54 protein-coding genes, 2 tRNA genes, 1 other RNA gene and 1 pseudogene (2 of these 58 running past the window's edge) are annotated in these 55169 nt (G+C 61.9%); 31 read left to right on the top strand and 27 right to left on the bottom strand.

Features of this window, described 5'->3' with window-relative positions:
* The 4 genes from AIOL_RS16990 to AIOL_RS16980 form a co-directional block, all read right to left on the bottom strand.
* Positions 1-110, bottom strand: the 5' portion of a protein-coding gene (locus AIOL_RS16990) for a carbohydrate kinase family protein (protein WP_049644079.1). 814 nt of this gene lie to the left of the window's left edge; only the first 110 of its 924 coding nucleotides appear in the window; it begins with the start codon at positions 108-110; its stop codon lies beyond the left edge, outside the window.
* A 59-nt stretch (positions 111-169) separates the two neighbouring features.
* Positions 170-841 carry a nitroreductase gene (locus AIOL_RS16985; RefSeq protein ID WP_049644078.1) on the bottom strand — a complete coding sequence of 224 codons (672 nt, stop codon included), beginning with the start codon at positions 839-841 and terminating at the stop codon, positions 170-172.
* Positions 842-1241: 400 nt separating this feature from the next.
* Positions 1242-1670 carry a Mov34/MPN/PAD-1 family protein gene (locus tag AIOL_RS26330; protein ID WP_152912567.1) on the bottom strand — a complete coding sequence of 143 codons (429 nt, stop codon included), beginning with the start codon at positions 1668-1670 and terminating at the stop codon, positions 1242-1244.
* 563 nt (positions 1671-2233) lie between these two features.
* Positions 2234-3325 (bottom strand): TFIIB-type zinc finger domain-containing protein, encoded by a 1092-nt coding sequence (locus AIOL_RS16980; RefSeq protein WP_049644077.1) that lies wholly within the window; start codon positions 3323-3325, stop codon positions 2234-2236.
* Between the two features lie 120 nt (positions 3326-3445).
* Here AIOL_RS16980 and AIOL_RS16975 point away from each other — a divergent pair, with 120 nt between their 5' ends.
* Entirely contained in the window at positions 3446-3976 is a 531-nt protein-coding gene (locus tag AIOL_RS16975) for a hypothetical protein (protein WP_049644076.1), read from the top strand.
* 269 nt (positions 3977-4245) lie between these two features.
* On the opposite strand, the gene AIOL_RS16970 is transcribed toward AIOL_RS16975, so the two are convergent.
* The 7 genes from AIOL_RS16970 to AIOL_RS16940 form a co-directional block, all read right to left on the bottom strand.
* Positions 4246-5373, bottom strand: a complete 1128-nt coding sequence (locus tag AIOL_RS16970; protein ID WP_049644075.1) for an SPFH domain-containing protein — start codon at positions 5371-5373, stop codon at positions 4246-4248.
* Between the two features lie 24 nt (positions 5374-5397).
* Positions 5398-6348: a DUF2927 domain-containing protein gene (locus AIOL_RS16965; protein WP_053101299.1), complete on the bottom strand. Its 951-nt coding sequence runs from the start codon at positions 6346-6348 to the stop codon at positions 5398-5400.
* Positions 6345-7550 carry a toxic anion resistance protein gene (locus AIOL_RS16960; protein WP_049644074.1) on the bottom strand — a complete coding sequence of 402 codons (1206 nt, stop codon included), beginning with the start codon at positions 7548-7550 and terminating at the stop codon, positions 6345-6347. The genes AIOL_RS16965 and AIOL_RS16960 overlap by 4 nt, the downstream gene beginning before the upstream one ends.
* 23 nt (positions 7551-7573) lie before the next feature.
* Positions 7574-8464, bottom strand: coding sequence for a 5-bromo-4-chloroindolyl phosphate hydrolysis family protein (locus AIOL_RS16955; RefSeq protein WP_049644073.1), 891 nt, complete (start codon positions 8462-8464; stop codon positions 7574-7576).
* Between the two features lie 188 nt (positions 8465-8652).
* Positions 8653-9477: a TerC family protein gene (locus AIOL_RS16950; protein ID WP_049644072.1), complete on the bottom strand. Its 825-nt coding sequence runs from the start codon at positions 9475-9477 to the stop codon at positions 8653-8655.
* 157 nt (positions 9478-9634) lie between these two features.
* Complete coding sequence (locus AIOL_RS16945; RefSeq protein WP_049644071.1) at positions 9635-10414, bottom strand: pseudouridine synthase; 780 nt, start codon at positions 10412-10414, stop codon at positions 9635-9637.
* A 9-nt stretch (positions 10415-10423) separates the two neighbouring features.
* Complete coding sequence (locus AIOL_RS16940) at positions 10424-11203, bottom strand: class I SAM-dependent methyltransferase (protein WP_049644070.1); 780 nt, start codon at positions 11201-11203, stop codon at positions 10424-10426.
* 40 nt (positions 11204-11243) lie between these two features.
* Here AIOL_RS16940 and AIOL_RS16935 point away from each other — a divergent pair, with 40 nt between their 5' ends.
* Positions 11244-11708 (top strand): nucleoside deaminase, encoded by a 465-nt coding sequence (locus tag AIOL_RS16935; protein WP_049644069.1) that lies wholly within the window; start codon positions 11244-11246, stop codon positions 11706-11708.
* 156 nt (positions 11709-11864) lie between these two features.
* Here AIOL_RS16935 and AIOL_RS16930 read toward each other — a convergent pair whose 3' ends face one another.
* Positions 11865-12557 (bottom strand): metal-dependent hydrolase, encoded by a 693-nt coding sequence (locus AIOL_RS16930; protein ID WP_049644068.1) that lies wholly within the window; start codon positions 12555-12557, stop codon positions 11865-11867.
* Between the two features lie 51 nt (positions 12558-12608).
* Here AIOL_RS16930 and AIOL_RS16925 point away from each other — a divergent pair, with 51 nt between their 5' ends.
* The 15 genes from AIOL_RS16925 (at position 12609) to AIOL_RS16860 (ending at position 27527) form a co-directional block, all read left to right on the top strand.
* Complete coding sequence (locus tag AIOL_RS16925; protein WP_049644067.1) at positions 12609-13259, top strand: ceramidase domain-containing protein; 651 nt, start codon at positions 12609-12611, stop codon at positions 13257-13259.
* Positions 13260-13424: 165 nt separating this feature from the next.
* The gene (gene gatC / locus AIOL_RS16920) at positions 13425-13712 is read left to right on the top strand and encodes an Asp-tRNA(Asn)/Glu-tRNA(Gln) amidotransferase subunit GatC (protein WP_049644066.1); all 288 of its coding nucleotides are present in this window, start codon (positions 13425-13427) and stop codon (positions 13710-13712) included.
* Between the two features lie 96 nt (positions 13713-13808).
* The gene (gatA, locus tag AIOL_RS16915) at positions 13809-15293 is read left to right on the top strand and encodes an Asp-tRNA(Asn)/Glu-tRNA(Gln) amidotransferase subunit GatA (RefSeq protein ID WP_049644065.1); all 1485 of its coding nucleotides are present in this window, start codon (positions 13809-13811) and stop codon (positions 15291-15293) included.
* A gap of 36 nt (positions 15294-15329) precedes the next feature.
* Entirely contained in the window at positions 15330-16070 is a 741-nt protein-coding gene (locus AIOL_RS16910) for a hypothetical protein (RefSeq protein WP_049644064.1), read from the top strand.
* A gap of 15 nt (positions 16071-16085) precedes the next feature.
* Positions 16086-16781 (top strand): N-acetylmuramoyl-L-alanine amidase, encoded by a 696-nt coding sequence (locus AIOL_RS16905; RefSeq protein ID WP_049644063.1) that lies wholly within the window; start codon positions 16086-16088, stop codon positions 16779-16781.
* 12 nt (positions 16782-16793) lie between these two features.
* An RNA gene (gene rnpB, locus AIOL_RS24040) (RNase P RNA component class A) lies at positions 16794-17156 on the top strand.
* A gap of 279 nt (positions 17157-17435) precedes the next feature.
* The gene (gene sucC / locus AIOL_RS16900) at positions 17436-18629 is read left to right on the top strand and encodes an ADP-forming succinate--CoA ligase subunit beta (RefSeq protein WP_049644062.1); all 1194 of its coding nucleotides are present in this window, start codon (positions 17436-17438) and stop codon (positions 18627-18629) included.
* A 53-nt stretch (positions 18630-18682) separates the two neighbouring features.
* Positions 18683-19123, top strand: a complete 441-nt coding sequence (locus tag AIOL_RS16895) for a hypothetical protein (protein ID WP_049644061.1) — start codon at positions 18683-18685, stop codon at positions 19121-19123.
* Between the two features lie 106 nt (positions 19124-19229).
* On the top strand, positions 19230-19769 hold the full coding sequence (locus AIOL_RS16890; RefSeq protein WP_235439057.1) for a succinyl-CoA synthetase subunit beta: 540 nt from the start codon (positions 19230-19232) through the stop codon (positions 19767-19769).
* 43 nt (positions 19770-19812) lie between these two features.
* Positions 19813-20694: a succinate--CoA ligase subunit alpha gene (gene sucD, locus AIOL_RS16885; RefSeq protein ID WP_049644059.1), complete on the top strand. Its 882-nt coding sequence runs from the start codon at positions 19813-19815 to the stop codon at positions 20692-20694.
* A 69-nt stretch (positions 20695-20763) separates the two neighbouring features.
* Positions 20764-23715, top strand: coding sequence for a 2-oxoglutarate dehydrogenase E1 component (locus tag AIOL_RS16880; RefSeq protein ID WP_049644058.1), 2952 nt, complete (start codon positions 20764-20766; stop codon positions 23713-23715).
* A gap of 6 nt (positions 23716-23721) precedes the next feature.
* Positions 23722-25221 (top strand): 2-oxoglutarate dehydrogenase complex dihydrolipoyllysine-residue succinyltransferase, encoded by a 1500-nt coding sequence (gene odhB, locus AIOL_RS16875; protein ID WP_049645507.1) that lies wholly within the window; start codon positions 23722-23724, stop codon positions 25219-25221.
* Between the two features lie 63 nt (positions 25222-25284).
* Positions 25285-25695: an MAPEG family protein gene (locus AIOL_RS16870; protein WP_049644057.1), complete on the top strand. Its 411-nt coding sequence runs from the start codon at positions 25285-25287 to the stop codon at positions 25693-25695.
* Positions 25696-25783: 88 nt separating this feature from the next.
* Entirely contained in the window at positions 25784-27172 is a 1389-nt protein-coding gene (lpdA, locus tag AIOL_RS16865) for a dihydrolipoyl dehydrogenase (RefSeq protein ID WP_049644056.1), read from the top strand.
* Positions 27153-27527: an SH3 domain-containing protein gene (locus AIOL_RS16860; protein ID WP_049644055.1), complete on the top strand. Its 375-nt coding sequence runs from the start codon at positions 27153-27155 to the stop codon at positions 27525-27527. Before lpdA ends, AIOL_RS16860 begins: the two co-directional genes overlap by 20 nt.
* 98 nt (positions 27528-27625) lie before the next feature.
* On the opposite strand, the gene AIOL_RS16855 is transcribed toward AIOL_RS16860, so the two are convergent.
* Complete coding sequence (locus AIOL_RS16855; RefSeq protein ID WP_049644054.1) at positions 27626-28276, bottom strand: GntR family transcriptional regulator; 651 nt, start codon at positions 28274-28276, stop codon at positions 27626-27628.
* A 31-nt stretch (positions 28277-28307) separates the two neighbouring features.
* Entirely contained in the window at positions 28308-29000 is a 693-nt protein-coding gene (locus AIOL_RS16850; RefSeq protein ID WP_049644053.1) for a M48 family metallopeptidase, read from the bottom strand.
* Positions 29001-29165: 165 nt separating this feature from the next.
* On the opposite strand from AIOL_RS16850, the gene AIOL_RS16845 reads away from it, so the two are divergent.
* The 3 genes from AIOL_RS16845 to AIOL_RS16835 all read left to right on the top strand — a co-directional run bounded on the left by AIOL_RS16845 (position 29166) and on the right by AIOL_RS16835 (position 31470).
* Entirely contained in the window at positions 29166-29486 is a 321-nt protein-coding gene (locus tag AIOL_RS16845) for a TIGR02300 family protein (protein WP_049644052.1), read from the top strand.
* Positions 29487-29562: 76 nt separating this feature from the next.
* Positions 29563-29638, top strand: a tRNA-Ala gene (locus AIOL_RS16840).
* Positions 29639-30012: 374 nt separating this feature from the next.
* A complete protein-coding gene (locus AIOL_RS16835; protein WP_049644051.1) occupies positions 30013-31470 on the top strand; it encodes a cobyric acid synthase in 1458 nt (485 codons plus the stop codon).
* Between the two features lie 12 nt (positions 31471-31482).
* On the opposite strand, the gene AIOL_RS16830 is transcribed toward AIOL_RS16835, so the two are convergent.
* The 3 genes from AIOL_RS16830 to AIOL_RS16820 all read right to left on the bottom strand — a co-directional run bounded on the left by AIOL_RS16830 (position 31483) and on the right by AIOL_RS16820 (position 35048).
* Positions 31483-32877: a hypothetical protein gene (locus AIOL_RS16830; RefSeq protein ID WP_049644050.1), complete on the bottom strand. Its 1395-nt coding sequence runs from the start codon at positions 32875-32877 to the stop codon at positions 31483-31485.
* An 84-nt stretch (positions 32878-32961) separates the two neighbouring features.
* Positions 32962-34341: a TolC family outer membrane protein gene (locus tag AIOL_RS16825; RefSeq protein ID WP_049644049.1), complete on the bottom strand. Its 1380-nt coding sequence runs from the start codon at positions 34339-34341 to the stop codon at positions 32962-32964.
* Positions 34342-34394: 53 nt separating this feature from the next.
* Complete coding sequence (locus tag AIOL_RS16820; RefSeq protein ID WP_049644048.1) at positions 34395-35048, bottom strand: protein-L-isoaspartate O-methyltransferase family protein; 654 nt, start codon at positions 35046-35048, stop codon at positions 34395-34397.
* Between the two features lie 196 nt (positions 35049-35244).
* On the opposite strand from AIOL_RS16820, the gene AIOL_RS16815 reads away from it, so the two are divergent.
* The 6 genes from AIOL_RS16815 (at position 35245) to AIOL_RS16790 (ending at position 39201) form a co-directional block, all read left to right on the top strand.
* Positions 35245-35318: transfer RNA gene (locus tag AIOL_RS16815), tRNA-Cys, on the top strand.
* A 75-nt stretch (positions 35319-35393) separates the two neighbouring features.
* Complete coding sequence (locus AIOL_RS16810) at positions 35394-35666, top strand: DUF6538 domain-containing protein (RefSeq protein ID WP_049644047.1); 273 nt, start codon at positions 35394-35396, stop codon at positions 35664-35666.
* Between the two features lie 27 nt (positions 35667-35693).
* Entirely contained in the window at positions 35694-36710 is a 1017-nt protein-coding gene (locus AIOL_RS16805; protein ID WP_152912565.1) for a phage integrase SAM-like domain-containing protein, read from the top strand.
* 97 nt (positions 36711-36807) lie between these two features.
* Complete coding sequence (locus tag AIOL_RS26170) at positions 36808-37200, top strand: BRO-N domain-containing protein (protein WP_268760218.1); 393 nt, start codon at positions 36808-36810, stop codon at positions 37198-37200.
* A 341-nt stretch (positions 37201-37541) separates the two neighbouring features.
* Positions 37542-38369 carry a ParB N-terminal domain-containing protein gene (locus AIOL_RS16795; protein ID WP_082152646.1) on the top strand — a complete coding sequence of 276 codons (828 nt, stop codon included), beginning with the start codon at positions 37542-37544 and terminating at the stop codon, positions 38367-38369.
* A gap of 283 nt (positions 38370-38652) precedes the next feature.
* Positions 38653-39201: a recombinase family protein gene (locus AIOL_RS16790; RefSeq protein WP_049644043.1), complete on the top strand. Its 549-nt coding sequence runs from the start codon at positions 38653-38655 to the stop codon at positions 39199-39201.
* 330 nt (positions 39202-39531) lie between these two features.
* Here AIOL_RS16790 and AIOL_RS26245 read toward each other — a convergent pair whose 3' ends face one another.
* Positions 39532-42246, bottom strand: a complete 2715-nt coding sequence (locus AIOL_RS26245) for a helix-turn-helix transcriptional regulator (RefSeq protein ID WP_152912564.1) — start codon at positions 42244-42246, stop codon at positions 39532-39534.
* Positions 42247-42411: 165 nt separating this feature from the next.
* On the opposite strand from AIOL_RS26245, the gene AIOL_RS16780 reads away from it, so the two are divergent.
* Positions 42412-42825 carry an ester cyclase gene (locus AIOL_RS16780; RefSeq protein WP_049644041.1) on the top strand — a complete coding sequence of 138 codons (414 nt, stop codon included), beginning with the start codon at positions 42412-42414 and terminating at the stop codon, positions 42823-42825.
* Between the two features lie 743 nt (positions 42826-43568).
* Here the strand turns inward: AIOL_RS16780 and AIOL_RS16775 are convergent.
* Together AIOL_RS16775 and AIOL_RS24525 are read right to left on the bottom strand one after the other, a co-directional pair.
* The gene (locus tag AIOL_RS16775) at positions 43569-44609 is read right to left on the bottom strand and encodes an IS110 family transposase (RefSeq protein WP_049641990.1); all 1041 of its coding nucleotides are present in this window, start codon (positions 44607-44609) and stop codon (positions 43569-43571) included.
* Between the two features lie 228 nt (positions 44610-44837).
* Positions 44838-45680, bottom strand: a complete 843-nt coding sequence (locus tag AIOL_RS24525; RefSeq protein ID WP_082152645.1) for a metallophosphoesterase family protein — start codon at positions 45678-45680, stop codon at positions 44838-44840.
* Between the two features lie 137 nt (positions 45681-45817).
* Here AIOL_RS24525 and AIOL_RS16770 point away from each other — a divergent pair, with 137 nt between their 5' ends.
* Complete coding sequence (locus AIOL_RS16770; RefSeq protein WP_049644040.1) at positions 45818-46387, top strand: TetR/AcrR family transcriptional regulator; 570 nt, start codon at positions 45818-45820, stop codon at positions 46385-46387.
* Between the two features lie 54 nt (positions 46388-46441).
* Here AIOL_RS16770 and AIOL_RS16765 read toward each other — a convergent pair whose 3' ends face one another.
* The 5 genes and pseudogenes from AIOL_RS16765 to AIOL_RS25145 all read right to left on the bottom strand — a co-directional run.
* Positions 46442-48163 (bottom strand): dipeptide ABC transporter ATP-binding protein, encoded by a 1722-nt coding sequence (locus AIOL_RS16765; protein ID WP_049644039.1) that lies wholly within the window; start codon positions 48161-48163, stop codon positions 46442-46444.
* Positions 48163-48984 carry an ABC transporter permease gene (locus AIOL_RS16760; protein WP_049644038.1) on the bottom strand — a complete coding sequence of 274 codons (822 nt, stop codon included), beginning with the start codon at positions 48982-48984 and terminating at the stop codon, positions 48163-48165. Before AIOL_RS16760 ends, AIOL_RS16765 begins: the two co-directional genes overlap by 1 nt.
* Positions 48981-49943: an ABC transporter permease gene (locus AIOL_RS16755; RefSeq protein ID WP_235439055.1), complete on the bottom strand. Its 963-nt coding sequence runs from the start codon at positions 49941-49943 to the stop codon at positions 48981-48983. The genes AIOL_RS16760 and AIOL_RS16755 overlap by 4 nt, the downstream gene beginning before the upstream one ends.
* A 53-nt stretch (positions 49944-49996) precedes the next feature.
* Complete coding sequence (locus AIOL_RS16750) at positions 49997-51481, bottom strand: ABC transporter substrate-binding protein (protein WP_049644037.1); 1485 nt, start codon at positions 51479-51481, stop codon at positions 49997-49999.
* 44 nt (positions 51482-51525) lie between these two features.
* Positions 51526-51777, bottom strand: a pseudogene (locus tag AIOL_RS25145) (tyrosine-protein phosphatase); the annotation flags it as partial.
* A 612-nt stretch (positions 51778-52389) separates the two neighbouring features.
* On the opposite strand from AIOL_RS25145, the gene AIOL_RS16745 reads away from it, so the two are divergent.
* Both AIOL_RS16745 and AIOL_RS26160 read left to right on the top strand, forming a co-directional pair.
* Positions 52390-52830 (top strand): hypothetical protein, encoded by a 441-nt coding sequence (locus AIOL_RS16745; RefSeq protein WP_049644036.1) that lies wholly within the window; start codon positions 52390-52392, stop codon positions 52828-52830.
* 272 nt (positions 52831-53102) lie between these two features.
* A complete protein-coding gene (locus tag AIOL_RS26160) occupies positions 53103-53225 on the top strand; it encodes a hypothetical protein (RefSeq protein ID WP_268760217.1) in 123 nt (40 codons plus the stop codon).
* A gap of 446 nt (positions 53226-53671) precedes the next feature.
* Here AIOL_RS26160 and AIOL_RS16740 read toward each other — a convergent pair whose 3' ends face one another.
* Entirely contained in the window at positions 53672-53962 is a 291-nt protein-coding gene (locus AIOL_RS16740) for a hypothetical protein (RefSeq protein ID WP_152912562.1), read from the bottom strand.
* A gap of 168 nt (positions 53963-54130) precedes the next feature.
* Positions 54131-54460: a DUF6280 family protein gene (locus AIOL_RS16735; RefSeq protein WP_049644034.1), complete on the bottom strand. Its 330-nt coding sequence runs from the start codon at positions 54458-54460 to the stop codon at positions 54131-54133.
* 217 nt (positions 54461-54677) lie between these two features.
* On the opposite strand from AIOL_RS16735, the gene efp reads away from it, so the two are divergent.
* On the top strand, positions 54678-55169 hold the 5' portion of the coding sequence (gene efp / locus AIOL_RS16730) for an elongation factor P (RefSeq protein ID WP_049644033.1). The gene runs 72 nt beyond the window's last position; the window shows 492 of its 564 coding nt (coding positions 1-492); it begins with the start codon at positions 54678-54680; its stop codon lies beyond the right edge, outside the window.

Here is a 55169-nt window from a genome sequence, read left to right as displayed (position 1 = left end):
ATGGCCGTGTTAAACACCGCGCCGCCGGGATAGGGCATAAAGGCGGGCTCGTCCGCCTTGGTTTCCCGTGGCAGCATGTCAATCAACGCTTCGCCGCAGCAGAGGATCATCGCAGAGTCCTTTGTAGTGTTTGCGCTAACGCTTTAGCGGTGCGCGCGCGGGGGCGCAATCATCCGCGCCAGTCAACGACCTCGTCCAGGCCGGCGCGCTCGGTGCGGAACTGGTTGGAGGGGTGCTCTAAGTCCTTGTAGCCAAAGGATATACCGCAGACGATCTGGCGACGCTCGGGCAGGTCGAACCAGTTGCGTAGGAAGGGCGAGAACCCCGCCAGAGCGGCCTGCGGGATGGACGCCACGCCCAGCGCCTCGGCCGCCAGGGTGAAGGCGGTGACATAGGCGCCGCAATCCAGCACGCCATAGGGGCCGAGATCCGCCTCGGTGGTGATCAGCGCCAGATGCGGCGCGCCAAAGAGGCGGAAGTTCTCCATCATCTGCTTGGTCGAGGCGTCGCGGTCGCCCTTGGCCACGCCCACCGCCTCGTAGAGCGCCCAGCCGCAGGTCCTGCGGCGATCCTGATAGGCGCCAGCGTAACGGCTGGGAAACGGGATGTCCGAGCCATGCGCGGCTTCTTTCGCGTGCGAATGCAAGGCCTTGCGCAGCCGGTCCGTCTCGTCGGGTCGGGTCAGGACCACCTGCCAGGGCTGCGCATTGCACCAGGACGGCACGCGCTGGGCGGTGGTCAGGATGCGCTCTATGGTGGCGTCGGGAATGGGCGTGTCCAGGAAGGCGCGGCAGGAATGCCGGCGCCGAAGGAGCGCCTCGAGTGTGTCAATCTCTGTCATGTCAGAGATGTCTCAGGTCTGGGCGCGCCTGGCAATTGCTTTTGCGAAATTGAGGGGGCGGTTGCGGGGCGTTACCGAGGGTTAAACGGTGCGGGCGGCGGATTTTGCCATGGGGCCGCGAATCGGGCGGTTAACGGCTTATTTTGTTGGGGAATCCGCGGTCGGCAAAGCGTCGGCAATGTGTCGGACTTGCGTATGGCAACTTGTCGGGCGGAGAGTGTGGTTAACGGACCGCGCGGTGGTGCGGGCGTTGTGCATTCGCCGAAGGGTGGTGCGTGAGGTCGCGCACCCTGTGCTTGCGTCGAAACATTAGAATTGTGATCGCGGTGGGCAGATTGCCCACCCTACAATTCGCTCCCGTTGCGAAAGATGGGTTCAAAACCCATCCTACGGCTTGCCGTTATCTACGGACCCGTAGATTCAATCGAACTGGCGTCCTACTCCGGAAATATCCCCATAACGCTATCTTTTCGAATATGTCACTGTAGATCATGAGCAACGGCGAAAAATTAGATAAATTCGCTTCCGTTTCAGATGGATATTCTTCGCCAAGCGGGTGTGAATGAAATGTTCCCCAAACCTGCCTTCGAGTAGGGCACACACCTAGATCGGCTTTGCGCATCTTGAATCTGCTCGGTTCCGCCGTTCTGTTCAGCGTGAAAGTCAAACGCACTTGACCGTCTGGGCCGCAAACAAAGTAACCGCATATCTCTCGGAGGCCGTCGTTGGCGGCAATAAGGGATCTGCGGCGCAATCTGCTAAATTCGCTTAGAGGAAGCCAGAAATTTCTCCTCTTGATTACATTTGTTGCTCGATGATTAGGCCACATAATTCCCCGCCGATTCTTTGAGACTCGCAAGACGTTCAAAGAGATTTTTGCTGGGCTCCAGGCAAGTGGTACCGCATGGCGACGCTGGGGTCAGGCACAATTTTTTGCGGGTTCGGTGTGAGCGGGGTTGCAGGCCGAGCCACAGTGGACGCGTTGTGCCTTCTTCGAGGGGTGGTGCGTGAGATCAGGCGTGCTGTGCTTGCGTCGAAAGATTAGTGCCGTGTGGTCGCGGTGGGCAGATTGCCCACCCTACGTTTTGCGTGCAGCCGGACAAATTCAGATCTGATAACGGATTGCTAACCAAGTGGCCCCATGTTGGCGTCATGGAGCACAAACATGAGAGAGCAATAGAACACCCATCTACGCGTGCCTTGGTGCGGCGCGCAATGGCGTTGCTGGGGCGACGTCGCGGTGCCAAGTCTACGTCGCTGCCCCGCGGGTGGCTTTCCGCCATCTCTTAACCTCCCGTTAGCGCGAATCGGCGGAGGATAGGGGTGGGTGGACGGGGGAACTACGCAAAGGGCGCATTAACGGATTGTTAAGTTAATCAAGCCCCTGCCAGATCATTGGTTCTGCGCGACCACGTAGCCGATCCCGCCCGCCACGATCAGACCCAGCGCCACGGCGATGGCGATCTTGATCGCCGACCAGGGGCGCTCGCCCTGCACCCGCCCCGTGCGCCCGTTCACCACGAAGCGGTAGGTCTTGTCGCGGTACCTATACGCCGCCATCCACACCGGCAGCAGGATGTGCTTGAAGGTCACGTCGCTGATCGCGGTGTCCACGTCATGGATGCGCTGCCGGTCGCCGCCGATGTCAAAGCGCACGTCGCGCTCGATCACCCGGTCCATATGGGCGCGCGCCTCGTGGAAGCCTTCGTCCAGCTCGACCGTGTAGCCCTCGGCGCGGAAACCGGCGAGGTATTCCGGGCTATAGGGCTCCAGCGCGGAGAGGTCCCAGGGTTGCAGCGCGTCGGTGTAGCGTTTGGGCAGGCTCTTGGAGGCCAGCACCAGCACGTCGTCGAAGAACCGGGCCACGCGGCCGGAGGTGCGCCGCCAGCGGATTTTTTGCACGCGCTGGGTCTCGGTCTTGCCATTGCGCGTGACGGTGCGGGTCTCGTAATAGACCGTGCCGCGCTCGCCGCGATAGCTGGACTTGGTTTCGGCATCGAAGGTCCAATAGGGCGTGTATATGCCCTCCATCCGGCGCCCCTTGCGGGCGTATTCCTGCAACCCGCCCGGCGCGAACCACAAGCCCCCCAGCCAGTCGTTCATCGCGTCATGCGCGGCACTCTCGGACAGCGCGAAGGGCAAGAGCCCGCGCGGCTTGATGTGGCGGTGCGTGCCGGTGTCGGTGACCACCGGGGTGGCGCAGAACGGGCATTCGGCGGCATGGGTGTCGGCGTCGAACTCGACCTGAGCGCCGCAATTGGGGCAGCTTGAGACGCGGGTCTCTTCGATCTCGGCCTCGGGCAGGCGCGCCTGCAGCGCCGCCTTGAAGTCGAGCTCCTTGATGCCGCCGCTGGGAGGCGGCCCGGCCATCTCGGCCTCGTTGCCGCAATGGTCGCAGATCAGCTTGCCCTCGCCGGCGGCAAAGCGGAAATCCGCGCCGCAATTGTCGCAAGGAAAGCGGTGCTCTTGGGGGGCGTCAGGCATCGGCTGCGATCCGTTCAAATGGGTTGCGTGAATAGTAAACGGCGCGCCGGGCAAGGGAAAGCCGTTGCATTGCCGCGCGGGCCGGGTAGTCTCTGCCTCGTCGCAACCGTGGGGTCGGCTATGCGGATGATATTGGCATTTGTATTTGCAGCGGCGGCAGCGCCCGGCCAGGCTGGCGACGTCACCTATCGGTTCGAATGGCAGGGCGCCGGCGGGTACGTCATGCAGGGCCGTATGAGCTTTGACGTCGCCCTTCTGGGCAAGCGATACGTGCTGGAGGATGACCTGTCCTGCTTTGAGATCTCAGGCACTAAGGACGGCGTGCCCGTGGGGCGCTGGGCACTGGGGATGCTTCTGCCCGAGACAACCTGGCGGCTGACCTTCGCGCCGACGCCCTCGGAATTCGTGGTCTTTGGCGAGGACTTCCCGATGCCGCAGGCCTGGAACATGGACGGGTTCGGCAGGAATTGCGGCGATCCCGGTTTTGGCTTCAATATCGGCGGTGCCGCGCAGGATCTCTGCGTGGACGGCGCGCTGATCGTGGCAAGCCAAGTGCCGCCGCCGCGGCCGATGCCGGTTGAGCGGGCCAATGGGATTAAGTTTGCGTCAGATGCGTGCCGCGCCGAGGCGCTTCTGAGCGGGCTTTACTAGGCGCGCGCTTGGCGATGCTTCATGTGCATTCCGGTTGCTTTTGGTCTTGAGCACCGTTCGGGCGCGTCAAATCTCTTGCAAGAGATTTGCACTTTCCTTCCAAGGAAAGTTGGGCCCGCAGACCGGCGCGCGGTCGCGCTAGAGGGATCCATTCGGGTCGCACCAAAAAGGATCAGTGTGGGGCGCGCCAAAGAAACTCTTGCAAGAGTTTCGCAATTTTCTTGCAAGAAAATTGTGGCGTGCCAATCGCCGTTAGCTGTCCTCCAGGCCTACGCGCCGGGGGGCGGCGGGGGCAGGATCGTAAAGAGCTGCGCCAGTTCCTGCACATCTTCGGCCCGCTTCCAGCCGTCCTGGCCTGCGGTCCAGACGAAGGTCTCGCGGGTGATCTCGCCGGCTTGTGCCATGCGCCCCAGTTTCGCCTTTGAGAACGGGCCGGAGGTCTGGCCGTTCTCGGCGATGTGCCAGACATGCTCGACCGGCGGGGGGGGCGGCGGGGCCGCCGCTGCGGGCTGCGGCGAGGAGGCCCCCCAGGGCCCGCCTTGCCCGCCCATCATCATATTGCCCATCGCCATGCCAAGGCCCGCGCCGAGCCCGGCGCCCATGCCACCACCGGCGCCGCCCTGGTTCTGCGCGGCATGGGTCATCGCCTCCGCCGCGCTATACTGCGTGAACTTGCCCAGATCGCCCGCCAGCCCCATCGAGGTGCGTTTGTCCAGCGCCTCCTCGACCGCGGGCGGCAGCGAGATGTTCTCGATGTAAAACTCCGGGATCGACAGGCCATAGCCCGCCACGATCTGGCTGATCTCGGCGGCGATCATCTTGCCCAGATCGGCGGTGTTGGCCGCCATGTCCAGCACCGGGATGCCGGAGCCCGCGATCACGCGGCTGAATTCCTGCACGATGATGTTGCGGATCTGAAAGCTGATCTCGTCCATTGTGAACTCGCCATCCGTGCCGACGATCTCGGTCAGGAACTTGGCGGGCTCGGCCACGCGCACGGTGTAGGTGCCATAGGCGCGGATCCGCGTCGGCCCGAACTCCGGATCGCGCAGCATGATCGGGTTCTTGGTGCCCCATTTGAGATCGTTGAAGCGGTTGGTGGCGACAAAGTAGATCTCGGACTTGAACGGGCTTTTGAACCCGTGGTCCCAGTGTTGCAGCGTCGTCATGACCGGCATGTTGTTGGTCTCGAGCATGTAGAGGCCCGGGGTGAACACGTCCGCCAGCTGGCCCTCGTGAATGAAGACCGCCGCCTGGCCCTCGCGCACGGTCAGCTTGGCGCCGTATTTGATCTCGTGCCCGTGGCGCTCGAAGCGCCAGACCATGGTGTCGCGCGTGTCGTCCACCCAGTGAATGACATCAACGAACTCGCCGGAAAGAAAATCGAAAATGCTCATTGGGGTCTCCTATTGTACTCTGTGCTAACTCTCGGCGCCCAAAAGCTCCAACGCAATCTGTTCGGCGATGGGGCGGGCCTCGGCTTCGGTCATGCCGGGGCGCATGCGCGGGTCGTAGAGCATGCGCAAGAGGTATTCGTCATGCGTGGTCAGGAGCCCGAACTCCTCGTCGTCATTGAACACCGAAGGGCGCGCCAGCGGGCTGTCATTGGGCAGGCCGAGCCCCTGGGCGATCTCTTCATGGATGCATGACAGCCGCAGCAGGTCGGGATGCTCGGCCCGGATCACCGCGGCCGCGCGCGAGTAGATGCCGTTCTCGCCGCCATCCACCGCGAAGACCAGGCACAGCGTCGAGCGCCGCATGTCCTGCACGGTGTCGACCGCGGCGCTGTCCACGTCCGGGCTGATCTCGCGCAGCTTCGGCCCCAGCACCTGGCGCTCGTCCTCGTTGACGATGAACACGAAGAAATTGGGGTCCGGGGCGCCCACCGTCACCGGCAGGCCGGTTAGGCGGGTCATGCGCCGGGCGAAGGCGTAGATCTCGCGCCGGTCGCGCGCGCGCTTGGCCAGGGGCACGCTGTCGCCAAAGACGATCTGCATCCGAATCGGCTGCGCCCAGCGATGCAGCCGGGTGGATTTTCCCGACCGCACCATGCGCCCGCCGACGCTGGAGAACTCTTCGAACAGCGCGATGCGCACGAAATTCTCAACCAGCTGCCGCCGGGTGATCGGCGTGTCCGGCCCGCCGCCGTCCACGCGCAGCAGCCCGCGGGTCAGAAAGTTCTGCTGGATGCGCCCGTAATAGGCCTCCAGCGACTTGCTGGCGGCGGAGGGCTCGGTGACGACGGGGCCCTCGGGCTCGGGGCCCGGCTGCGGCGGTGGCGCGTTGTCCAGGATCCCAATGGGTTGGCAGGCCGCAAGCAGCAACGCGCCTGCGACCCCAAGGCTCCAGTTCTTGAGCGTCCGCTGCCTCACGAAGCGTCGGATCCGGGCACGGCCTCGCCCACCGCGGCGCCCATGCCGGTGCCGCTGGCGCGGGCGGCCGAGAGCTTTTCGCGCAGCTCGCGCTCCATGTTCTGCAGCTCGGTCTCGGCCTCGGCGCGGCGCCGCTTGCCCTCGTCGGCGATCTGCAGGCTGTCCTCGATGGTGGCGATCAGGTCGGCATTGGCCTGCTTGACGGCCTCGATGTCGAACACGCCGCGCTCCATCTCCTCGCGCACGACCTTGTTGGCCTCGCGCAGGTTGGCGGCGTTCGCCTTGAGCAGCTCGTTGGTCAAGTCGTTGGCGTCGCGCACCGCCTCGGCGGCCTCGGACGAGCGCTGGATGGTCACCGCCTGCGCCAGCTGGGTCTCCCAGAGCGGCACGGTGTTCACCAGGGTCGAGTTGATCTTGGTCACAAGCGACTTGTCGTTCTCTTGCACCAGGCGGATCGAGGGCAGGGACTGCATCGTCACCTGGCGGGTCAGCTTGAGGTCATGCACCCGGCGCTCCAGGTCGTCGCGGGCCGAGCGCAGGTCGCGCAGCTCCTGCGCCTGCATCACCGCCTGGTCCTCGGGCGCGGCCTCGACCTCTTTCTCCTTGGCGGGGATGGTGGTGGCGTCCAGCTCTGCCAGCTTCTCCTCGCCCGCGGCGATGTACAAGGCCAGCTCGTCGTAGAAGCTGAGCGTCCGGTCATAGAGCACGTCCAGCGACTTGATGTCCTTCAAGAGCACGCGCTCGTGCTCTTCGAGGTCAGAGGTGATCTTGTCGATCTGGCCCTGCACGCCCTCAAAGCGGGCCATGAACTGCGCCATCGGGGCCATCTTGCCGGTCAGGCGCTCCCACAGCGAGCGCTTGCGGCGCACGTCCAGCTCGCCCACCGAGAAGCCGCGGATCGTCGACACGATCGTGCGCAGGCTGTCGCCCGCCGGGCCCACATCCTTGTTCTTGACGCCTTGCAGCATCGACTGGCTGATTTCTTGCAGCTCGACCTGGGCGGAGGAGCCGAAATTGATGATCGTGTTGGTGTCCAGCACCGCCAGCTCGCCCAGGCGCTTGGTGATCGCAGCGCTTGTTGGCTCGTCGGCTTCCGCCAGCGGCACCAAGGCGGTGGAGGGCTCGGGCAGGACGGTGGCCGAGACTTCCTCGACCTCCTTGAGCACCGCCTGCGCGGCCTCGCGGCTCTCTAGAATGGACATGTAACTTCTCCCTTCGGGGTAATCTAACTATCTTTGTTCAGGCCCTCGCGATCCAGCAGATCGCGCAGCACGTCCATCTCGACATTCAAATCGGTGCGGTTGTCAGAGAGGAGGGTTTCGGTTTTGGCGGCGAAGGTGCCCTCGAGCTCGTCGAGCAGGCGCAGGTAGTCATACTTGACCTGCGGCTCGCGGTTCTGGGCGTAGATATCGGAGAATTTCACGGTGGCGTCGCGGGCGCCGTTCAGCAGCACGCCCAGGAAGCGGCGCGCGCTGGAGAGGTCGCGGGGGTCTTGCTCGACGGTGCGGAACATCTCGCGGGCGGTGGCCTGGAAGCGCTCGATGCGGGTGGTGACCTCGCGGTCCTCGGCGCGCAGGCCGGCATCGGCCATGGCGGCCAGCCGAGCCTCGGCCTCGTCCACGGCCTTGGCCACGCGGTCGGTCTGGAAGGCGTCGATGCCCTCGGCGCCCTTGTCGCGCATAGGATCAGGCCCGAAGGCGAGGAAATGCAGCGCCGCGCCCAGCACGGCAAAGATGCCGGCCGCGGCGATGCCCTGCGCGCCCGCAATCGCGCCCACCGCCAGGCCGAGCCCGATCAGCACCGAGCCCAGCATCTTGCGGGGCAGGGCGGGGCGCTTGGCAATTTTTCGCGCATCATAGGCCTCTTGGGCCTTGATCCCCTCGCGCGTCATCCACGCCGCCAGCAGCATCACGCCCAGTGCCGCAAGGTAAAGCGCCAGCGCCAGCGGCTCTGACCCGAAGGCCTTCCAGGAGAAGACCAAGGGCACCACAAAGAGCAGGTTCACCCGCGCGCCGACGCGCGTGCGGCGGCGGTTCTGAAACGGCGATTTCGGCGCCGGGCGCGCGTTATCGCTTTGACCATCAGGGCTAAACTTGCCGCCGTAGCGCTGCGCCATGCCGTCAGGCCCCCGTGAACGCGACATAGAGGATCAACACCACCAGCAGACCAAAAGCCAGTAATTGCAGGCCGGATGAACTCATTGCGCTTCCCTTACTGAAACAGGCGTAAGAGCCTTGTCTATAGGCCAATCCTGCAGGCCAGACCAGCGTTAACCAAGCCCATTTGGGTGCCGCTGGGTCAGCTTCAGTGATTCGACTGCGATTGCCGCTCGATGGCCAGTTTGCGGCTGTATCCCGACTGGATCGCCTCGACCAAAAACAGCACCACCACCGAGAAGTAGAAGGTGGTCTTGGACATCGGCACCAGGTCGTAGCCAAAGATCTTGATCTGGAGCGCCTCGTCATGGGCGGCATGGCTGGCGGCGACCCCGGCCTCGCCCAGCAGCACCACGCCCACGATCAGCAGGATGAAGAGGCCCAGCACCTCGTACATGCGGTTCTTCTCTAGGAAGCGCGTCACGCCGTCCGCCAAGAGCAGCATCGCCAGGCCGGAGACGATGATCGCAATCGCCAGGATCGGGATCACCTTGGTGATCGCCAGCGCCGAGAGGATCGAATCGAAGCTGAAGATGAGGTTCATCATCACGATCAGCGCCACCGCCCGCGCCGCGGTCATGCCGGCGCTGCCGCCGCCCTCGATATCCGCGTCCAGGTGGTCCACCGAGAGCATATGCGCGATCTCCTTGACCGCGGTATACATGATGAAGATGCCGCCCAAGACGAAGACCACCGTGGCAAAGTTCACCCCGCCCTCCAGGTAGCCCGTCCAGGTGAAGGTGAAGAACGGCGCCGCCAGCGCGTCGATCAGGTAGATCATCGCCACCAGCAGGATGATCCGCAGCGCCACCGCGATGATGATCCCCCAGTAGCGCACCGCCGCCTGCTGGGCGACCGGCGCCCGCTGCGACTGGATCGAGATGTAAAGAAGGTTGTCGAAGCCCAGAACCGCCTGCAGAAAGCACAGCATCAGCAGGTTGCCCAGGTTCTCAAAGGTCAAAAGCTCGGCCATACTAGCACGCCCCTCGAAAATGTGTCTGCGGCAGTGATCGCAAATGCCGCGCCTGCGAACAAGGGGGCGCGTTGCGCTCTGGGCGGGACAATTTTCTTGCAAGAAAATTGCAAATCTCTTGGAAGAGATTTGGCTCGCCCAGACGGTCTGGTGGTCGCTATCTGCGGCGGGTGCGCTTGGCCTGGGTCGGTTTGGGGCGCTCGGGCTGCGGCAGGCCCAGCTGGTCGCGCAGCACCTTGCCGCGGATCTCCTTGACCTCGCCGGCTTTGAGCTGCCCCAGCTGGAAAGGCCCATAGCTGATGCGGATCAGCCGGTTGACGGACAGCCCCACCGCCTCCATGGCGCGGCGGATCTCGCGGTTCTTGCCCTCGCGCAGCCCCACGGTGATCCAGGCGTTGGCGCCCTGCTGGCGGTCGAGTTCCACCTGCATCGGCTGGAAGCGCTCGCCATCCGAGGTGATGCCTTGGCGCAGCGGCTCCAGCATGGCGTCGGTGGGCTTGCCATGCACCCGCACGCGGTACCGGCGCAGCCAACCGGTGGAGGGCAGCTCCAGCCGCCGCTTGATGCCGCCATCATTGGTCAGCAGCAAGAGCCCCTCGGAGTTCAGGTCCAGCCGCCCGACCGACATTACCCGCGGCATGCCCTCGGGCAGCGCGTCGAACACCGTCTTGCGCCCCTTCTCGTCGCGCGCCGAGGTCACCAGCCCGGTGGGCTTGTGGTAGAGCCAGAGCCGGGCGTCCTCTGCCGCGGCCAGCGGCGTGCCGTCCACGGCGATTCTGTCCTTGTCGGTCACGTTCAGCGCCGGGCTGTCGATCACCTTGTCGTTCACGGTGACGCGGCCCGCCTCGATCAGCCGCTCGGCCTCGCGGCGGCTGGCGCGCCCGGCGCGGGCGATGACTTTGGCGATGCGGTCGCCGGGGTTTGCGGTCTCTGGCATGGGCGGGCTTTAGGGCTTCGCCCCCAGCGGCGCAATGGGTTTGAACCCCGACACGGAGGTGGCGCAGCCAAAGAAATGCCGCCGCTCGGTGAGAAAGAGCCCCTGGGCGCGCAGCTGTTGAGCGAAATGCCCGCAATCGCCGAAGCGCTGGGTATAGGTGCCGATCATCGAGAAATCCTGCGCCCCGCGCAGCAACGCGCGCTCGACCAGCGGCAGGATTTTGGTGAGATACCAAAGGTATAGCGGGCGCAGGGCCCAGCCGCGCGGGTCCGAGGCCTCGATCAGGGCGAAGCTGCCGCCGGGCGCCAAGGCGGTGTTGATCTGGGCGGCGAGCAGGGATTGCCCCGCCTGGGTCAGCGTCTTCAGCCCGAAGGTTGCGATGACGAGATCCGCGCTGGCCGCGGGCAGCGGCTCGGTCAGCGCGTCGGTCTGGATATGGGTGATCGCGTGGCTGCGGGCCCTGTGCAGCCGCGCGACGGCTTCGTCATGCATCGCGCGCGAGATGTCGATGGCGGTGACATGCGCCCGGGGGAAACGCGCCAGCAGATGCGGCCAGACCTCGCCGGTGCCGGCCATGAGGTCGAGGATTCGGGGCGCCTTGGGCGTCTCGGCGCCCTTGAGCCGCGCGATCAGCACCATCGCACCCAGCCGCTGCACGCAGGCGCGGCGCCAGACCCAGACGAGGCCGAAAGACGCCACCGCCGACCACCAGCGATAGCGCGCCGAGCAGCGATCGAAAAGATCGGCCACGAATGCCGGGTCATATATGTCCTGATGGTCTTCCCCCATCCCCCCTTGTCTCAGGCCGCGCGGCGGTGGACAAGACGGGATGGTGTTTCGCTCGCATATGGACTTGGCGCTGGAGCAGGCGCGCGCCGCGGGCGCCCGCGGCGAGGTGCCGGTGGGCGCGGTCCTGGTGTCCGCGGCGGGCGAGGTCCTGGCCGCGGCGGGCAACCGCACGCGAGAGCTGAGCGACCCGAGCGCCCATGCCGAGATGCTGGTGATCCGCGCGGCCTGCGCCGCGCTGGGATCGGAGCGGCTGACGGGCTGCGACCTATTCGTGACCTTGGAGCCCTGCCCGATGTGCGCGGCGGCGATCTCTTTTGCACGGGTTTCAAGGCTTTACTACGGCGCTTCTGATCCGAAGTCGGGGGGCGTGGCGCAAGGCCCGCGCGTCTTCTCGCACCCCCAGGCGCATCACGCGCCGGAGGTCTATGACGGCATTGGCGCCGCGGAGGCCGAGGCCTTGCTGCGGGCGTTTTTTGCGGGCTTGAGGTCGCCGCTATCAAATTGAGCTCGCTGGCGCTCGCGCAGGTCTAGCCCACGTGCTCAGCCTGACGGCTTGCGCGCGCGGGCGGCGGGCAAGACGCGCGGCGACGCGCGACATATGCGTTCGGATTGGGCGCGCGCGGGGCGATGCGTATTTTCGACAAGGTGAAGCCGAGTTGGGTTAGAACGCGATCGGCTGCATGATTTCGGGTTCGATCACCTGGACGCCGGGCAGGGCGTCGATCAATGCCTGCGCGGATTGCTCCAAGAGCGGGAACGTCCTGTAGTGGCAGGGGATCAAGGTCTTGAAGTTGAAGTATTTCTTCGCCGCATAGGCGGTCTGCCGCATATCCATCGTGAAATGCCCGCCCGCGGAGATGATGCCGATATCGGGCTTAAAATAGTCCCCCATCCAGTCCATATCCGCCATGATGCCCGTGTCGCCGGAGACATAGATCGTGTGGCCCTCGCCCGAGATCATGTAGCCCACCTCTGAGCCCGTCACGAGCGGGCCCTCATCGGTGCCCATCCCCGTGGAATGCGAGGCCGGCACCATCGCGAGGCTGGCCCCGCCCGCCTGCACCGTGCCGCCCTTGTTGAAGCCGATCACCTCGATCTTCTCGTATTCCTCCCAGTATTTCATCAGGTCATACTGCCCGATCACCGGGATGCCGAGCTTGCGCGCCAGCGGCAGCATATCCGCGATATGGTCGAAATGCGCATGCGTCAGCACCAAATGCGTGCCGCCCGCGACCGCCGCCTCGTGCTGATCCTCGGTCAGGACCGGGTTCCCGGTCAGCCAGGGGTCGATCAAAAGCACCGCGTCCTCGATCTCAATCCGAAACGAGCCGTGCCCCAGCCATATGATTTGCATGAATACCTCCCTGAGTTTAACGACACGATAGCAAAGCGAGCGAGGCTGTCTATGGATTGGACGCAGGCGTTGGACGGATATTGCGAGCGGGTCGGGCCTGAATACTGGTCCGAGCCGGTCAACGCGTTGACAAACTTGGCCTTTCTGGTGGCGGCGCTTGTGATGTGGCGGCGGGTCACCGATCCGCTGGGGCGGCTCTTATGCATTCTTCTGGGAATGATCGGCATTGGGTCCTACCTGTTTCACACCCATGCGCAGATCTGGTCGGCCCTGGCGGATGTGGGGCCGATTGTTGGATTTATCCTAGTCTATGTATACGCCGCCAACTTGCACTTTTGGAACATGTCGCGGTTCTGGTCCGGGATCGGCGTGCTGTTGTTCTTCCCCTATGTGATGGGGGCAGCTTATCTGTTTAACGCATTGCCATTCTTTCATATTTCGGCGGGGTACTGGCCCGTTGCGCTGCTGATCGGTGGCTATGGCTTCGCGCTGCGCCATAGGGCAAAACGCACGGCGGGCGGGCTGGCGCTGGGCGCGGCGATCTTGGCGCTTTCCCTTTTCTTGCGCAGCATTGACGAGATGGTCTGCGCGCAGCTGCCGGTCGGGACGCATTTCCTGTGGCACATCCTGAACGGCATAATGCTGGGCTGGATGATCGAGGTCCATCGGCGCCACATCGCCGAGAACCGCGCGTCGGCATAGCGTCGGGCGCCTGTCGGCCCTTTGTATGGCAGCTTGCCCGACCGCTTGCCTGACGGCTTGCCCGATAGCTTGCCCGATAGCTTGCCTGACAGCGCCCCTTGCGGCGCCTCGGCCCGGGCGGTAAACCGCGCCCGTTCAAGACCCGTCCAAGACGAGAGAAACCCGATGTCCATCGACGACAAGACCGCCGCCCATGTGGCCAAGCTCGCCCGCATCAAGGTCGAGGAGGACGCGCTGCCCGCCTTGGCGCAGGAGTTCAACAACATCCTGGGCTTCATTGAGCAGCTCAACGAGGTGGATGTGGAGGGCGTCGAGCCGATGGTCTCGGTCACGCCGATGCGGCTGAAGCGCCGCGCCGATGAGGTCACCGATGGCGGCATGCCCGAGCGCATTCTGGCGAACGCGCCGGACGCGCGCGAGGGGTTCTTTGCCGTGCCGAAGGTGGTCGAGTGAGCGGGGTTTTGGGAACGGTCCGGCGGACCGCTTCAGGCGTGACTTCGGGCGCGAATTCGGGCGCGAACGGGCGCAGCCCAATCAAGGGATGACAAGATGACTGAGCTCACAAGGTTAACCATCGCCGAGGCGCGCGACGCGCTGCGCAAGGGCGAGACGACGAGCCTGGAGATCACCGAGGCCTGCCTGGGTGCCATCGAGGGCGCGGGGGCGCTGAACGCCTTCGTGCATAACACCCCAGAGATCGCGCGCGACCAGGCCAAAGCCGCCGATGAGCGCCAGCAAGGGCGCGACGAGGCGCTCGCGATGAACGGCATCCCGCTGGGCATCAAGGACCTCTTTTGCACCAAGGGCGTGCCCAGCCAGGCCGCCAGCCGGATCCTAGAGGGCTTTAAGCCGGAATATGAGAGCACCGTCACCCAGCAGCTTTTTGATGCCGGCTCGGTGATGCTGGGCAAGCTGAACATGGACGAGTTCGCCATGGGCTCGTCGAACGAGACCTCGGTCTATGGCGACGTGGTGAACCCCTGGAAGGTGGACGGTCGCGCCCTGACGCCGGGCGGCTCCTCGGGCGGATCGGCGAGCGCTGTGGCCGCGGACCTCTGCCTGGCGGCGACGGGCACGGATACCGGCGGCTCGATCCGCCAGCCGGCGGCCTTCGTGGGCATCACCGGGCTCAAGCCGACCTATGGGCGGGTCAGCCGCTGGGGGGTCGTGGCCTTCGCCTCGTCGCTGGACCAGGCCGGGCCGATGTGCAAATCGGTGCGCGACTGCGCGATCATGCTGGGCGCGATGGCCGGGCATGACCCCAAGGATTCGACCAGCGCCGACCTTGCCGTGCCGGATTTCGAGGCCGCGCTGACCGGCGACATCCGCGGCAAAAAGATCGGTATTCCAAAGGAATACCGCATGGAGGGCATGCCCCCCGAGATCGAGGCGCTCTGGGCGGACGGCGCAGCCATGCTGCGCGATGCTGGCGCCGAGATCGTCGACATCTCGCTTCCGCATACGAAATATGCCCTGCCGGCCTATTACGTGATCGCCCCCGCCGAGGCGTCCTCGAACCTCGCGCGCTATGACGGCGTGAAATACGGCCACCGGGCGCAGATGGCCCAGGGCGACGGCATCACCGAGATGTATGAGAAGACCCGCGCCGAGGGCTTTGGCGCCGAGGTGCAGCGCCGGGTGATGATCGGCACCTATGTGCTGAGCGCGGGCTTCTACGACGCCTATTACAACCGCGCGCGGCGGGTGCGGGCGCTGATCAAGAAGGATTTCGAGGACGTGTTCGCGCAGGGCGTGGACGCGATCCTGACCCCCGCCACCCCCAGCGCGGCCTTCGGCCTGGGCGAGATGGCGGACGCCGACCCGGTGCAGATGTATCTCAACGACGTCTTCACCGTGACGGTGAACCTGGCCGGGCTGCCGGGCATCTCGGTGCCCGCGGGGCTGGACAAGCAGGGCCTGCCGCTGGGGCTGCAGCTGATCGGGCGCCCCTGGGAAGAGGGCGACCTGCTGAATACCGCCTATTCGCTCGAAAGCGCGGCGGGATTTGTGGAAAAGCCCGCCAAATGGTGGTAAGGCCCGGGCAATATGCTTTGGGGCAGGGCGCGTGAGATGAGATACGCTTTTGGAATAGCGGCCTTGGCCGCGCTGGCGGCCTGTTCGCCGCCGGTGCCGGAATCCGGCGCACCGGCGCGGGACGTGAGCTTTGGGGACTACGGTGACTACAACAGCTACACGGTGCGGCGCGAGAGCGAGCTGACGGGCACGCCCCCGGCGCAGCCCGGCGCGCGGATCGGGCCAAGCCTGCCGCCCGCGCAGACCGCCGCGACGACCACCACCGGAACCCGCGTGCCGCCCGACAGCCTGCCGCCGCGCCAGACCCTGGTGAACGCCGACATTCCCCCCGAAACCCCTGCCTTGGGCACCACCACCACCAATGCGGGCACCACGCCGCCGGACCCGTCGCAGAGCAACCGCGGCCTCTCCAACGAGCAGGACTTTGACGAGGTCGCCAATCGGCAGTCCATCGAAAGCGACGCCGAGCGCCTGCGCGCCAACCGCGAGGCCTTCCAGGTGATCGAGCCCACCGCCGTGCCGACGCGCACGGGCAACGCCGGGCCGAACATCGTGCAATACGCCCTGTCCAGCCGCCACCCGCGCGGCCAGAAGCTCTATCGCCGCGGCATCACCTCGCAGCGCAAACACGAGCGTGCCTGCTTTCAATATGTCTCGTCCGACCTCGCGCAGGAGGCCTTCCTGAGCGCCGGCGGGCCGCAGCGTGACAGGCTGGGGCTGGACCCCGATGGCGACGGCTATGCCTGCGATTGGGACCCGTCGCGCTATCGCGGCTGAGCAAGAGCGGGCTGAGTGAACTGGCACCCCAGCCCGAATTGCGGTGAACGCCGCGCGGGGGCGCGGCCCGACATCGTTGTGATCCATTACACCGCCATGGCGAGCGCCGAGAAGGCGCGCGATTGGCTGTGCAACCCAGAGGCCGAGGTCTCGGCGCATTACCTGATCGGCAAGGACGGCGCGGTCTGGCACATGGTCGCCGAGGAGATGCGCGCCTGGCATGCGGGCGCGGGGGCCTGGGGCGCGGTGACGGATGTGAACTCGCGCTCGATCGGGATCGAGCTGGACAATGGCGGGGCCGAGCCGTTCTCTGAGCCGCTCATGGCGGCGCTGGAGGCGCTGCTGGCGGGGATCATGCAGCGCTGGAGCATCGTGCCAGAGCGCGTCATCGCCCATTCCGACCTGGCGCCGGGGCGCAAGATCGACCCCGGCCCGCGTTTCGACTGGGACCGCCTGGCGCGGCAGGGGTTGGCCGTATCGGCTGCGGCGGGCGCCTCATCCGGCCCTGACGGCCCGTCTTCGGCTGCGGCGTTCGCGCAGAACGCCGCCCAGCTTGGCTATACCGCGGACGCGCCCGAGGAGGCGATCCTGGCCGCGTTCCGCCTGCGGCACCGCCCCGGCGCCGAGGGCCCGCTGGATAATGTCGACACCGCGCTGGTCATGGACCTGGCCCGCCGCTTCCCCGTTGACGCGCGCGGCCTGAGCGCCTAACTCGGCGCCTGCGCGGATGGCTGGGCGGTCGCGGGGGCAACCTCGAGGAAAGTCCGGACTCCACAAGGCAACGGTGCCAGGTAACGCCTGGGCGGGGCAACCCGACGGACAGCGCCACAGAGAACAGACCGCCCCGGGCGCGCTCGGGGTCAGGGTGAAACGGTGGGGTAAGAGCCCACCGCGGCGGCGGCAACGTCGCTGGCATGGCAAGCCCCACCGGGAGCAATGCCGAATAGGGACCCCGCATGGGCGGCTTTGGCCTGGGGTCCGGGTAGGCAGCTAGAGGGCGCCGGGCGACCGGCGCTTTAGATGAATGGCCGTCGGCAAGTGGCGACACTTGCGGGACAGAATCCGGCTTATAGGCTGTCCGCGCTTTAAAATCCCGCCCCGCAGGGCCGGGCGGGGCGCCTTGTTCTGAGGCGCGAATCACCCCTCCAGTTAACAAACCGTAATTTGTGATCACACGAATTTCTGGTGTGATCACAAAACGATCTTTTATGGTAAATACGCCGCTGTTTCGGCGGATAAGGATTTATTTCCAAAGCTGCCCTATGCCACATCCCAATGAGTTGCTCAAAAGTGGCGCCGATGGTATCTGGTATACCACAGAGGTAACCAGATAACTGCCACCAGATCACGAAGGACGGTGAAGCGATGAACATTCATGAATACCAGGCGAAAGCATTGTTGCGGTCCTACGGGGCACCGGTGAGCGACGGGCGCGCGGTGCTGCGCGCCGAAGAGATTAAGGCCGCCGCGGGAGAGCTCGACGGCCCCGTCTGGGTCGTCAAGGCGCAGATCCACGCCGGCGGGCGCGGCAAGGGCAAGTTCAAAGAGGCCGACGCGGGCGAGAAGGGCGGCGTGCGCGTCACCAAATCCGTCGGCGAGGCCGAGGCCGAGGCCAAGGCGATGCTGGGCCGCACCCTGGTGACGCATCAGACCGGCCCCGCGGGCAAGCAGGTCAACCGCATCTTCATCGAGGACGGCGCCGACATCGCCAAGGAGTTCTACCTTGCGCTGCTGGTGGATCGCGGCTCCAGCCGGGTCAGCTTTGTGGCCTCCACCGAGGGCGGCATGGACATCGAAGAGGTCGCCGCCGAGACGCCGGACAAGATCCTGAGCTTCTCCGTCGACCCCGCCACCGGCTACCTGCCGTTCCACGGGCGCCGCATCGCCTTCTCGCTGGGGCTGGAGGGCAAGCAGGTCAAGCAATGCGTGGCCCTAATGGGCACGCTCTACAAGCTCTTCCTGGAGAAGGACATGGAGATGCTCGAGATCAACCCGCTGGTGCTGACCGGCGCGGGGGATCTGGTCTGCCTGGACGCCAAGATGGGCTTTGACGGCAACGCGGTCTACCGCCACCCCGACATCGCCGAGCTGCGCGACACGTCCGAGGAGGACCCCAAAGAGCTGGAGGCCTCCAAGTTCGACCTCAACTACATCGCGCTGGATGGCGAGATCGGCTGTATGGTCAACGGCGCCGGGCTGGCGATGGCCACGATGGACATCATTAAGCTCTACGGGTCCGAGCCCGCCAACTTCCTCGACGTGGGCGGCGGCGCCACCAAGGAAAAGGTGACCGAGGCGTTCAAGATCATCACCTCCGACCCGCAGGTCAAAGGCATCCTGGTGAACATCTTCGGCGGCATCATGCGCTGCGACGTGATCGCCGAGGGCGTAGTCGCCGCGGTCAAAGAGGTCGGCCTGACGGTGCCGCTGGTGGTGCGCCTGGAGGGCACCAACGTGGCCGAGGGCAAGAGGATCATCAACGAGAGCGACGTGGACGTGATCGCCGCCGACGACCTCAAGGACGGCGCCGAGAAGATCGTGGCGGCGGTGAAAGGGTGATTGACGTGTCACGTTTGATGATATTTTGCCTATTGCTGTTTGCCTCTCCCGCAATGTCTGAGGAGGTGAAAATCGAAAAGGGCGCGCGTTTGTTCGCCGAGTTATGCGCGAAGTCGCCGAGTACGATGGAGCAACGTTTGGTTTCGATTATCGCTTCAGAATACCAGGGAAATGGGATCGTCATCCCCGGAAAACACACAATCAGCGGCGCGTTGCGCCAAGCAATCCTGACCTACAACACCCCCTCCTACACCAAAAACAAAACATTCGAATGCTCTGTGCACGCGTTCAGAGTTGGAAACTCAGAGGCCATAAACGCCTGGGTGCAAGCATTTGTGAAAGCCAAGCCTTCGTCTTGGAGGTTGAGCAAAGTGGCACCCGTTGCAAGCAACGAAATGGCAAGATGGTCGGTGTCAGGGGTAGGGCGGAACGGGTTTCTGAGTGCGAAATCCATCAAACGAAAAGGCGCGCTGCTTAGTCTGAGTTGGCAGTGATGGCCGAAGTATCATCAACGAGAGCGGCGTGGACGTGAGCGCTGCCGGCGAACTCAAGAACGGCGCCGAGAAGATCGATGAAGCGGTGAAGGGATAAGGTCCTGGAATGACGAGGGAAAAAAGATACCGCGTTCTGAACCTGCTATTTGCGGGCTGCATGGTGCTGGCGATGCTCGGCAGCGCTGCGCTTAGCGGTCCCGTTTCTTCGGCGGCACGTCACAGTGTCGAGGGGTTCGCGGCGCATTGCTTTAGCCCGTTGATGACCGCGGCCAAGGCGGCCGAGGCTTTTGACGGGCTGCGCTATGAATTCTACGACCTGGACCCGTTCCGGGCGTCCAACCCCGTAAGCGCGCCGGTCAAGGCGCCGGTTACCCCGGGCACGGATCGCCGCTGCGAGGTCAGCTTTGACGGCGCGCATACCAAGCCCGCCATCGACGCCGTGCTCGGCGCGCTCGTTCGCGAGGGCATCAAGACCGAGGCCGATCTGCCCGCGACCTTCCAAGCCACTGATGGCACCGCGCTTCTAGCCGCGCGGCGCCTCAACCCCCGCAAAATCGCCGTCGTGCATGTGGGCACCCGCCCCGGCCCGAACGGCGTTGAAACCTTCATGAATGTCGAGCGCTTACCGCTCGCGGAAAACAGGTGAGCGTATGCCGCTTACCGCAAAACAGAATTAGGGACATAAGATAATGGCCGTACTCGTTGACGAAAACACCAAAGTGATCTGCCAGGGCTTCACCGGCTCGCAGGGCACGTTCCACTCCGAGCAGGCGATCGCCTATGGCACGCAGATGGTCGGCGGGGTGACCCCCGGCAAGGGCGGGATGGAGCATCTGGGCCTGCCGGTCTTCAACTCCGTGCACGAGGCGATGGCCAAGACCGAGGCGAACGCCTCTGTGATCTACGTGCCGCCGCCCTTTGCCGCGGATTCGATCCTGGAGGCTATTGATGCGGGCATGCCGCTGGTGGTCTGCATCACCGAGGGCATCCCGGTGCTGGATATGATGAAGGTCAAGCGCGCGCTGGAGGGCACCTCGACCCGCCTGATCGGGCCCAACTGCCCCGGCATTATCACGCCGGATGCGTGCAAGATCGGCATCATGCCGGGCCATATCCACAAGCGCGGCTCGGTGGGCGTGGTGTCGCGCTCGGGCACGCTGACCTACGAGGCGGTGGGCCAGACCTCTGCCGTGGGGCTGGGCCAGTCGACCTGTGTGGGCATCGGCGGCGACCCGATCAAGGGCACCGAGCACCTGGACGTGCTGGAGTGGTTCCTGGCCGATGACGAGACCGAGAGCATCATCATGATCGGCGAGATCGGCGGCAGCGCCGAGGAGGAGGCCGCGCAGTTCCTGAAAGACGAGGCCAAGAAGGGCCGCTCCAAGCCCACCGCGGGCTTCATCGCGGGCCGCACGGCGCCTCCGGGCCGCCGCATGGGCCATGCGGGCGCGATTGTCGCTGGCGGCAAGGGCGGCGCGGATGACAAGATCGAGGCGATGCGCTCGGCGGGTATCGTGGTGGCCGAGAGCCCCGCGGGCCTGGGCGAGGCCGTGCTGGAAGCCATCGGATAAAAGGTAGGGTGGGCAATTTGCCCACCTACGCGTTTAGGTGGGCAAATTGCCCACCCTACGGAGGGATCAATGACCGAACAAAGCCCCAACGACGTCTTCCATGCCTCCAGCTTTATGCAGGGGCACAACGCCGAGTATCTCGAGCAGCTCTATGCGCGCTACGCCGGCGACCCCAACGCCGTGGACGAGGCCTGGGCGAGCTTCTTCCGCCAGATGGGCGACGACGAGATCTCTGTAAAGCGCGACGCCGAGGGGCCAAGCTGGGCCCGCGCCGACTGGCCGCCCGCCCCGAATGACGAGCTGACCGCGGCCATGGACGGGCAATGGGCCGCCGAGCCGGAGGCCGCGGGCAAGAAGATCAAGGCCAAGGCAACCGAGGCCAAGGTCGAGGTCAGCGACGAGCAGATCAAGCGCGCCGTCCTGGACAGCATGCGCGCGCTGATGCTGATCCGCGCCTACCGCATCCGCGGCCACCTGGTGGCGGATCTCGACCCGCTGGGCATGCGCGACGCGACGCCCCATCCCGAGCTGGAGCCGAAATCCTACGGCTTCACCGATGCCGATTGGGACCGGCCCATATTCCTGGACAAGGTGCTGGGGCTGGAATTCGCAAACCTGCGCGAGATCCTGGCCATCGTGAAGCGGACCTATTGCGGCACCTTCGCGCTGCAGTACATGCACATCTCCAACCCCGAGGAGGCCTCGTGGCTGAAGGAGCGCATCGAGGGCTTCGGTAAGGAGATCCAGTTCACCCGCGAGGGCCGCAAGGCGATCCTGCGCAAGCTGGTCGAGGCCGAGGGGTTCGAGAAGTTCCTGCATGTGAAATACACCGGCACCAAGCGCTTTGGCCTGGACGGCGGCGAGAGCCTGGTGCCCGCGATGGAGCAGATCATCAAGCGCGGCGGCTCGCTGGGCGTGACCGACATCGTGATCGGGATGCCGCACCGGGGGCGCCTGAGCGTGCTGGCCAACGTGATGCAGAAGCCCTACCGCGCGATCTTCAACGAGTTCCAGGGCGGGTCCTTCAAGCCCGAGGACGTGGACGGCTCGGGCGACGTGAAGTACCACCTGGGCGCCAGCCATGACCGCGAGTTCGACGGCAACAACGTGCACCTGTCGCTGACGGCGAACCCCTCGCACCTGGAGGCGGTGAACCCGGTGGTGATCGGCAAGGTCCGCGCCAAACAGGACCAGAACAACGACGCCACGCGCTCGACGGTGATGCCGATCCTGCTGCATGGCGACGCGGCCTTTGCGGGGCAGGGGGTCGTGGCGGAATGCTTTGGCCTGTCCGGCCTGCGCGGGCACAAGACCGGCGGCACGGTGCATATCGTGGTCAACAACCAGATCGGCTTCACCACGGCGCCGCATTTCAGCCGCTCCTCGCCCTATCCCACCGACGTGGCGCTGATGGTCGAGGCGCCGGTCTTCCACGTGAACGGCGACGACCCCGAGGCGGTGGTGCATGCCGCCCGCGTGGCCACCGAGTTCCGCCAGAAGTTCGGCAAGGACGTGGTGATCGACATCTTCTGCTACCGCCGGTTCGGGCATAACGAGGGCGACGAGCCCATGTTCACCAACCCGAACATGTATAACCGCATCAAAAAGCACCGCACCACGCTCAGCCTCTACACCGAGCGCCTGGTCAAGGACGGGCTGATCCCCGAGGGCGAGATCGAGGACATGAAGGCGCAGTTCCAGGCCTACCTGAACGAAGAGTTCGAGGTCGGGCGGAACTACAAGCCCAACAAGGCCGACTGGCTGGACGGGCGCTGGTCGGACATGGACAAGGCCAGCGAGGATTACCAGCGCGGCAAGACCGCGATCGGCGAGGACACGATGGCCGAGGTCGGCGCGGCGCTGACCCGCCTGCCCGAGGGCTACCCGGTGCATCGCACCGTGCAGCGCATCCTGGACGCCAAGAAGGTGATGTTCGAGGCCGGTAAGGGCTTTGACTGGGCCACGGCCGAGGCGCTGGCCTTTGGGTCGCTGCTGACCGAGGGGCTTCCGGTGCGCCTGGCGGGCCAGGACAGCACCCGGGGCACGTTCAGCCAGCGGCATTCGGGCATCGTGGATCAGAACGCCGAGGGGCGCTATTACCCGCTGAATAACATCCGCGCGGGACAGGCGCAGTACGAGGTGATCGACTCGATGCTGTCCGAATACGCGGTGCTTGGGTTCGAATATGGCTATTCGCTGGCCGAGCCCAACGCGCTGGTGCTGTGGGAGGCGCAGTTCGGCGATTTCGCCAACGGTGCGCAGATCATGTTCGATCAGTTCATCTCGTCGGGCGAATCGAAGTGGCTGCGCATGTCGGGGCTGGTCTGCCTCTTGCCGCACGGGTTCGAGGGGCAGGGGCCCGAGCACAGCTCGGCCCGGCTGGAGCGCTTCCTGCAGATGTGCGGCGGCGACAACTGGATCGTGGCGAATTGCACGACGCCCGCGAACTACTTCCACATCCTGCGCCGCCAGATGCACCGCAGCTACCGCAAGCCGCTGATCCTGATGACGCCAAAGTCGCTGCTGCGGCACAAGATGTGCATCTCCGAGGCCGCGGATTTCACCACCGGGTCAAGCTTTCACCGCGTGCTGTGGGACGACGCGCAGCACGGCAACTCCGACACCCAGCTGGTGGCGGACGACAAGATCAAGCGCGTGGTGATGTGCTCGGGCAAGGTCTATTTCGACCTGCTGGAGAAGCGCGACGCCGAGGGCATCGACGACGTCTACCTGATGCGGGTCGAGCAGTTCTACCCGTTCCCGGCGCTGTCGATGGTCAAGGAGCTGGACCGCTTCAAGCAGGCCGAGATGGTCTGGTGCCAGGAAGAGCCCAAGAACCAGGGCGCCTGGAGCTTTATCGAGCCCAATATCGAGTGGGTTCTGACCCGCATTAAGGCGGCGCATTCGCGGCCCGAATACGCCGGCCGCACCGCCTCTGCCTCGCCCGCCACGGGCCTGGCCAGCCAGCACAAAGCCCAACAAGAAGCGCTCGTGAACGCGGCGCTCGGTATCGAAGGATAAGTGAACATGTCTACCGAAGTCCGTGTGCCCACCCTGGGCGAGAGCGTCACGGAGGCCACCGTGGCCACCTGGTTCAAGAAGCCCGGCGATGCCGTGGCGGTGGATGAGATGCTGTGCGAGCTGGAGACCGATAAGGTCACCGTCGAAGTGCCCTCGCCGGTGGCCGGTACCCTGGGCGAGATCATCGCCGCCGAGGGAGAGACCGTTGGCGTCGACGCTTTGCTGGCGACCATTGCCGAGGGCGCGGCGGCGGCGGCCTCCTCGGCACCCGCGTCCGAGGCGCCCGCCGCGTCGGGCGGCGAGACGATTGACGTGATGGTCCCGACCCTGGGCGAAAGCGTCACCGAGGCCACGGTGGCGAGCTGGTTCAAGGCGGTGGGAGAGAGCTTTGCCGCGGACGAGATGCTGTGCGAGCTGGAGACCGACAAGGTCTCGGTCGAGGTCCCAGCCCCGGCGGCGGGCACGCTGACAGAGATCCTGGCCGCCGAGGGCGCCACCGTCGAGGCCAATGGCAAGCTGGCGGTGATGACCACCGGCGCCGGGGCGGCAGCGCCCGCGGCCAAGCCCGGCGAGGACGCCCTTCAGGACGGAACAGCGGCCGCGTCCAAGGACGTCGAAGACGCGCCATCGGCCAAAAAGATGATGGCCGAGCACGGCATCAAGGCCGCGGATGTCCAGGGCTCTGGCAAGGATGGCCGCGTGATGAAAGAGGACGTGCAGAAGGTGCTGGCCCAGCCCGCGCCCGCCGCCGCGGCCCCCGCGCCGGCGGCTCAAGCGCCCCGCGCGCCCGTCGCCGCCGAGGACGCCGCCCGCGAGGAGCGCGTCAAGATGACCCGCCTGCGCCAGACCATCGCGCGCCGCCTCAAGGACGCGCAGAACACCGCCGCCATGCTGACCACCTATAACGAGGTGGACATGGGCGCGGTGATGGATCTGCGCAAGGAATACAAGGACCTCTTCGAGAAGAAGCACGGCACCAAGCTGGGCTTTATGTCCTTCTTCACCAAGGCCTGCTGCCACGCGCTCAAAGAGGTGCCCGAGGTCAATGCCGAGATCGACGGCACTGATGTGGTCTATAAGAACTTCGTGCATATGGGCGTGGCAGTGGGCACGCCGAACGGGCTGGTGGTGCCGGTGGTGCGCGACGCCGACCAGATGGGTTTTGCCGCGATCGAGAAGAAGATCGCCGAGATGGGCCTGCGCGCCCGTGACGGCAAGCTGTCGATGGCCGAGATGCAGGGCGGCACGTTCACGATCTCCAATGGCGGGGTCTATGGCTCGCTCATGAGCTCGCCGATCCTGAACCCGCCGCAATCGGGCATCCTGGGCATGCACAAGATCCAGCAGCGGCCCATGGTGGTCGACGGCCAGATCGTGGCCCGCCCGATGATGTACCTCGCGCTCAGCTATGACCACCGGATCGTCGACGGCAAGGGCGCGGTGACCTTCCTGGTGCGGGTGAAAGAGGCGCTGGAGGATCCGCGCCGCCTGCTGATGGATCTGTAGGATGGGCATGTTGCCCATCCATCTGAAAGGGGTGGTGGGTTAATAACCCACCCTACGAAAGATATGACCCCCGAGCTCACAGCCCTCACCCTTGCCGCGCTCCTGCAAGTCGGCCAGTTCTTCTTGATGGCCGTGCCCACGAATGTGGAGCTTGCGCCCGGCAAGACACTCAGCCCGCGGGATCGCGACCGGCTGGGCGGGGACATCCAGGATCAGGTCAGCGCGCGCACCGCGCGGCTGATCCGCGCCTGGGAGAACCATTTTGAGAGCCTCGCGCTCTTCACCATCGCCGTGCTGGTGATCTCGCTCAGCGACCAATCCACCGGCTTCACCGCCGCCTGCGCCTGGGTCTACCTCGCCGCGCGGGTCGCCTATATCCCGGCCTATGCCTTCGGCCTGGTGCCCTGGCGCAGCCTGATCTGGTTCGCCGGGTTTGGCGCGACCGCGCTCATGCTGCTGGCGGCGCTGCTATGACCCGCGCCTGCCCGACAGTTTGCCATACGTTTGTCCGACAAAAGTCCGACGCAAATCCGACACCCGAATTCGCCCAAGGAGTACCCCCATGTCCGCCTATGATGTGATCGTAATTGGTAGTGGCCCCGGCGGCTATGTCTGCGCCATTCGCTGCGCCCAGCTGGGGCTGAAGACCGCCTGCGTGGAGGGGCGAGAGACCCTCGGCGGGACCTGCCTGAACGTGGGCTGCATCCCGTCCAAGGCGCTGTTGCATGCCAGCCACCAGCTGCACGAGGCAGAGCATAACTTTGCCAAGATGGGGCTGAAGGGCAAGAGCCCGAGCGTCGATTGGAAGCAGATGCTGGCCTATAAGGACGACGTGATCGGGCAGAACACCAAGGGCATCGAATTTCTGTTTAAAAAGAACAAGGTGGACTGGTTGAAGGGCTGGGGCTCGATCCCCGCGGCCGGCCAGGTGACGGTGGGGGAAGAGACCCATACGGCCAAGGCCATCGTGATCGCCAGCGGCTCGGACAGCAGCACAATCCCCGGCGTGGAGATCGACGAGAAGGTGGTGGTCAGCTCCACCGGCGCGCTGGAGCTTAACAAGGTTCCCAAGAGCCTGGTGGTGATCGGCGCGGGCGTGATCGGGCTCGAGATGGGCTCGGTCTACGCGCGGCTTGGCTCAGAGGTCACGGTGGTTGAATTTTTGGACGCGGTGTGCCCCGGCATGGACGGCGAGACCGCCAAGGTCTTCCAAAGAACGCTGAAAAAACAGGGGCTTAAGTTCGTCATGGGCGCCGCCGTGCAGAAGGTGGACGCGACAAAGACCAAGGCCAAGGTGACCTATAAGCTGCGCAAGGACGATAGCGAGCACGTGCTTGACGCCGACACGGTGCTGGTCTCCACCGGGCGCAAGCCCTTTACGGATGGGCTGGGGCTAGACGCGCTGGGCGTGAAAACGACCGAGCGCGGCGTGATCGAAACGGACGCGCATTATGCCACCAATATCAAGGGCGTATACGCCATCGGCGACTGTATCTCTGGGCCGATGCTGGCGCATAAGGCCGAGGACGAGGGCATGGCCGTGGCCGAGATCCTCGCGGGGCAGGCGGGGCATGTGAACTATGGCGTGATCCCCGGTGTGGTCTATACGCACCCCGAGGTCGCCAGCGTGGGCGAGACCGAGGAAACGCTGAAAGAACAAGGGCGTAGCTATAAGGTCGGCAAGTTTTCCTTCATGGGCAACGGGCGCGCCAAGGCGGTGCATGCGGGTGACGGCTTCGTCAAGATCCTGGCCGATCAGGAGACCGACCGCGTGCTGGGTGCGCATATCATCGGGCCGATGGCGGGGGACCTGATCCACGAGATCTGCGTGGGCATGGAGTTCGGCGCGGCAGCCGAGGACATTGCGCGCACCTGCCATGCGCACCCGACCTTCAGCGAAGCGGTGCGCGAAGCGGCACTGGCCTGCGGCGATGGCGCCGTCCACTCGTAAGGTCATAAGGGCCTGGGCCCGCACCTACGACCCCGCGCTCGCCGTCGAGGCGGGCGCCCGGGTTGAGGTGACCCATGAGGACGACCAATGGCCGGGCTGGTGGTGGTGCATCGACGCGGGCGGTCAGGGCGGGTGGCTACCTGCGGACCTGATCTCGCCCGCGCAACCCGGGCGCTCGGTGATCCTGCGCGCGATGGACACGCGGGAACTTACTGTGATTGCGGGTGAATGCGTGCGGGCCTACCAGTCCGAGCGAGGCTGGACGATGTGTGAGAACGACTTGGGCGCGCGTGGCTGGGTGCCGGATGAGGCGTTGGCGCCGCCGCCGTCGCGTGCTGGGGCTGGGACGGATTGACGCGGGCCGTGGATCTTCACGATCACTTAACTGAATTGTGCGACAGATAATTATGGGCGGGCACGGCCCCCGTGCGCCAAATCGCCCCCGACTCAGGCTTAGGCCACAAGCATTCGCAGCCCCTGGGTGACATCCGTGCGCACCGCCAGCCGCAGCCCCGGCTCGTCGCCGGCGCGCAGCGCGGCCACGATCATGCGGTGATGCGGCGGCACCTCTGTGCGGTTCAGGCGCCCGTATAGCTTGCGCATCGTCGGCCCCAGCTGCAGCCAAATGGTCTCGGCCATGGCCAGCATCGCGGGCGCCTGGGCGCGCAGGTAGAGCGTGCGGTGGAACTCCAGGTTGGTGCGGATATAGCTAACGGGGTCCTTCTTGGCGACGGCCTCGGCGACGCTGGTGTTGATCGCCTGCAACCGCTCGATCAGAGCGTTATGCGCGCGTGATAGCGCGCGGCTGGCGAGTTCGGGCTCGATAAGGGCGCGCAGCGCGGCCAGCTCCTCGATGCGCTCGCCAGACAGCTCGGGCGTGGATATCCGCCCCGAGGTGGACAGCGTCAGCGCGCCCTCGGCGGCCAGCCGCCGGGCGGCCTCGCGCGCGGGGGTCATCGAGACGTCGAACTGCGCACCGATGCCGCGCAATGTCAGGGCGGTGCCGGGCTGCATCTCGCCATGCATGATCGCGCTGCGCAAAGTGCGATAGACTCGGTCATGCGCGGGCGCGGCGGTGTCACTGGGGCGGGACTGAATAAGCATGGGCCAACGTCGCCCGAAAACGCAGCTGGCGTCAATCGCCGAAGCGATAGCGATGCAGCCGGCCGCCGTGGACGCGCAGCCAGTCGCGTTGTTCCTGATAGTTCGGGAATACCGAGGCGACTACGGCCCAATAGGCTGCAGAGTGGTTCATCTCGATAAGATGGGCGACCTCGTGGGCGGCGACATAGTCCAGGACCTCGGGCGGGGCCATCACCAGGCGCCATGAGAACATCAGGTTGCCGCTTGCCGCGCAGCTGCCCCAGCGCGACCGCGTGTCGCGCAGGGTTATCTTGCCATGGGTGACGCCAAGTTTCTTGGCGTAAAAGGCGCAGGCCCCCGCAAGACGGGTCTTGGCCTCGAGCCGCAGGAAGGCCTTTACGCGGGCGGCGGCCATACCCGCGGCCATGGGCACCAGCATGCGCTCGCCTTCGACGCGGGCAGAGCGCCCCGGCGCGGCAACAAGGGGCAACTCGCGGCCCTCGAACATCACATGCCCGCCAAGCGCGACGTCCTGGGGCGCGGTCTGCTGGGCCAAGTGCTTGCGGATCCAGGGTTCTTTCTGGCGCGCAAAGTCCAGCGCCTCGCGGTCCGGCACGCGCTTGGGCACCGATAAGGTCACGCGCCCGTCCAGGGCGGAGACGCGCAACGTGATGCGCCGCGCGCGGGCGGAGCGGCGCAGGATAAGCTCAATCGGGGGCTCCCCGGGCAAGGTCGCGTGGGCCATGGCAGGACGTCCGTTTAAGGTGTCGTTTCCCTAGCCCCTTGCGCCGCGCAAGGGCACCCCCTAAATGACACCGCACCGGGGCCATAAAGCCTTTGACACCGCGCGCAGCCTGTGGCACTGGACGCCATTCCAGATAACGCGCCTTACCACTAAGGGGAAACACGGATGCCCAAGGAAGAATGGGGAACCAAGCGGCTTTGCCCAACCACCGGCAAGCGCTTCTATGACCTGAACCGCGACCCGATCGTCAGCCCCTACACGGGCGAGGTGATTAACCTGGATTCGGGCAACAAGTCACGCGTCGCCATCGCCCAAAAGGCGGAGAAGAAGCCCGAGGACGAACTGGTGGAAGACGCCGCCGACGTCCTGGAAGAGGACGACGGCGCGGATGTCGACATCGATGACGACCTGCTTGAGGACGACGATGACGACAACGTCCCGCTCGAGGAGATCGCGGACGTGCCCGCGGATGACGACGATCACTAATCTGGGGAATTTACCCTTGATCTCGTGATCCGAGTTCCATATGACCACCGGGCGGTTCAAGACCGCCCACAAAGATGGGGCCTTAGCTCAGTTGGGAGAGCGCTTGCATGGCATGCAAGAGGTCAGGGGTTCGACTCCCCTAGGCTCCACCATTCCAGAACTTTCGCAAAAAAGAATTGCCTAAGACCTTGAACGGTAAGGTCATACTTGCGGTTCGCTTTCCCTTCTTGCGCCGGTGGGCGAACGGGCCTGCAAAGCCAGCCAGAGCTCCGATTTGTAAGGTCGCTAGCCCTGTCAGGCTTTGTTCAACTCGCGCCACTTGGTGGCATTCCTTCTTTATGCACGCGCCCGCCATCAAAATTTGCGACAGGTCCGGCACGAAGGCGCCCACCCGGTCACGCGGCGCGTCTCGGGCTTCCCAAAACCCGACGCCGCCATGATCAGATGCACCGGTGTGTTCATCTTGCCGGCTTCCCCTGCGCCCTGGTCCAGGCTAATCACCGCAAGATAGGGCGAGAGGTGCCGGATGGCCAAAACAATCATGATCCAGGGCGCCGGCTCGAATGTCGGCAAGTCGATGATCGTCGCGGGGCTGGCCCGCGCGCTGACCCATCGCGGGCTCTCGGTGGCGCCGTTCAAGCCGCAGAACATGTCCAACAACGCCGCCGTGACGGTCGACGGGGGCGAGATCGGGCGGGCCCAGGCGCTGCAGGCCCGCGCGGCGGGGCGCGATCCGGTTGTGGATATGAACCCGGTGCTGCTCAAGCCCGAGACCGACATAGGCGCGCAGGTCGTGGTGCAGGGCAAACGCCTGACCACCTGCAAGGCGCGCGACTATGCGCGGTTGAAGCCACGCCTTATGCCCCGCGTTCTGGAGAGCTTTCACCGCCTGGCGGGCACGGCGGATGTGGTCCTGGTCGAGGGTGCGGGCTCTCCCGCCGAGATCAACCTTCGCGCCGGTGACATCGCCAATATGGGTTTTGCCGAGGCCGCGCAGGTGCCGGTCGTCCTGGTGGGCGATATCGACCGGGGCGGCGTCATCGCGCAGCTTGTCGGCACCCACGCCATCCTGCCGCCAGAGGATCGCGACAGGATTGTCGCCTTTGCCATCAACAAGTTCCGCGGCGATGCCTCGCTGTTTGACGACGGGCTGGCAGAGATCGCCACGCGCACCGGCTGGGCCTCGCTGGGGGTGCTGCCCTGGTTCGCGGAGGCCTGGCGCTTGCCCGCAGAGGACGTGATGGACATCGCCAGCACCAAGGGCGGCCCGATCAAGATCGCCGTGCCGCGGCTCGGCCGGATAGCGAATTTCGACGACCTGGACCCGCTGGCCTCCGAGCCGAACGTGTCCTTAGAGATCATCGAGCCTGGCCGCCCCCTACCAGGCGATGCGGCGCTGGTGCTGATCCCTGGCTCGAAATCCACCATCGGCGACCTGCAAGACTTTCGCGCGCAGGGCTGGGATGTCGATCTGGCGGCGCATGTGCGGCGCGGTGGGCACGTGCTGGGCGTCTGCGGCGGCTATCAGATGCTGGGGCGCGAGATCGCCGACCCGGACGGGATCGAGGGCCATCCCGGCACCCATCCCGGCCTCGGGCTGCTGGATGTGGCCACCCAGATGCATCCGCGCAAGACGCTGAGCTATACCGAGGCGACCTACCTGCCCACCGGCGCCCCCGTCACTGGGTATGAGATTCATATCGGCAGCACACAGGGGCCGGACTGCGCCCGCGCGTGGCTTGAGGTTGACGGCCGCTCCGTGGGCGCGGCGCGCCCGGACCAGCGGGTGCGCGGGTGCTACCTGCACGGGCTGTTTGCCTCCGATGACTTCCGGCAGCAATTCCTGGCCGAGCTTGGCGCCCCCGCCAGCGGCTACGCGCATGACGCAAGCGTCGAGGCGGCACTGGACAGCCTTGCCGCACATATCGAGGCCAATATGGATGTTGACGCGCTGATCGCCGGGGCCGCGGAAATCCGGGGCTAGGGTTGTAAGGCTCTAGGGCTCTAGGTCACGCACCGCCATGGCGCGCTGGATCTCGCGGCGCACAAGGCGGCGCACATTGCGCGTGATGCGTTCGCCAAGCACGCCTTGCAGCTCCTCGCGCACGATTTCCGAGACAACGTCGCGCAGCGCATCCTCGTCTATCGTTGCGAAATCGTCGGCCAGCAGATTCTCATCGTCGGCGTCAATCTCGGCACTTTCGGGTGCGGCATCGTCGTGCAATTCATGATCCGGCGCATCGGCCTGCGCCTCGACGCTCTCGTCCTGCGGCGCTGGATCCGTCCCGGTGTCCTCCAGATCAACCGCATGGGCGTGATCGTCAGAGGCGTCCTCGGCCCACATCGCCACCGTCTCTGCAACAGTGTCGTCGCTGTGATCTTCGGGGACCTCGAACACAGGCTCTACCGCCGCGGTGACTTCGGGCGCCTCGTCTTCTTCGACAAGCGGTTTCGGGGTGCCGAGATCCTCGTGCATGTCGTGTTCCGAGGCATCACCGTCTTCATGCTCTTCGGCTGCCATGTCCGGGGCCTCGGCCTCGGCGGCGGCTTCAGAGTTGCTGTCTTCCGGGGCTTCCGGCAGCACGATGTTAAGGACGTCCTCTATCGCGGTGACATCGGCATCGCCCGCCGCTTCATCACCCGGCGCGCCGTCCTCGGCCAGCAAGTCTAGGTCCTCGCTTAGAGACCGGGTCTCGTCATCACTGCCATCCTCGCTGCCGTCGGGCTCCCAGTCTTGCGTTGTCTGCTGGATCGCGGTTTCCAGTTCGGCGATGCGCGCCTCGAGGGACATGTCCACCGGGTCGGACAGATCTGCAGTCGACTCGGGATTCGGTTCGTTGGCAGGCTCTTGCGTGTCGGTCTCGTCAAGGTCCGCGGTCGGCTCGGCGGGGCTGTGCGCGAGTTTCGCGTCCGACCATTCTTGCGTGGCCTCATAGGCCGCAAGCCCCTCTTCGGGCGCGGCCTCGTCGTCAGCAGGCTGGGCCGTGTCTTCAGCGACAGGTTCCGCGCCTGCGTCCGAATGCAGTGGATCGGCCAGGAGAACGGGATCGGGCGCGTCATCGTTTTCCTGGTGTTCGGCGAGTACGGGTTCGGCGGCGTCCTCTATGTCTTCGGATGCGGGAACCTCTTGTTCGGCATGTTCCGCGTGATCCTCTTGTGCCCCCTCCGGCTCTTGTTCGTCCTCAGCGCCCGAAGCGTGCTCGGAATGCTCATCCGACACCGGCCCATCTTCGAGGTCGGGCACACGAAACGCGGGGGTAAGCACCAGCCGCTCGACCTTATCGTCAGGCTGCGCCTCGCTCTTGGGGCGGGCCTGGGGCTCATCCGAAACAAGGCGCCGAATCGAAGACAGCACGTCTTCGATCTCGGTATTGCTGGCTGGATCAGACATACTCGGCCCTCAAAATTTTATACTTTTGTGATGATCTTAATCGTTCGGGCCGCTTCGCACAACTGCGGCCGAAAGATATGGTGACTAACGCTTTAACGCGTCCAGTACACGGTCCAGCGCGCGGCCCTGCCGGCTGATCACGCGGGCGGGGTCGTGGCGGGTGGCGTAGTTATAATACTCCACCGGGTCGTAGGTCGGGATGCCGAGGCCCAGATGCTCTACCGTCAGCACGCCCATCGCCGAGAACAGCGTGTAGAGCGACACATATTGCTGCACCTCTGCGCTGATCAAATTCGAGCGGGCGTCCAGCAGGTCCTGCTCGGCGTTCAGCACGTCCAGCGTGGTGCGCGACCCGAACTTTGCCTCTTCGCGCACCCCGTCAAAGGCAACGCGGGCGGCGCGGACCTCGCGGCGTGCGGCCTCGGTGCGCGCGGCGGAGACGGACAGGTTGGCCCAGGCGGTGCCCACATTCTGCTTAACGGTGACCACGGTTTGCAGCAGCCCAGCGCGGGCGGCGTCACGGTTCGCCACCGCCTGGCGCTTGGCAGAGCGGCGCGCGCCCCCGGCATAGAGCGTCTGCGAAAGCTCCAACGTGACGGAGGAGCTGCTAGAGAGCCCCTCGGCCACCGTGTGCCCGGCGGTCGCGCCAAGCGTCGGCCCCATCGCGGCGCCTGCGCGCTTGATCGAAAGCTCCGCCGCGTTCACGTTGCGCTGCGCCTCATCAATGGACGGGTGGTTTCTGGCGGCGAAGGCTTTCGCCGCAGCCAGCGTGCGCGACTTCATCGGCGGGTTGGTGGGCCAGCGCAGGTTGCCAGGATAGCGCCCCACCACCGCGTTGTAATTCTCTCTCGCGACCTCAAGGTCGCCCTGCGCGGCGGCCAGGTTGCCGCGGGAAGAGGCCAGGCGCGCCTCGGCGATCGAGACATCCGTTCGCGTGACCTCGCCGACCTCGAAACGATCCCGTGCGGCGCGCAGCTCTTGCGTGATCAGGCGCACATTGCTTTGGCTAAGCGACACGAACTGCGCGGCGCGGATCATCTCCATATAGGCCTGGACGGCGTTCAGCAGCACCTGCTGCTCAGCCTGGACCAGCGCCGAGCGGACCCCAAGCACCGTCTCTTTGGCGGCATCCACCGCGTAGCGCGTCCGACCGTTGTCATAAAGCGTCAGCGTGGCGTTCAGCGAGGCGGTTGAGGTCCAATTGCTGGTCGCCACCGGCGAAAGGGACGGCGCGTTAAAGCTGGAGCGGCCAACGAAGGTGATGACCGGCAGCAGGCTGGCCGCAGCCTGCGCCACATCCTCGTCTGCGGCGCGCAGGAGCGCGCGCTGCTGGTCCAGCAGGTTGCTGGCGCGAAACGCCGAGATGAACGCGTCTGTGAGGCTTTCGGCCCGCGCCTCGATCGGGGCCCAGATTGCGGACGCGACAACCGCGAACGCCACACCTTTTATCCAGCCAGTCTTCATGTCGCACCGCCTCAGCCACTCTCGCGTAGAGTGTGGCGTAGATTATCCACAGGTTAAAGCTGAAACGCGGCCGCCTTGCGAAATCCGTCAAGAATTTCCGCAGATGCATTAAATGAGTCACGCCATGTCATGCCAGTGTCACTCTTCCAGCCGATCCGGCAGGTGCCCAGCGCGCCGTCCATAAAGATCGCGGCGATCCGGCCGCCGCTCTTGGTCTGCTCCACTAGCGTGTCGGGGATCTGCTCCACCGCGCCCTGAAGCACGACCACATCATAGGGCCCGTGCTTTGGCGCGCCATCGGCCAGCGCGCCGGTGACCACCGCCACGTTGTCGGCATGGGTCTCGCCCAGGATCGTCTCGGCCTCGCCCGCGAGGCTCTCGTCCTCCTCCAAGGCGACCACGGCCTCGGCCAGGCGCGCGATAACGGCGGCCGAGTAGCCAAGGCCGGTGCCGATATCCAGCACCAGTTCGTCGGGCTGGATGTCGAGCGCGTCCAGCATCTTGGCGAATGTGCGCGGCTCCAGAAGGCTGCGCCCATGGCCCAGCTCAACCGGGCCGTCCATATAGGCGGTGCTGCGCGCCGCGTCGGGCACGAAGTCCTCGCGCCGGACGGTCAGCATGGCGTCAATGATCGGGAATTTGGTCACATCCGAGGGCCGAATCTGCGTGTCGACCATCATCGTGCGCTGGACCGTGCTGTCTGCCATGATGCGCCCCTTCGTTGAACTGCACTCACTGCCGCGCCTCTTGGCATATCACCGGCGCTGGCGCAACGCCATCTCGCGCCGAGCCAATAGCACAGGCATCCTACGAAATCGTTGCCAATGGCGCTGGACAACGTTGCCAAAACGGACAATAACCCCGCGGGCGGACGCACGGCGCGCGGCCCGCAACACCACGGATGGCGAGTTGGCGGAGTGGTGACGCAGCGGATTGCAAATCCGTGTACACCGGTTCGATTCCGGTACTCGCCTCCATTGCACTTTTTCCCGTTTTATCCCAATAATATAGGCACTTGGAGTATTCCAAGGAGGATGCTTTGGAGGATATGAGTGCCCGACTACCCCGCCACAACGCTGGCCAAGAACAAAGACAAATACTACGTTCTGCTGACGATCCCCGCCGAGCTTCGCCAACACTTCAACGGGCGCAAGCAGCTCAAGCGCTCCACTGGCACCAGTGAATTGGCCGACGCGAGGCGGAGGCAGCACAACATTTCGTCGGACCTCTACGCCCAACTTGACGCCTGCAAGCCTGATCTACGGGATTTGATCAGCGATCACTTGGGCTGGATCGGCGACGCTGCCGAAATTAAGCGCCTTTAAGATAACGGCGACCTCGAAGGGATTATCATGTCCCACAAATATGCCGAGGACACGCACGATCCAGAAGCAGACCCGGACGACAGCTGCATTGAACTGGCCCATGCAGGCGGTGAGAGGGCGCTTGTCGCCTATCGGGAATGGAAGGCGCAGGAGACACGCAGAACCACGGACAGCCACGCTGTGAGCGTCTCCAGTGCGTCTAGGCAGTATCTGGAGACCCAGCCCTACAAGAATTTCAAGACGTCGCGTGAATGCGAACACGCACTGGAACAGTTCCGGGCATTTACCGGGGAAATCACACTCAGCGACATCACCGCCGTAATGGTCCATGATTTCGCCGAGGTGATCGGCAAGGACAAAAGCAAGAAGCTTATCAGCAAGAAGCTGGGGTATGTGCGGCGGATGGTCGACTATGCCGTGCGCAAAGGCTGGGTGCCGGTCAATGTCTTCGCAGGCATCAAGCTCGACAAGAACCTCGGGACCGAAAAACAGAGCTATCTCCCCCTGACAGACGACGAGCTTGCAATGCTGTTTGGAATGGACATGCCAGTCCATCTGCGCCGGTTGCTTTCCATTCTGGTCACGACAGGCATGAGGCTCGACGAAGCCGCCCTACTGAGCTGGGATGACGTGAAGCACGACAAGGCGCAGGACGTGACCTATTTCGACCTGACCGCCTCCCTCGTAAAGAACAAAGGCTCAGAGCGCCGTGTGCCGGTTCACTCAGCCCTGTCATGGATTGCCGCAGGGCGGACGGGCCAGATGTTCCCCGAGTTCCCCAGAGATCGCGACGGAAAAACCCAGTCTGCCTCTTCCAAGGCGCTGATGCCGCTGATCCGCAGGGTGTCTCGCGAGAAGAGCAAGGCGGTGCATTCCCTGCGCGGCAACTTCAAGGACATGCTGCGTGACGCCGGAGTGAGCAAGGAAATCAACGATTTCATCACTGGGCATAGCTCAGGCGACGTTGCCGGGAACTACGGCAATGGCCCAAGCCTGCATGTGCGAAAAGAAGCGATAGAGCGGTTGGTGTTCCCGTTTCTTTGACGGGCCATCATTGAGCCTGCGCATGAGCAACAACACTCAAGTGCCCCCACTCTAACATCGCCGTGGGTGATATTCGCTATCCTGCCGTGGCGCCTATGTGATCGACGAGAGCGGGCTGAATAAACTGGCCATGCGCTCCGACAAACCGCAGGCCCACGCATTCCAAGACTGGGTAACCCGCGAGGTGATCCCGTCGATCCGCAAGACGGACGGGTATTCGGTGGCAGCGGCGCGGAACGAACTGCGGCTGCGCCAGTACCGCCTGCGAGGCTTCCGACAGCGAGCCTGGGCACAAGACGAGAAGCGAACGGAGAACAGATCATCCCCTAATTTAAATCAGGGTTGGCCTGCACACTCTTGGCTTTGCGCACCCAGCAGTCTCAATCGCTTGAGCAAGCCTGAGTATCTTGCATTCCGCCACAGGGCGACGGGTGTAGCGCTCCCGGCTCTCTGCAAGAACGGCAGCTACTCCATGGCGAGAAGAAGGTGATCACCGGGGGGATAGGCCAGGAGGGGCGCAACCTCAGCGCTGGACAAGGCCAACGCGACAGAAAACGGCTGCTGTGCCCAGCCCATAGGTGCCACCATTAAACGCCATAGGTTCCACCATTGCAAAACCCCCACTGTTATTTTCGCGAAAATTGAAACAGCAGCTCTGTTTTTCGTTTTTTCGAGGCGAGGCAGTCGGGGTGTTTTTCACAACAGGAGAAAGCGCAAACGCAGCCGAAGCCTCCCAAGAGAGCGCTTGGGTATGCAGCCTCAGGCTATGCAATTTGCATAGGCGGGCGGTCTTTCTCTTCAACGCGACACCTGCAAAATCGAAAGAAACCCATGACACAACAATCCCCGACACGGAAACTCGTGCGCCTTAATCAGATCACCACACGGCCTGACGTTTTTCAGTTCAGACACCTCGACCTGTGCCCGCATCATGTCAGCGATCTGGCCGCTGTCCTGAAAAACGGAACCACGCTCGACCCCATGACGATCTGGTGCGATCCTAAGAGCCGCGACTTGGTCGTGCTGGACGGTCATCACAGAGCCGCAGCCTACCGTCAGGCCCAGTGGCCCCACGACATTCCAGTGATCGTGCATAGCTGCGACATCAATGCGGCACGGCTGATGGCGCTGCGCGAGAATGGCAAGACGCGCCTGCCAATGAAGGACGAGGAAAAGCGGGACGCAGCTTGGGTGCTCGTTCGGATAGACCTCAAGGAATACAGCAAAAAGATCATCGTCACGGTCACGGGGGTCAGCGACGGGACCGTCGGCAATATGCGCAGGACGCGCAGGAGGCTGTTGGAAAGCAACCCAGATGCGGCGCTGCCGGAAAGCTGGGCCGAGGCCATGGCGGCATTGAAGGGCCGCGAAGACCGGGAATACACTGAGGAGGAGAGAGAGCAGATGATCGCAATGAAGGTGGCAAAACTGGATGAGCAGATCGGCAAGCTGCTGGGCGACATGGCCTCGCGGCAGGTTGAGGCGGCTTGCGAGGTTGTCGCCAAGCGTTTGGGGCGACAGGGGCTGCGCCATCTGGTGGAGCACTTTGCTGGCGACATCCTCGACGAGATGACCGATCCGTACGGGCTGCACGAGCTGAATGACGTGTCATCTGATGACGAGGAAGACGCCTTGCAGCCTGAGGCCGAACTGCACTGACCCCGGAGCTTTTTGGGGTCACAAATCTGAGCGCCTGATAACGATGCAGGCGTGACGCCGCTTCCCCCCATCGCTTGTTTGCGGGCACCGCCCCTCAGAAATGAGAGGTGGGGGGCTGGTCGGTATCGCGCAAAGCTCAGCCCAGCGTCGCGGCGGTGACCTTTTGGGGTATACTTCAGCGCGACAGGTTGGCGGTACAGTCCGAGTGCGCTTTTAGGGTTGTTCTGGGGATTCCGGTACGTTACGCGATCAGGGTCTAGACCCAAAAGGAGCAGTTCTGACCATGCCCACCTACGGATACGCCCGCGTCTCAACCACCGACCAAGACCTGACCATTCAGCGAGAGGCGTTGTTGGGGGCAGGCTGTGAGGTCATCCGCGAGGAGAAGGTCAGCGGCACCAGCCGACAGGGTCGCGAGGAGCTGGCGACGCTCTTGGAGTTCCTGCGCGAGGGCGACACGCTGGTGGTCACACGGCTGGACCGCCTCGCCCGCTCCTTGGACGATCTGTCGGGCATCGTGCGCGAGCTGGAAGCCAAGGGCGTGGCGCTGAAGGCCACCGAACAACCGGTGGACACGGGCAGCGCGGCGGGCAAGGCGTTCTTCCAGATGCTGGGCGTCTTCGCCGAGTTCGAAACCAACCTGCGCCGGGAACGGCAGATGGAGGGGATCGCCAAGGCCAAGGCGGCGGGCGTCTACAAGGGGCGCAGGGCGTCCATCGATGTGGACGAGGTCAAGCGCCTGCGGGACGAGGAAAGTCTCGGAGCTACTCAGATCTCCCGCAAGCTCGGGATCGCGAGGACGTCGGTGTATCGGGTGTTGGAGAGGTTCTAGCGTTGTTCTGAGTGATGTATTTGTATTGCGGGATGAGCACGTGACACGGCCATGGTGCGCAGAACGCGGAGTTTACAAGGGCTAGAGAGCGGCCCTAAGAAGACATTCTCCCAGTTGGTGGACGCCGCATTGCAGCTTCACCGAACCGGACATTCGCCGCGTGTGCAAAGTCAATACATTGCCCTAGTTCGGCAATGCGAACATAACTGGCATTCACAGAATAAAGTTGGACGAAATCGTCCTAAATGCTGTCATTGCCTCCCCAGGAAGCGTTTAAACGCCTGGAAGGGAGACAATATTTTGCAACACGTCGCTACAGCCGCGTTTTTATTAATTTACAACTTCGAATCCGTCGGCGACTGCTTTGGCGGCCAATTGCGTCCGGGAAGCGACGTCAAGTTTCTCGTAAATGTGGGACAAGTGAACTTTGACAGTGCCGCGAGCGATAAACATTCGCTCTGCAATTTGTGGGTTTGACAACCCCGCTGTGGTGAGGCTGACGACCCGCCGTTCAGTTGGGGTCAAACTGTCCCATCCGGTTAACGGGCGAGCGCGTTTGCCGCGCATGCGAGACATTAAGCCGATGATTTCTTCTAGGTCTGCGTTCTTTGCCTTAGATTGCATTTTCTCTAGGTTGCTGATTCCCAAAAGGTTTTCCAGCGCATATGATTGGCTTGAACGCCTGGCCAATTCCACCGAGCTCCGTTCAAGTTGAATTTCCAACCGGGCTTGATCCACAAATGTCAGAATACGCGCTGCATCCTCGCCTTTTTCTTTGGCAATCAAGACGGAACTGATTGCCTCCATTGTGCGTAACAGTCCGGGCAATAAGGCGGCGTCTCTCTGGATTTCCAAAGCCTGGTGCAATCTGCCCTCCGCCGCGCCAAGGTCGCCCTTTGCCAGGCTCAGCTGTCCCCGAAAAAAGAAATTAAGCCCACTCAAAAGGGGATTGTCCAAAGATGCGGCCAATTCTTCTGCCTCGTCCAGAAGCGCATTTGCTTCGTCGAGTTTACCAAGCGCAATGTGCGCTGACGCATTTGCCAAAGCCAACTGTGCCGCCCAAACGGGGATACCTGCCGATTTCAGGTCTTCGGTATGATCACCGATCATTTCAATGGTGGCTTGCGGATTACCGGCACCGACTTCTATCAACCCCAATTGAAACATAGTTTCGGGAACCGCCAGAAAGGTGCCTGTGGCCGTCGCCGTCTGCATCATGTCTTGCATTTCCCGTCGAGCCTCATCGACCCATCCATTGTCCGCCTTGAGCGCCGCTGACCAAGCCTTCGCAAAGCCACCGGTTGCCGGATCGCCAACGTAGCTCGCGCTTTCTATCGAAATATCGAGCGAATCTCTTGCGGCGCTGAAGTCACCGGCGTCACGCGCAAAGTATCCTTTGAGCGCACTCCCCCAGGCGCGCAAATATCGACTTTCAGTTTCGTCAGCCAACAAAAGAAGGTTCTGGATCGTTTCGCTGCCACCAGCAACATGATGCGAAAACAAATAGACAACGGTGATCATTTTGATCCCGTGGGTTTCCGCCCAGCCGTCGTTGATCTGTCGTCCCAATTCGATACAGCGGCTCAACGATTCCCTTGCGCCTTTCGGGTCGGATACCGCTTGAGCGAAGCCTATGATGTCCAGCGCTCGGGACTCTGTCCAAGGGTCGTCGATCTCCCGCGCCAATTCAAGGGCTCTCATCGCTCTGGGAAAGGCCAGATCCATACGGCCACCGTAGGCAGATACATGAGATGCACCCCAATAGGCTCGGGCAACCAGAACATCTGGAGCCCTTGTTCGCGCGAGGGACGTGTCAAACCATCGCATTCCATGCTGATGCTGGCCCCAAATCTCATAGTAACCTGTTAAAGCCGTCAGCAATCTCAAAAGCGCACTTGGATCGCTCAGGCTTTCAGCAAAAATCAACGCATCTTCAAGGTTGTCAAATTCGGTTTGAATCTGGGCCATCAATATCGGACCATCACCCAGTATTAGATGCTCCGCCCGGAATTCGGAAAAGTCGATGAAATGAGCGAGATGCGCTGACCGCGCGGGCAACACTTCTCCATTCTCAACAAGTTGTTCCAAAAGATATTCACGCACGGTTTCAAGGAACCGATAGCGGCGCTGTGGCCCCGACCTGTCGACCTGAACAATCGACATTTCGACAAGGCGTTGAAGTTGGTCAAGCGGCGCGGTTCCACCGCCGATTGCTGTAGCCGCTTCAAGTGTAAACCCACGAAGAACGCTTAGTCGGCGCGCCATCGCCTTTTCTTCTGGCGACATCAGATCATAGCTCCAAACCACAGATGCGCGCAACGACCGGCTGCGGGCGGATGCATCGCGGACGCCGCCGTTCAAAAGATCAAATCGCCTATCCAATCCGGCAAGGATTTGTTCAGGATCCATCATCGGAGACCGTGCCGCGGCGAGTTCTATCGCCAGTGGCACGCAATCCAGTTGTTTAACGATAGTTCGAATTACGGTGCTCTCTGAGTAGCCATTGCTGAATACACCGCCGGATTGAAGACCCCGCTCGTAGAACAAGTTTTCCCCGTCATCGATGCTTAGGGGCGGTATTTGGCTGACAAGCTCTCCTCTTATACGCAGCGGTTCCCTACTGGTTGCGACTATCTTTACGTGAGGTGAGTTGGCCAAGACAGCCGCTGAAAAATCTGCACTGCCAGCCAGGACTTGTTCACAATTGTCCAGCACCAGCAGAATCGAACGGTTTTCAAGTTGGCGTGCAATTGTTTGGGACAGAGCTGTGCCCGCCTCTTCCAATATCCCCAACACGCGCGAAACTGCGCCCGCAACCCCACTGTCACGCAGAACACCCGTCAAGTCGATGAACCAAACACCGTGCTCGAACGATCCAAGTAATGCGCGTCCAGCCTTTATGGCCAGACGGGTTTTTCCGTTGCCACCTGGTCCGGTCAACGTGATCAGCCGGTTCTCTAATATCTGCATTTGCAGGTCCGCCACTGCAGCATCGCGTCCCAAAAGCGACGAAACCTCCAGCGGTAAATTGGTGTTTGCTTTCAAGATTGTCTCTGATTTTGATCACACAATACGAAAAAAGCGGTGGTTTAGGAAAAAATATCATCCGGCATATGCCACCTGGCAGATGTTCCATGATTCCCGAGGCCTTAAACCCGAACTCATGAAGAAGTTCGGGACAACCTCGAATGCCAAAAAGGAGTAAGGAATATGACAATCCAAAATAGAGCCCGCGAATTTTTTGAAGCCTGTGAAACCGGACAAGGATGGGATGCGTGTAAGCAATATTGCACCAATGAAGCGACGTTCGCGTGCCAATCGGATGCTCTAGCCGACACCAAAACGGTGGAAGGCTATTCGAACTGGATGCAAGGCCTTTTTACACCTTTGCCCGATGGTCATTATGAACTCAAAGGTTTCGCCGCCGATGAGGATCGGCAAACAGTGCTTGCCTTTGCGGTTTTTCATGGCACGCACACCGGTGAAGGCGGTCCTGTTCCGCCAACCGGCAAGAAGATCGCCGCAGATTACGTTTACGCAATGAAATTTGCGGACGGCAAAATTCGGCACCTGACCAAAGTCTGGAATGACGCGATCACGATGCGTCAAGGCGGTTGGGCATAATACCATCTGAACAAGCGGCTTCCCTAGCGGGGGGCCGAGACTCCAAGTTGGTGTTACCGAAAACGAGAAAACATGGGGCCCGCTGATAAGATGGGAAACGACTCGTTTCAGGACGAAATCCGAATAGCGCAGTGTGTGCAGGCGCAACTGAACACACCGACCCTAATGCTTGGGCTTGCGGTCAGTTCGGGGATTATCGGTTTCTATATTGGTCGGCACTGCAACCAGTCACGCAATTTTCCCCTTGGCACTTTCCGTTCTAATACTGATCCTCCCCCTAAGAATTTGGTTCCGACTGCGCGCTAAACAGCGCCCACAATTGGTTGGCCACCATAGAATTCGGACACTCGAGAATTTCACCCATCGGATTGGTGCTGTGAGGGCCACGATCGTTTTCCTTATCATGTCTGAACTTATGCCAACGAATAGGCGATCAACCTTTCCCTATCTTGATCGGCCCTGAGCTGATCTTGGGCGCCCGGTCCGAATGCTGCGGCCGCAGCCAGCATTGCGGTTCTCTGTTTGCGGCTGTGTCAAGTTGATTGGGTCGCGTGTCCGCCGGGGTCGTGGTTCTCTTCGAAGTCGGTCGTGCCGCTTCATGATGGCGTTCGGGGTTGATCGTCCAAAATGTCATTCACGAGGTTGGTCTTCGTTTGACCACCGCGACCGCTTTGGCTGGCTCGATCTGCCACCGTCCCGAGGGACGTCTGACCCGCCCTTAGGCGAGGTTTCTGTTGAGGTTTCTAGGCTCGCACCTCCCTTGTTGCGTGGAAGGTTGTGCCGTCTCGCCAGATACGCAGCATAATCACAGCAAGCTTTCTGGCTGCGGCGACGGCTGCATGTTTGATGCCTTTCCTTTCACTCAATCGAACGGCCCAGGCTCGCAGTGGCGAGGCGCGGCGCACCTGGCTGATCAGGGTGAACCCCGCTGCGTACAGGAGGCGACGGAGGTCGCGATCTCCACACTTACTTATCCGCCCGGACCAATCTGTATCGCCGGATTGGAATCGCCTCGGGGTGAGGCCGAGGAAGGCCCCGACGTCGGTCGCGCGCTTGAAACGGGCCTCATTGTCCAGCGTGGCGATGTAGGAAAGGGCCACCACGGGTCCTACTCCCGGAACAGTCATAAGCCTTTGAGCGAGGTCACTGCCACGCGCGATCTCGCGCAGCTCGTCTTCCATCGCGTCTGCTGCCGCGCAGAGCGCCCTGTGGATCGGGTTGAAGGCGTCCGCCATGAGCTCAATCGCCAGATCGGTTTGCCCGGCCTGAGCAAGCTGGTCGCGGAACCCACCGCGCTGGTTTGATCGCTGGATTGCGGTCATCCGGATGCCGAAGGTCTTGAGAACGCCGCGGACATGGGCCTCCAGGTCCTTGCGCATCCGGATCAGGCGCTCTCGTGTGCCGATCAGAACCCGAACCCTTTCCGAAGCTTCGCTGCGGATATGCACAGGGGTGAACCAACCGGTCCGAGCCAGATGCGCAAGACCTTCAGCATCGCCTCGATCCGTCTTGTTGATGCGACCAGACAAGGCCTTATGCGCCAATCTGGCATCAATGCAGATGATCGGCACGCCGCGCTTGTCGAGTTCGCGGGTCAGCCAGATCGCCAAAATCCCGCTCTCATGCACAACCCGTTCGGCTGCTGCGGCGTGCTCTGCAATGAAGTTGGATATTTGGTCAGGGTCGGTCGCGACCGATCCCCGCGCTATAACATCGCCTTCGATGTTCACCACGCAGATCGAAACTTCTTTGACGGAAACATCAAGGCCTACATAATGTGACAAGGTCGTTCTCCTTCACGGCTGGTTTTGTGAGGCTGATACTATCGGACCTCGTTCGCCTTGGGAGAGCGACCGCCGCAATCACACCATGTCATTCGCTGCACCTACGAAGTTTGGTTACGCCCACGAAAGACGATCGAAGACCCTGCAGGTCCTCACCCCGTTCGAGTATATTTGCAAAATCTGGACATCAGAGGCAGAGCGGTTCAATGCCAAACCAACCCACCACGTTCAGTCGGCACCTTCAACGTGCTCCAACAACGAAGGGTCAACTTCGTGCAAGACATGACGGGTTTGCGGATGGGGCACGAAATTCGTGCTCAAGCCAGACGCGTGCAAGGTGCAAATCGCGAATCCTGCGGCATCCGTCATGTTGAACATTTGCGGATATGCGACCGGGTCAGTACCCGCATGGTGCCCGGCGTTGCTTATGACGGGCACTCCATACCAATGGTGAACACAATCCATGTGAACATGCCCGGTCAGAATTCCAGCGACATTCTGACCAGAAATCGCGCACCGAAGCTGTTCGGATGCGTCTATTGTCAGGCAGGACCAGGCCAAATCGCCATCAGAGATACGAGGTCGGTGATGCGAGCATATGAGCTTTGGCAGATCCGGGTGTTTTTTCAAACGCGTCCCCAGCCAGTCCATCTGTCCGGCTTCCCAGCCGCCAAGCACACGACCGGGAAGTGAACTGTCGAGCACGATCACATGTAGGCCTTTGAGTACGCGATCATAATCCAGAGGCATGTCGTTCGGCTCGCTATCCGGCTCGAAAACGGCCCGAAATGAACTGCGGTGATCGTGGTTTCCCAAGGCGCAAAGTATTGGAACTTTAGGCGCTTCGGTCTCCAAGACTCTTTTCAATACTTCGTAGGAAGCTTGATCTCCGCGGTTTGTAAGGTCTCCAGAAATGACAATAAAGGACGGTGGTTTTGCCAACCGCCGTATCTCGGACAGACTGTGCCGCGTCGCAGCGACCGTGTCCATTTGCAGGTGTTTGTCGGACAACTCGGGTGCCGATATGTGTAAATCCGTGAGATGCACGAATGTTATTGGAGTGTTTGGCATTTGGCATGTCCTGAGCTCGATTTTCTAAGGCCGTTCGAATGCCGTTGATGTGTGCACTTGAACCGCATGTTCGCAGTCGTTACTAACGTAAGAGCAATGGTGAATGAAGGCTCATTCATATGAGAAAAGACTCTTCGATGCGTGACAGGATCCTACTAGCTGCAAGCGCCATGATTGTTGAACACGGCACGCACGCGCCAATGTCCAAGATCGCAAAAAACGCTGATGTGGCGATTGGGTCCGTATACAACCACTTCGCATCCAAGGACATTCTGATCCGGGCCATTTATCAAAAGCTCGGTGACGAATTGCTAGCTGAGCTTGTCCCGGACGATCAGGATAACTTGTCGGATATGGAGCGATTGGAGCGTTACATTGACGACTATATCTCCTTCATCTGGAAGGATACGGAACGTGCGATCCTGTTCGAATATCTGTCAAATGTGCCCCTCATTCCATCAGAAGACTTGGTCAGTGTGTTTGCGGATACGAGCCAATACCTGAATGATCTCCTGACCCGACTTCGGGAGTCTGGCCAGATATCTCAAGACTACACGGGCGTTATGCCGGGGTTCATTGGCGGTGCAATCCGAAATGCGCTGAAATGGCAGCGGATTAATGGAAAGCAGATGACCCCTGAACTGCATCAGGTGATCAAGAAAACATGTCTTTCTGCGCTCCGGTTTGACCAGGTCGATCGAGTTTGAAATCGAACGCGAATTGAACCGTCGCACTTTGTGCCGCGTGGCCGCCATAACCTGTTAAGCCGTCCGGTGACTCAGAAGCTCGCGCGTATATGCATGCTTGGGATTCGCGAGCACTGATCGGGTTTTCCCGGCTTCGACAATATAGCCCGATTGCATGACGATGATATCGTCAGAAAGGCTCGCGATGACGGCAAGATCATGGCTGATCACAACCAGTGCAAGCCCGATGTCCTCTTGCAGGTCCATCAGCAAGTTGAGAACCTGCGCCTGTATCGACACGTCGAGTGCGGACACAGGTTCATCGGCGACAATCAGATTTGGGCGTGTCACAATCGCACGAGCGATGGCTATTCGCTGGCGCTGGCCGCCTGAAAACTCATGCGGATAGCGCTGCGCAACCGAACCGGGCAGGCCCACTTGCTCAAGCGCATCATGAACAAGCCGATCCCGCGCGGACTGGTCCATGGTCCTGTCCATCAACAGCGGCTCGGCGATGCTCCAGCCAACCGGTTTGCGCGGGTCCAACGAACCGTAGGGATCCTGAAACACCATTTGTATGTTGGAACGCATCTGACGCATTTCACCAGCGGACTGTGCATAGACGTTCTTGCCCATGAAGAGGATCTGGCCGGTTTCCGGCTGGTCGAACCCCATGATCATGCGAGCCAACGTCGATTTGCCCGAGCCGCTTTCCCCAACGATGCCCAGAGTCTTGCCGGACTCTACCAGAAGTGTTGCGTCCCGGACCGCACGCAGTGTCTTGCGAGGCTCAAAAATGCTCTGACGTTGTTGCTTGAAAGAGCGGCTGACTTTTTCAACGCTCAGGAGTGGAGCAGAAGCGTGTCTTGGTCCGCAGTTGTCTTGCAGTGTCAGACCCGCTGCAGGGGTCCGATCGGATGCGGTTTTGTTGCGCTTGGCGGGGTCGCCTGAAAGTCGCGACCTCTCGGAAATCTCGGGCTTGACGGAGATCGGGTCGGGAATGGTGGGAAATCGCATGCGATCAGGACGGCTCAGATCAATGACCGGGCGCGCGGCCATCAAGGCGCGCGTATAAGGATGCTCGGGCGCATTCAGTACCTCTGTCGTCGCCCCGCGCTCCACAATGTCGCCGCGATACATTACAAGAAGATCGGTGGTCGCCCGCGCCACGCTTTCCAGATCGTGGCTGATGAAAACCAAAGCCATATCGCGTTCCTGCGAAAGGCGCGCGAGCAGGTCCACCACTTGTGCGGCGACGCTGGCATCCAACGCAGATGTCGGCTCATCCGCGATGAGCATTCTGGGGTTACGGGCCAGTGCCAATGCGATCAACACACGCTGTCTTTGTCCTCCCGAAAGCTGATGTGGGTATTGATTGATTTTAGAGGCCGGGTCGGGCATGCGCACTTCTTCCAAAAGCGTCAGCACGCGCGCCTTGGCCTTGGATCGCGCCATGCCGTCAAGGCGGATCATGGGCTCTGCGATGATCTGCCCGACTTTCTTCAGCGGGTTCAGCGACGAAAGCGGCTCCTGAAAAACCATGGCGATGTCACGGCCCCGAAGCCTGCGCCATGTGGTGTCCGACGCAGCGGGTATGTTCTGGCCGTCAAAGAGGATCTCACCTGTGACTGTGGCGCACTCCGGGGCCATACCTATCATCGAAAATGCGGTCAGCGATTTGCCAGAGCCAGATTCGCCGACCAGCCCGATACGCTGGCCCTTTTTGATCCTCACCGACAGGTCGCGCACCGCAGTGTTATCCCCAAACCGGATAGAAAGGTTGCGAAGCTCTAACATCAGCGCGTCTCATTGCGCAGTTTAGGATCGTTCAGATCTCGGAGGCCATCGCCCAAAAGCGCAAAGCCCATCACGCTCGCCACCATGCAGAGCCCTGGCAGGATCGCCAGAGACGGCGCGAGATAGATCAGCGTTTGCGCGTCGGCCAACATCCGACCCCAGGATTGATCCGGCGGTTGCACTCCCAGACCAAGATAGGACAGTGCTGCTTCGGCCAGAATCGCGGTAGCAATGTCGATGGTGGCCTGCACCAGCAAGACCGCTTGGATATTGGGCAGAACGTGGTTCCAGGTGATTGCGGACAGGCTGCGACCACCTGCGCGCGCTGCAACGGTGTACTCCTGCGTCCAGACCTGCCGGGCTGCGGCCCGTGAAACACGCGTGAAGGTAGGCAGGCTGATCGAGGCGATGGCAATGATTGTCGTGCTCAAGGATGGCCCATAGGCGGCAGCGAGCATGATCGCGACCAATATGGCCGGGAAGGCAATCGTGAAATCGGCGAGGCGCATGATCGCGTCTTCGACCAGCCCCCCAATCGCCGCCGCCGCAACGCCAAGACAGGTTCCCGCGATTGCTCCAAGCCCGACCGCAAGAATTGCCATGGAAATCGAGGTGCGCGCCCCGATCATCAACAGTGTGAACTGATCTCGTCCCAATTGATCGGTGCCCAGCCAGTATGAGCCGCTGGGGCCTGCAAATTTGTTGGCGACGTTCAGGACCGTGTGATCATACGGTGTCCAGACGACAGACAGGAGCGCAGCAACGGACATCACCGCAACCAGTGCGCCGCCTATGCAGATGTTGAATCGGATCGAGCTCATGTCCGACCCTCCTTCATGCGCGGATCAATCCAAGCATAGAACACATCGACCACAAAGTTTGTGAGCACCACCATCACCGCGAACAGGACCACCAGCGCCTGAACCGTGATCAAATCCCGGTTGCCGATGGACTGGATCATCAATCGACCCAAACCGGGCAGGTAAAAGACATTCTCGATCACGATTGTTCCGGTGATCAGGCTTGCAAATTGCAGCCCCGCCACGGTGACGATGGGCACCATCGCATTGGGTAGAATATGATAAAGCATAATCTGCCTCCGGTTCAGTCCCATGGACCGTGCGGTACGCACATAGTCCAGCCGTGCGACTTCTAGAATGGCGGCCCGGGTCACACGCGCAAGAATTGCGGTTTGTACCAGAGCAAGGGAACACGCGGGCAGGATCAGCGCCTTTGCCCCAGCCACCGGGTGGGACCAGCCGGGAAAGCCGCCCGGTGGCACCCAACGCAGTTGCACTGCAAAAACAATCACCAGGATCATCGCCAGCCAGAAGACCGGCACGGCAACCCCAATCTGGCTTGTCATGGAAAGCAACCGGTCGATCCAATTGCCATGGTTCATCGCTGCAATCGCCCCCAGAGCGAGGGCCCCGACAATCGTGAGTACAGTCGCAACAAGGGCCAGCGTCAGGGTCAGCGGCAGGCGTTCCGCTACCAGCTCGGACACCGGCACGCCAAAGGAGTAGCTGACTCCGAAATCACCATGAAATGCCCCGAGCAGCCAATTCACATACCTCTGCCAGGCCGGATCATTCAAACCCAGCTTGTCGCGCAGAACAGCACGGGCCTCGGGCGTCGATTCAATCCCGAGAATGGTGATTGCAGGATCTCCCGGAATAACATTCATGATTATGAATACGACCAGTGAGATGCTGAGCAGGGTCAGCAAGAGCCCAAGGAGCTTCTTAAGGGAACGCGACATAGAGACTTCCGTTTGCATACAGTGAAAAAGGGGCTGCCGTGCCCCTTCTTCCTTTCTTAGACTAGAGAATGTTACTGACTCGCATCCTTCATCGTCACACCAGCAAGCGGCTGGTAGAGAACCGAGGCGGACTGCCAGAAGCCCTCCACACCGGATCTGAAGACCGACAGGCGCGGCAGTTGGAACAGGAACACGGCTGGCGCATTCTCGGCAAGGAAGGTCTGCGCCTCAACGGTCAGGTCATGACGCATTGCCACGTTCGTTTCGGTGGATAGCGCGGCAAAGATCTCGTTGAACTCCGCAGAGTCGTAACCGTAGTAGTAGTCGGGGCCACGCGCAAAATTGCCCAGATCGTTTGGCGATGTATGGGCGATGATGGTCATATCGTAATTTTTCTGTTTGAAGACCTCATCGATCCAGAACCCCCATTCGACGGTTTCGAGGTTGACCGTGACACCTGCCTGCGCCAGCTGTGCCTGGATGATTTCACCCGACCGAGTTGCATAGGGGAATGGCGGAACACGCAAGCTCAGCTCGCTGCCAGCAAGGCCAGTGTCTTCAAACAGCGCTGTGGCCTTTGCGAGATCGAAGGGCATGACGTGCGAGAGGTCTACATGGGATTCACCATGCGGTGGATAGAAGCTCGAAATCGGCACCGCACGACCATACATCGCGCCATCGATGATGTCCCCGCGATTGATGGAATGGGTGATAGCCTTGCGCACTTCAAGGTTGGAGAATGGCTCTTTAGAGTTGTTAAGCGCCAGAACAACCTCGCCCTGCGTGGAGCCCACAGAGGTTGAAAAACGCGGGTCTGCTTCGAACTGATCCATCAGTTCAGGCGCAGGGAAACCTGGAAATATGTCGATTTCCTCCGCCATTAAAGCAGCGGTGGCGGCAGCAGCATCTGCAATAAAGCGGAACTCGACACCGTCCAGCTGAATGTTGTCCGCGTCACGGTGCTGGGCGTTCTTCGCCAGAACGAGACGGTCGCCGCGTGTCCAGGATGCGAAGGTGAATGGACCGGTGCCGACGGGATTGGTTTTGTTTTCCTCGACGCTTTCCACACCGACGATGGAGGCATCCCCACGGGAAATGTTAAAGAGGAAGAAAGCGTTGGGGGCGGAGAGCTTGATTTCAACCTTATGGGAGGCAATAGCGTTCACAGAGTCAATCGGCTTGAAAATGCTCTTGCTCGGGTTGACTGACTCTTCGGCCATTGCCCGGTTGAAGGAAAACACGACATCTTCGGCATCAAAGCTGGTGCCGTCGTGGAATAGCACGCCTTGCTCCAACTCGAAAATGTAGGTCGTGCCATCTTCCGAGATCGTCCAGCTCTTGGCCAAACGGGGGTGGATCGCCCCGCTTTCGTCCGCGGTTGTCAGGGATTCAAACACGTTATGTGTCAACATGCCATCAATGGACGCTGTCGCATCTGACGTTGGATCGAGAGAGGTTGGCTCTTGCTGCAGGCCGATGCGCAGAACGGTATCGGCTGCTGCCAGACCCGGCACGATAACAAGTGTTGTTGCCCAAAGGAGGTTTTTTAGTTTCATTGAGATAGTCCCTTCATTTGCTAGGGTGAAAGAATGATAGTGGCCTAGGCGATATCTTTGAGGTCATGCTCGACAAGGCTCTTGAGCTTGTTCTTGAGGATCGCGCTGTCTTTTTCAGGAAGACCGCAAGACGCGAGGTAGGGCACCGCTCCCCCATAACTTTCATCGAGCGCGGCGAGGAAGCCTGTGATCGTTGATGCATGGCAATTCCAGAGGCGCGACAAAGCCGTGATGTCTTGCCCGGCTTGGCGTGAGCCATGCTCAAGTCGTTCCAGCGCCTTTTTGATGCGTGGGCCCGTTTCGAGATATACGCTACATCAGACATCATTTAGATTTTGGCTCAACGTCTTTGTTCCCTGCCGGAAGATTGGCTCAACGACTTGCTATGGGTAGGTTGTAACAGATGAATGAACATTCAGTCAAAATGGTCGAAAAATAACCGCAGCCAGCTAAGGTTAGGCGAAAACTCCAATTTATGTATGCTGTTTGATAAGGATCGGAGGGTGGCATGTTTGGATCTATTTAAGGAGTGTCTTTCGAGCAGGTAACCCGTTTCCAGATCGCCTTGAGGATTGGACTGATGGGGACAAGCCGATGCGCTTCATTGATCCTCTTGTAGACAGGCTGATCTTTCGGACCTCGGTTTCGCCCGCGATTTTCCAGCAAGAAAGACTCGTCCGCTGGGCTATTTCTCTGATTGGCATTTGGTCACGAAATGCCCGGCGTCTGATGACACTCAAAAACCCCATGTCGATCATTCCATATCCCCCGACAAAAAACGTCGGGGCAGAGCTGTAGAACCCTACCGAAGAGGCGGGACAGCTTGAGAATGCACGGATTGTCTGTTTCTTGCGATTCTACTGGAAATTCTCAACGGACGAAAGAGCCGATGGATAACTGAAACTTGGATGTCCGCTCTGATCGCGGATGACGGCGTCTTCGCATCGGCCGCGAACGGCGGCTTCCCGCCCAACGTGCTGGTCTGCCATTTCCGTTTCGGGCTGGGACCGGTTTTCGACCAATCGACGATAAACTGCAACGCAGTTGTGGTTCCGGGCCGGAACCGGGAAAGACGAGGCCAGTTGCGCTCAGAACCCCTCCAGATACCCACCCCGCTCCAGAGCGCCCCACACAAACTGCTGTCGTTCAGTAAGCTGCTCTTCCAACAGTCCGTGGTCATAGACCGAGTTGGACGTCTTCTGTCCAGCCCATCCCCCAAGGTCGTTGACGTCAGCCTCGGGGATGGGGTGGAGGGGATCGCCAAAGCCAAGGCGGCTGGCGTCTACAATGGGCGCAAACCAAACCAGTTCATTGATGGACCGCTCCAGGAGTTCGTTGATGGAAAGTAAAATACGACACCCAGCACCGCTGCGCGTTGATCAATGACGAGGGAAAATGGCGAACAATGTGTCGTTCAAATCGTTGCATTCGGAGGATGCGAAGCGAATAACAAGGAGGATGCACCGCGCATAAGTCATTGTTATTAAACGATTATATAGAAATTACTCTATTCCGGTACTCGCTTCTAATACTCATTTAAAATTCCGTCACCCAATTTACATCGCAGTCCGCAAAAATTCCTTCTCGCGACATCAGAAAACCCGTTGCATAGCCTGGTGCCATGAGCCGTGCGGAATGGTCAGACTTGGAAATCGACGCCATCGTGGCGGACTATTTCTCCATGCTTTCTGATAAGTTGGCGGGTAACAGATACAATGAGGCGGCCCAGAACCGGGCCCTGTAGGATGTGATCGGATGATCCAAAGGATCAATCGAATTTAAGCATCAAAACAACTCGGCGGTCCTCAACGGATTGGGTGAAGCCTGGATCAGTTGTGAAGCACGCGACTTGATCTGACATTTCTGCCCTTGTCGAGCGCAACAAGGAGTGTCGACCCATGACAAGCATTCAATAGAAGATCACCAAACCGAAGCACGGGTGGCTGGAACTTGCAAAGCCGCTCGGGTCTGTCTCGCGGGCCTGCAATGTGATGGGGTGCTCGCGGGACCGCTCTTGCGGATTCAAAGAACTTTATGAACAGGGCGGCGAAGGAGGGGCTCTTGGGTTCCTTTAGACAGACCTAGGCGCATCCCGCCCCGCAAAGATCCAGCTAGGGCGCGAATGCTGGGCTTGGCTATGTGTTGGGTCCGCGATTGATTATCCAGGAAATTCGACAGGCACCTTACCGCCTAACGCGCTGAAATCTTTTGCTTCGCCAGGTGGCTCCACTTCGCCAATTGACCGGTCGGGATGTAGTGGTTGTTCTCGGCGCGGAGCCGCGGGCCGTCATTGTTGTTAAGAACATGCACACGGATATCGATCCCAGTGCATTTCTGTACATGCTGCAGGAAGGAAAGCGTCGCGATGAGCGGAGCGTTTGAAGACGGTACTGGACGATGGACGGCGAAGCCAATCTGTTCATTCTTCGGCATCCCCCTAAGAAATGGCGGAACGCCTTGAATTATATCGTTTTTTGCCATCGCGGGCCCTCCAATATGCGGGACAGATCAATCCCTATTGGTGGACCATTATGGGGGGGGCTACTCCACGGCCTCATGCTCGGGCCGTAAAGCTCGAGCCGGGCGGCTATGCCCCAAAGCAAAGCGCGCCCCGCTAAGGGCGCGCCTTGTTACAGTCACGGCTGTGACTTAAGCGGCTTCGGCCTGCTCGGCCAGCAGCGCGGCATTGCGGCGTTCGCTTTCCTCGCGGCTTAGCGCCACCGAGGTGCGCACACCTTTGCCCACGAACTCCATAAGCCCGTTCACAACGCGCTCGTTCGGGTCGATCCCGGCGCAGGAGAGAACCTCGCGCCCATCACGAGAGCGCGCCCAACGGGCAATCTGCTCTGGCCCGTTGCCGTATTTCTTGTCGTCGGCGATCGCATCATCCAACGCGGCCAGCACGACCGCAGCAAAAAGCTTGCGGGAGCGTTGCCCTTGTTCGAAGTTGAATGCTGTTCCATCAACGAAATCACTCATTTCGTCGTCCTTTAACCTTGATATTCTTGTTTTCTGGCGTGGCGGCCAATATGGCGTGTTCTGAGCGATTCGGTATTTCCCATTTGGAATGTCTGATATGCGTCTAGTGCATACCTGTTAGCGCTCTCACACTGCATTTAGTCGGCTTGCCTCGTCACCCATGCAAAGATATAGGGGGCGCCAACTTCTCTTCAACCTTTTGCCATGGTTTTGACACATGCCGAAAATCAACGGAAACGAGATCCGCCCGGGTAACGTTCTTGAGCATAACGACGGCCTTTGGGCTGCTGTGAAAGTCGATCACGTGAAACCTGGCAAGGGCGGCGCCTTTGCACAGGTCGAATTGAGGAACCTCCGTAACGGATCAAAGCTTAACGAAAGGTTTAGATCGGCGGATAAAGTTGAGCGCGTGCGCCTCGAGCAGAAGGACCAGCAGTTCCTTTACGAGAGCGACGGCATGCTGGTTTTCATGGACAACGAGACCTATGAGCAGATCGAGCTGCCCGCCGAGATCCTGGGCGAGCGCCGCCCCTTCCTGCAGGACGGCATGATCGTGCAGATCGAGTATTACGAGGCCGAGGCGCTGAGCGCCGCCCTGCCGCAGAAGGTCACCTGCACCATCGTCGAGACCGAGCCGGTGGTCAAAGGCCAGACCGCGGCGAACTCGTTCAAGCCCGCCGTGCTGGACAATGGCGTGCGCGTCATGGTG

Origin of the sequence: Candidatus Rhodobacter oscarellae (genome assembly GCF_001078595.1) — a bacterium.
In the GTDB taxonomy this organism is placed as follows: domain Bacteria; phylum Pseudomonadota; class Alphaproteobacteria; order Rhodobacterales; family Rhodobacteraceae; genus Rhodobacter_B; species Rhodobacter_B oscarellae.
This window is presented reverse-complemented; position numbering and strand designations above follow the sequence as displayed.

What these genes read in the sequence shown, in the direction of transcription:
- AIOL_RS16985 (WP_049644078.1), bottom strand. Translation starts at nt 841, where the DNA reads ATGACAGAGATTGACACACTCGAGGCGCTCCTTCGGCGCCGGCATTCC.
- AIOL_RS26330 (WP_152912567.1), bottom strand. Translation starts at nt 1,670, where the DNA reads ATGTGGCCTAATCATCGAGCAACAAATGTAATCAAGAGGAGAAATTTC.
- AIOL_RS16980 (WP_049644077.1), bottom strand. Translation starts at nt 3,325, where the DNA reads ATGCCTGACGCCCCCCAAGAGCACCGCTTTCCTTGCGACAATTGCGGC.
- AIOL_RS16975 (WP_049644076.1), top strand. Translation starts at nt 3,446, where the DNA reads ATGCGGATGATATTGGCATTTGTATTTGCAGCGGCGGCAGCGCCCGGC.
- AIOL_RS16970 (WP_049644075.1), bottom strand. Translation starts at nt 5,373, where the DNA reads ATGAGCATTTTCGATTTTCTTTCCGGCGAGTTCGTTGATGTCATTCAC.
- AIOL_RS16960 (WP_049644074.1), bottom strand. Translation starts at nt 7,550, where the DNA reads ATGTCCATTCTAGAGAGCCGCGAGGCCGCGCAGGCGGTGCTCAAGGAG.
- AIOL_RS16955 (WP_049644073.1), bottom strand. Translation starts at nt 8,464, where the DNA reads ATGGCGCAGCGCTACGGCGGCAAGTTTAGCCCTGATGGTCAAAGCGAT.
- AIOL_RS16950 (WP_049644072.1), bottom strand. Translation starts at nt 9,477, where the DNA reads ATGGCCGAGCTTTTGACCTTTGAGAACCTGGGCAACCTGCTGATGCTG.
- AIOL_RS16945 (WP_049644071.1), bottom strand. Translation starts at nt 10,414, where the DNA reads ATGCCAGAGACCGCAAACCCCGGCGACCGCATCGCCAAAGTCATCGCC.
- AIOL_RS16940 (WP_049644070.1), bottom strand. Translation starts at nt 11,203, where the DNA reads ATGGGGGAAGACCATCAGGACATATATGACCCGGCATTCGTGGCCGAT.
- AIOL_RS16935 (WP_049644069.1), top strand. Translation starts at nt 11,244, where the DNA reads ATGGTGTTTCGCTCGCATATGGACTTGGCGCTGGAGCAGGCGCGCGCC.
- AIOL_RS16930 (WP_049644068.1), bottom strand. Translation starts at nt 12,557, where the DNA reads ATGCAAATCATATGGCTGGGGCACGGCTCGTTTCGGATTGAGATCGAG.
- AIOL_RS16925 (WP_049644067.1), top strand. Translation starts at nt 12,609, where the DNA reads ATGGATTGGACGCAGGCGTTGGACGGATATTGCGAGCGGGTCGGGCCT.
- gatC (WP_049644066.1), top strand. Translation starts at nt 13,425, where the DNA reads ATGTCCATCGACGACAAGACCGCCGCCCATGTGGCCAAGCTCGCCCGC.
- gatA (WP_049644065.1), top strand. Translation starts at nt 13,809, where the DNA reads ATGACTGAGCTCACAAGGTTAACCATCGCCGAGGCGCGCGACGCGCTG.
- AIOL_RS16910 (WP_049644064.1), top strand. Translation starts at nt 15,330, where the DNA reads ATGAGATACGCTTTTGGAATAGCGGCCTTGGCCGCGCTGGCGGCCTGT.
- sucC (WP_049644062.1), top strand. Translation starts at nt 17,436, where the DNA reads ATGAACATTCATGAATACCAGGCGAAAGCATTGTTGCGGTCCTACGGG.
- AIOL_RS16895 (WP_049644061.1), top strand. Translation starts at nt 18,683, where the DNA reads ATGTCTGAGGAGGTGAAAATCGAAAAGGGCGCGCGTTTGTTCGCCGAG.
- AIOL_RS16890 (WP_235439057.1), top strand. Translation starts at nt 19,230, where the DNA reads ATGACGAGGGAAAAAAGATACCGCGTTCTGAACCTGCTATTTGCGGGC.
- sucD (WP_049644059.1), top strand. Translation starts at nt 19,813, where the DNA reads ATGGCCGTACTCGTTGACGAAAACACCAAAGTGATCTGCCAGGGCTTC.
- AIOL_RS16880 (WP_049644058.1), top strand. Translation starts at nt 20,764, where the DNA reads ATGACCGAACAAAGCCCCAACGACGTCTTCCATGCCTCCAGCTTTATG.
- odhB (WP_049645507.1), top strand. Translation starts at nt 23,722, where the DNA reads ATGTCTACCGAAGTCCGTGTGCCCACCCTGGGCGAGAGCGTCACGGAG.
- AIOL_RS16870 (WP_049644057.1), top strand. Translation starts at nt 25,285, where the DNA reads ATGACCCCCGAGCTCACAGCCCTCACCCTTGCCGCGCTCCTGCAAGTC.
- lpdA (WP_049644056.1), top strand. Translation starts at nt 25,784, where the DNA reads ATGTCCGCCTATGATGTGATCGTAATTGGTAGTGGCCCCGGCGGCTAT.
- AIOL_RS16860 (WP_049644055.1), top strand. Translation starts at nt 27,153, where the DNA reads ATGGCGCCGTCCACTCGTAAGGTCATAAGGGCCTGGGCCCGCACCTAC.
- AIOL_RS16855 (WP_049644054.1), bottom strand. Translation starts at nt 28,276, where the DNA reads ATGCTTATTCAGTCCCGCCCCAGTGACACCGCCGCGCCCGCGCATGAC.
- AIOL_RS16850 (WP_049644053.1), bottom strand. Translation starts at nt 29,000, where the DNA reads ATGGCCCACGCGACCTTGCCCGGGGAGCCCCCGATTGAGCTTATCCTG.
- AIOL_RS16845 (WP_049644052.1), top strand. Translation starts at nt 29,166, where the DNA reads ATGCCCAAGGAAGAATGGGGAACCAAGCGGCTTTGCCCAACCACCGGC.
- AIOL_RS16835 (WP_049644051.1), top strand. Translation starts at nt 30,013, where the DNA reads ATGGCCAAAACAATCATGATCCAGGGCGCCGGCTCGAATGTCGGCAAG.
- AIOL_RS16830 (WP_049644050.1), bottom strand. Translation starts at nt 32,877, where the DNA reads ATGTCTGATCCAGCCAGCAATACCGAGATCGAAGACGTGCTGTCTTCG.
- AIOL_RS16825 (WP_049644049.1), bottom strand. Translation starts at nt 34,341, where the DNA reads ATGAAGACTGGCTGGATAAAAGGTGTGGCGTTCGCGGTTGTCGCGTCC.
- AIOL_RS16820 (WP_049644048.1), bottom strand. Translation starts at nt 35,048, where the DNA reads ATGGCAGACAGCACGGTCCAGCGCACGATGATGGTCGACACGCAGATT.
- AIOL_RS16805 (WP_152912565.1), top strand. Translation starts at nt 35,694, where the DNA reads ATGTCCCACAAATATGCCGAGGACACGCACGATCCAGAAGCAGACCCG.
- AIOL_RS16795 (WP_082152646.1), top strand. Translation starts at nt 37,542, where the DNA reads ATGACACAACAATCCCCGACACGGAAACTCGTGCGCCTTAATCAGATC.
- AIOL_RS16790 (WP_049644043.1), top strand. Translation starts at nt 38,653, where the DNA reads ATGCCCACCTACGGATACGCCCGCGTCTCAACCACCGACCAAGACCTG.
- AIOL_RS16780 (WP_049644041.1), top strand. Translation starts at nt 42,412, where the DNA reads ATGACAATCCAAAATAGAGCCCGCGAATTTTTTGAAGCCTGTGAAACC.
- AIOL_RS24525 (WP_082152645.1), bottom strand. Translation starts at nt 45,680, where the DNA reads ATGCCAAACACTCCAATAACATTCGTGCATCTCACGGATTTACACATA.
- AIOL_RS16770 (WP_049644040.1), top strand. Translation starts at nt 45,818, where the DNA reads ATGCGTGACAGGATCCTACTAGCTGCAAGCGCCATGATTGTTGAACAC.
- AIOL_RS16765 (WP_049644039.1), bottom strand. Translation starts at nt 48,163, where the DNA reads ATGTTAGAGCTTCGCAACCTTTCTATCCGGTTTGGGGATAACACTGCG.
- AIOL_RS16760 (WP_049644038.1), bottom strand. Translation starts at nt 48,984, where the DNA reads ATGAGCTCGATCCGATTCAACATCTGCATAGGCGGCGCACTGGTTGCG.
- AIOL_RS16755 (WP_235439055.1), bottom strand. Translation starts at nt 49,943, where the DNA reads ATGCAAACGGAAGTCTCTATGTCGCGTTCCCTTAAGAAGCTCCTTGGG.
- AIOL_RS16750 (WP_049644037.1), bottom strand. Translation starts at nt 51,481, where the DNA reads ATGAAACTAAAAAACCTCCTTTGGGCAACAACACTTGTTATCGTGCCG.
- AIOL_RS16745 (WP_049644036.1), top strand. Translation starts at nt 52,390, where the DNA reads ATGTCCGCTCTGATCGCGGATGACGGCGTCTTCGCATCGGCCGCGAAC.
- AIOL_RS26160 (WP_268760217.1), top strand. Translation starts at nt 53,103, where the DNA reads ATGAGCCGTGCGGAATGGTCAGACTTGGAAATCGACGCCATCGTGGCG.
- AIOL_RS16740 (WP_152912562.1), bottom strand. Translation starts at nt 53,962, where the DNA reads ATGGCAAAAAACGATATAATTCAAGGCGTTCCGCCATTTCTTAGGGGG.
- AIOL_RS16735 (WP_049644034.1), bottom strand. Translation starts at nt 54,460, where the DNA reads ATGAGTGATTTCGTTGATGGAACAGCATTCAACTTCGAACAAGGGCAA.